Origin of the sequence: Anaerophaga thermohalophila str. Valhall, assembly GCF_000250735.1 — a bacterium.
GTDB classification, from domain to species: Bacteria; Bacteroidota; Bacteroidia; order Bacteroidales; family Marinilabiliaceae; genus Anaerophaga; species Anaerophaga thermohalophila_A.
In genome coordinates this window covers 57,672-115,342 of sequence record NZ_AHZV01000182.1, presented here as the reverse complement: position 1 = coordinate 115,342, position 57,671 = coordinate 57,672, and the positions used below count along the sequence as shown (strand labels likewise).

Below are 57,671 nucleotides of genomic sequence, written 5' to 3'. Positions count from 1 at the left end.
CTTTGGCTGGCAAGAGCTTACATAGAAATGGATGAGTTTGAGAATGCTTTCCGGTTTTTACAGCAATATTCATCCGAAATTGGCGATGAAAAAAAATATTTCGTGCTGGAGCAATCGACCTATGCCTGGTACTGGTTAGCTCAGGAGAGGTATGAAGAAGCTCTTGATTATTGCTTCAGGGCAGCAGAAAACACCGGCGACCGGTGGGAAAAAATACGCTGGCACTTTGTTCTTGGGCAGGTGGCAAAAAGAACCGGAAGAGAAAGTATGGCGCAGGAGGCCTTTACCAGGGTGATCAGATTAAAACCTGATTATGAAATAACCATTCATGCCATGATAGAGCAGGCCCTGCTGGAGGGCAGACCGGATAATCCCCAAAAATCCAGAAATAAACTGGAAAAATTTGCGGAAGAATATAAAAACCTTGATTATCGCGATCAAATTTATTATGCTATTGCAAAAACATGGTTCCAGGAGGGCGATACCCTTATGGCGCTGACCAATTTGGAACTGGCTGCAGGTTACGGGGGCCGGAACCGTATTCTGGCAGGGAACATCTATAAGCGGATGGCCGATGTCTATTTTAATTCCGGTGACTACATTGCTGCTGAAGCATACTACGATTCTACATTAGCATCTCTTCCGTCGGGCTATCATGATATTTCTGAGGTTGAAAAGATCAAAAAACGGTTGGAACCGCTTGCTCAAAGTCTTAGAACCATTGAATACGAAGATAGCGTTCTGAGAATTGCGGCTTTGCCCGAAGAAGAGAGAAACATCTTTATCGATAATTTGCTTGCTCAAATGCAACAGAAAGAGGAAGAGAGCGGGTTTATTGATTCCACCGACGATGCTTTCTTTTATCGTAATTTTGCCAACCGTGGTAGCAGAGAAACAGATGAATCGGGCAAATGGTATTTCTATAATCAAACCATGGTCAGCCTTGGTCGAATGGAATTTGAAAAACGCTGGGGAAGGCGTAAGTTGGAAGATAACTGGAGACGTTCCAATAAAGAAGCTCAGGAACAGAAGGGTGACGGGAATGACCGTATGATGCCGGGCGATCCATTTGCTGATAGTCAGACAGGTCCGGGTGAAGATACATCCTCAAAGGAAGAAACGGCTCAAACCGGGATGCCAAAACGGGAGAGTCTTATTTCAGGGCTTCCGCTTACATCTGAAGAAAAAGCCGTGTCTCACCAAAAAATACAGAAATCACTTTTCAGCGCAGGCAATATATTGGCCAATAATTTTAAAAAATATTCCGAGGCTGTTTACTTTTTTGAAGAGCTTCTGGCTCAATATCCTGAAACACCATACAGGGAGCAGGCTCTTATAGGTATTTACCTTGCCTGTCGCGAGATGAACGATCAAAAATGCATTCAGCATTACGGTGAAGTTATTACCGATGATTATCCCGGCAGTCGTTTTGCACAGTTTGTCAATGATCCTGATTATTTTGAAAACCTGGAAGAATCAGAGCATAAGATGGAGCAGATTTATGCCTGGGCTTACGATCATTTTAAGAATGGTGACTGGAATGCTGTTTTGAAGGCAACGGAGCAAATTTTCAGGGAAAATTATGAACCATTGCTCCCACAGACTGCTTTGTTGAATGCATTTGCTTACAGCCAGCTTAACAGAGAACAATTGTTCAGGGAATATTTGCAACAAATTGTGGATGATTTTCCACGCACCACCCAGGCAGAAGTAGCCGCATATTGGCTTCAACAGCTTAACGAAGGTCAAATGCCCGGTAAAATTGATCTTGCCTCATCACCGGGGACAACTGTTTCTTCAACCCAAACTACCGGGAGAACCGCTTCAGAGGAATTTCCCGCTGAAAAATTTACGGAAGCACCGGACACTACACATCGTTTAATGATTGTTGTTGATAATGAAACAGATATTAACGAGCTTATGTTTCAATTGGCCAACTTCAATTTTGACCATTTTGCTACCGGTGGGCTCCAGCTCGAAAGGTCCCGGTTGTCACCCGCTCTGTCTGTTTTGGAGACGGGGCCGTTTGCTAATAAACGGACAGGCCTCGACTATTTCTTTTCGTTGATTAATCAGCCTTCTGTTTTTAATGTGAACAATGTAAAGGAGCCGCTTGTAGTGATTATATCCGGCGATAACCGGCAAAAAATAGAGAATGCCACTGATGTCGAAGATTACAAAGCATTCTTTTTGGAGAAATATTTGCAGGGGAGTGATCCTTCGGCCGTAATCATAAATGAAAGTGAAATTCCCGAATATTCCTACACCGAAAGAAACAGATAAAGAGACTGTCGGGAAAGTTGTTTTGAAGAAGAATTTGCTATGGAAGAGACAAAAAAAATACAGGATACTCTGGGTGGACGATGAAATGGAACACCTGAAATCACATCTGATTTTTCTACAGGAAAAGGGATTCATTGTAGAATCTGCAACCAACGGGAACGATGCGATTGATATTCTGGAAGAGCATAATTTTGATCTTGTTTTTCTTGATGAAAATATGCCCGGCATGAGTGGCCTGGAAACCCTTTCACAGATGAAGGAGATCAGACCGAGTCTGCCCGTGATCATGATAACCAAAAGCGAAGAAGAGGACATAATGGATCAGGCCATAGGGAGCAAAATAGCTGATTACCTTATCAAGCCTGTTAAACCCAACCAGATTCTGTCGTCGATAAAAAGGCATGTTGACCGCGATCGGCTGGTTTCACAAAAAGCAACCAGTGATTATCAGGCAGAATTCTCAAACATCGGATTCAGACTAAGCGACCGGTTAAGCATAAATGAGTGGAGTGAGGTGTATAAAAAGCTGGTTTACTGGGAACTTGAACTTCAAAGTACCAACAGCCCTATGGATGAGGTGTTGAAAATGCAGAAGAGCGAAGCAAACCAGCTGTTTGCCCGGACCGTGAAAGACAACTACGAAAACTGGCTGACTGATAATTCCGGTCCCCTGATGTCGCACCGGGTATTCAAAAATTATGTGCTTCCGTGTCTTGACAAAGGTGAAAGGGTCGTTTTGGTAGTTATCGATAATTTCAGGCTCGATCAATGGGAAACCATTCGTTATGACATCCGTCCTTATTTCGATGTAAAAGCTGATAACCTGTATTGCAGTATTTTGCCCACAGCAACCCAGTATGCCCGGAACGCTCTGTTTTCGGGCCTTTTGCCTACCCAAATTGAGGAGATTTATCCCGATTTGTGGGTGGATGAGGACGACGAAGGTGGTCGTAATCAGTACGAAGATGAGTTGATAGGCACTTTTCTCAAACGGATGCGGCGCTCTTTTACCTACTCATATCATAAGATTAGTGACACCGAGGCCGGAAGAAGGCTGGCCGATAATCCCGGGCAGTTGAAAATGTACGACCTGAACGTTCTGGTGTTCAATTTTATTGATATGTTATCTCATGCCCGGACAGAAATGAAGATGATACGCGAGTTGGCTTCCGATGAGTCGGCTTATCGTTCCTTAACACGTTCATGGTTTTTACATTCACCTTTGTTTGAGTTACTCAAGAAGCTTTCAGGAGAAAGGGTGCGGGTTATTCTTACCTCCGACCATGGTTCCATACGTGTACAACATCCTCTGAAAGTGGTGGGTGACCGTAACACTAATACAAATCTGCGCTTTAAGCAGGGTAAGAATCTGGCATACAAAGCAAAAGATGTATATGAGGTAAAAAGACCGGAAAATGCGTTTCTTCCTCGGGTCAATGTCTCTACTTCATATATTTTTGCCAGGGGAGATGATTTTTTTGCTTATCCCAATAATTATAACTATTACGTTAATTATTACAAGGATACATTTCAGCATGGGGGCATTTCACTTGAAGAGATGCTGGTCCCGTTGGTGCAACTCGTCCCGCTTTAACCAGAATAACTTCACAAGCTCGCGAAGATATCCGTGGCAGGTCTGTAGTGGTTAGTTGATAGCGGTTAGTCAATAGTGATCTAATATGTTGTTACGGTTGTTTGGATTGTTAAGTGGTTAATATTGTTAAGTTTAAGTTCACATTATCTAACAATCTAACAATCTAACAATCCTAACAATAACTAACAACCCTAACAATCCAGCAATCTTAAATCTGATATCTGAAAACTAACGATCTATTGTAAATATGGAGTACATTTTTACCATTCAGTCTGAACATGAAATTGAAAAAGCGGCGAAAGAATTTTTGCCGCTGTTACATCAACACAAGGTGGTTGCATTTTACGGGGAGATGGGCGTGGGTAAAACCACATTTATCAAAGGTTTGTGTCGCGTCATGGGAGTGACAGGCGCAGTAACCAGCCCAAGTTTTGCTTTGGTTAATGAATATAGCGCTGATAATGATACTGTTATTTATCATTTTGATTTTTACCGCTTGAAAAATGTGGTAGAAGTGTTTGACATGGGCTATGAAGATTACTTTTTTAGTGACCATATCTGTCTGATTGAATGGCCTGAGAAAGTTGCCAATGTTTTACCAGACAACCGCCTGGATGTTACAATTATTGAAAATCCGGATGGCTCCCGCACCATTCGTGTAAAAGAGTAATGCATTCATTATAGCAGCAGCCTTCATTTCCATACTTCAAAATTTCGGAACACGATATATTTTTTTGTAACTTGACCGCAGAAAATTTTTTGTACACGATTGTTTATAAAATTTCGGTTGCTTCGACAGGCTGCATCTGCTTAATTTGGTCTTGTCACTTTTTTTGAATGATTAATTTTTAGAGTTACCGTATTTTGTTATCACTATACTGTATGAGTTATTTCGTAATACTGTTATCTTAGCATCTAACGAGTTATCGTATGGGGGACATCGGGAAAAGTGCATCATATTATTTTGCCATGAACCAAACAGGCTTAATGCCTAAAGAGGAATTAATGGAAGTGGGAAAAAAGCAGAAATCCATGTCTTTTGGCATTCCCTGCGAACGTGAAGATGGTGAGAACCGGATTCCTTTGACGCCTCAGGGCGTGGAATTGTTAACCGCCAACGGCCATGAAATCGTAATTGAAAGTGGGGCTGGTAACGCAGCCAGTTATTACGATCATGATTTTTCTGAAGCAGGTGCACGTATTGTCAATAATCACGAAGACCCGTTCCGTTGTGATGTTGTTCTTAAAGTTGCTCCCCCCGATGAAGAAGAACGGCAGTTGTTGTCTCCAGGACAACTGCTAATTTCGTTGTTGCATCTTGTAAAACAGGACCGCGACGCCATTCAGCAATTGATGCATAAAAAAATCAATGCATTGGCTTATGAATTCCTGAAAGACGAATCGGAATGCTACCCGGTTGTCAGGAGCATGAGTGAGATAGAGGGATATGCCGCTATTATGATTGCTTCCGAATACCTGAGTAAAGAAAAGGACGGCAAAGGGGTACTGCTTGGAGGAATCACTGGAATTTCGCCAGCCGAAGTAGTTGTTATCGGTGCGGGAACAGCCGGTGAGTTTGCAGTCAGGGCTGCGTTGGGACTTGGTTGTCAGGTTAAAGTGTTTGATAATTCTTATCGTAATTTGCGTGAGCTTGAGCGAAACGTAGGGCAGCGGCTTTTTACTTCCATTCTTCATCCGCAGGTGCTTAGTAAAGCTTTGAAATCCGCTGATGCCGTTATTGGTAGTTTACGGTATTTCGACCCACAGAGTGGGTTTCTTATTTCGGAAGAACAGATTGCAGGGATGAAACCAGGCTCAATTATTGTCGACCTGAGCATGGGAAACGGCGGATGTATTGAAACTGTGACTGCTTCATCCAATCAACAGGAACCGGTTGTAATTCATCACGGGGTTATTCACTACAGGGTACATAATATTTCATCCAGGGTAGCCCGGACGGCTTCTATTGCCCTGAGCAATATTTTTGCCCCGGTTTTGTTGAGACTCGCCATGGCCGGTGGTGTGAGCCAGCTTATAAAGGAGGATATGGGCGTCAGCCACGGTCTTTATCTTTACAAGGGAATCCTGACAAACCGCACTATAGGAGAAAAATTTAATCTCCCTTCCAAAGACATTGGGTTGCTGATGGCCGCCTTTTAATTTTTTCCGGTCTCTTTACTGGTTTCCCGGTTTGGATGAAGCTGAAAACTGGAGTTGTCGCATGCTGCCGCTGTTTCTTTTTGTCCCCTGATCTTTATCATCAGAAGTGGTTTCTTTTTTGACTTCAGGATGGCATGGAAGAGTGAATTTGAACGTAGCGCCACATCTTTCGTTTTCATTGTTGTGGCACCATATCTGACCGTTCATGGCACTAACGTAACGTTTGGCAATGGCCAGTCCGAGACCTGTACCGCCAAACTGACGGCTCAGGCGCAAATCTCCCTGCCTGAAGAGATCGAATATGACATTTTCTTTGCCTTCGGGAATACCTATTCCGCTGTCCTCTACAAAGAAAAGAATATGTTTTTCCCGTATTTCATAGCCGAAATGAACATACCCGGAGGCAGTAAATTTTACCGCATTATCAAGCAGATGATTCAGTACTTTATAGGTAGCTTCTTTGTCGAGTGATACAATGTCTTTTCCGTCAGGTTCCCCGAGGGTGATCCTGAGATTAAGGGGTTTCCCTGTTATACTGATTTCCGAAAGATAGTTGTTATGAAGTTGCTTCATTATATGATTGAGAGAGAAAGCTTTCTGTTCTTTTCCGATATTTTTGGCCTGAAAACGTGATATATCGATTAAAGAGTCCATAATGTGCAATAGGCGTGTACCGTTTTGCTGAATTATGTCGATGTAGTGACGACGCTGTTCAGCCGACATGTTTTCGGCACTCAGCAATTCGGTAAATCCCATTATTACATTCATCGGAGTTCGTATCTCATGGCTGAGATTAGCCAGAAAAGCCGATTTCAACCGGCTGCTTTCGTCAACAACCTGTTTGGCTTTCGAAATATTCTTGTTAAGGTTGTCCAGCAGTTGGTTCTTAAGTTTTAGTTCTTCTTCGGTTCTTAAAAGCTCCTTGTTTTTCTTTTCCATTTTTTCTTTGCTGATGAGATGTCTTAACTCAGAGGCTGCAAAGAAAGAGAAAAACTGAAGAGAGTTAATGGTAGTAAGCGTTGGCTGTTTTTTCTTCGAGAATATGAAAATAGCTCCCAGCGAAACTCCCTCACTGTTTTTGAGTAACATAGCTGTTACCGATTTAGCATGATGTTTTGTGGTGCCGAGCGAAGACAAAATTTCAGCGGGATCATTGCTGTGAACAGTATTATTTTGCAGCAAAGAGCTCAGTAATTTTGTTTCAAACTGAAGCGATTTTTTTTGCTGATCAATTTTGCTGGTATGCGAAAATGCTTCAACCTGGAATTTTTGTTCCTGGGTTAACCGCGCTATCAATACATATTCGGCCTGGCTGGTTTTTGATATTTTGAGTGCAAGGGTATCAATCGATGAAATGATCTTTGATTCAGGTATGTCAGAGTTTAAAGAGCGGATTAATTCGGAAGCATCTTCACTTGCAAAAAACCCGGATGGATTTGCTGAGCAACTGAATTTCCTGCGGGGGGATAAAAACTTGACAATTCTGGTTATAAGATTCATACCTTCAAAAAAAATTTCGTACTTCAAAAAAAACTTTTACTGAAACTAATCCAAAATCTTTTGACGAACAACTTTTTAATAGTGATTATTTAACTATGGTGCCTTTTCGATTTTGGCAGATATATGTTATGAATCTGCAGCAATGAAGTTGGCAAAAAAGCCTCTTTCAGGAGTGAGCTCATGTATTAATAGCCTGCGGCTTGTCCATCCTTTCTGGATTCTGAGGCACCGATATATATACCTCTTTCATGGTCATACATGATCCCCTGGAATCCACCATAAATACCCAGTTCGTAAGTTACTTTATGCCCCATTTGCATTAAAGCTCTTATGGTCTGGTACGGTATGCCTTTTTCTGCATGGATTTCTCCGGTGGATTTCTCTCTGATGCCGGTAGGTGAACTTCCGCCAGAATGCGCAAATCTTGGAGCATCCCCTGCTTCCTGAAGATTCATTTTAAAGTCAATCAGGTTCATCAATATTTGGACGTGCCCCTGAGGTTGAAAATCACCGCCCATTACGCCGAAACTCAGCCAGGGCTTATCGTCTTTAGTAACAAAAGCCGGAATGATTGTGTGAAAAGGACGCTTCCCCGGGGCATATTCGTTGGCATCTCCGGGCTTCAGGGAAAAAAGCTCACCTCTGTTTTGAATCATAAAGCCCAGTCCGGGCGGAACCATGCCCGATCCCATTCCGCGGTAGTTGCTTTGAATAAGCGATACCATATTTCCCCATTGATCGGCGACGGTAAGATAAACGGTTTCGCTATGGTTTTCAGCGCGTGGTGAATAGGCGCCGGCTTTAGCAGTGTCTATCAAAGCTCTTCTTTTAGCAGCGTATTCATCAGATAGCAATTGCTTAAGAGGAATATTTGCAAAATCGGGGTCGGCAATGAATTTGGCGCGATCCTCGAAGGCCAGTTTTTTGGCCTCGGTGACAAGATGCAAATGGCGGGGAGTACCGAAATCTTCAGGGGAAAATTCATAACTTTCAAGGATGTTGAGCATTATCTGAGCGATGATTCCCTGTCCGTTGGGGGGAAGTTCCCACAGGGTGTAACCCCGGTAATCTACCGGTAAGGGGTCTACCCACTCGGATTTGTGAAGTGAAAAGTCTTCTTTGCTTAAAAATCCGCCCTGGTTTTGTATAAAGTTCACGATGGTTTCTGCGATGGGGCCGTTATAAAAAGCATCTCTTCCTTCTTCTGCTATCAGGCGATAGGTGCCGGCAAGATTCGGATTTCTGAAAATATCTCCTTTTTCAGGGGCTTCACCGTCAACAGAGAAGGTGCTCATTACATTCGGATATTCGGAAAAGTGTTTAAGCGAAAGCTTCCAATAATGGCTTATAAGTTCGGTTACGGGAAAACCTTCTTCGGCATAGGTGATTGCCGGCTGAAGGATTTCTTCCATGGATAATTTTCCGAACTTTTCATGGAGTTCAAACCATGCGTCAACACATCCGGGCACCGAAACCGCCAGGGGTCCGTATGCCGGTATCTTTTTCATTCTGTTTGAAAGGAAGTAGTCGATGGTAAGTAACCTGGGGGAGCGTCCGCTTCCGTTGATGCCGTAAAGATTTTTGGTTTGAGAATCCCATACAATGGCAAACAGATCGCCTCCGATTCCGCTTCCAGTGGGTTCCATTAAGCCTAATGCCGCATTAGCAGCAATGGCCGCGTCGACAGCTGTTCCTCCGTTCTTAAGAACATCAATCCCAATTTGCGTGGCAAGGGGCTGGCTTGTGGCCACCATTCCTTTTTCGCCGATTACTTCGGACCGGGTGGCGAAGGGTTTCCCGGTAATTCTGTCCTGACCTGATGACACAGAAATAAATGCAAATAAAATTGCTACTGTTAGGCACAGGTTTTGAAGGTTTCTCATTTTAATATATTGTGTAATGCTTAAAGCTGGTTTGCTTAATTTCTTTTGCAATTTAAGAAAAACAAATATGTAAATCAATGGTGCAGTCTATTTTTTAGAACAAAAGGTGCTTTTTGTGATGAGTCTAAAATCGTATGGTATATTGTGAGGGAAATTCCCCGGCAAGGTTAAGTGCCGGTAGTTTGTTAAGAAGAGGCCTGAATGAATAGATGCAGGACTTTTGTTATGAGAAAGTTAAGATGACAAAATGTTAGAATTATAGTTGTTAAATGATTTGTATGATTTTGATATACTGAATCTTAGTAAACAAAACTTTTTAATCGTAAACTATTGGTTTTTCATTGGATTGTAAACTTTAACGAATTGTTGAAAAAAAAAGCCGTAAAACCTATTGGTTTACGGCTTTTAGTAGCGGGGGCCAGACTCGAACTGACGACCTTTGGGTTATGAGCCCAACGAGCTACCAACTGCTCCACCCCGCAATATATTTTATTAATTTTTTGTTTCTGTTTTGCAGGTGCAAATATAAAAGCTTTTGGCGGCTGTTCCAAATGATTTGAGTGTTAAATTTTGATAATTTCTGAGATGCCGGCTGTTGTTTAATATTTTTAGATGGAAGGTCTGTTGTGAAATTTTGTTTCGTAACATCCATAATATTGCTTAATTTTGTCAGATTAAAGTAGCCGACAGGCCAAAGCATGAGCATGGGGGCAGTGAGCAAAGAGTAAAGGTGGAAAGGTGTGAGGGTAAAAGGGCAGGAAGGTAGCATGAAGTACAGATTGTTAGATTGTTAGAGAATGTAATAAAACATATAACACTCTAACAATAATCAACAACATTAACAACTAAACAGCACTAACAATTCTAAGAGCTGTAACAACTTATTAAATGTAAGATGACTAAAGCATGATAAGGTTTCCAGCAATAAGAACCTGTATAAATCCTGCATGCGAGTTCCATCAGACCAATAACTTAGACTAATTTTATACTGATGAAACGAGCATGGGAAGGTTTACCACAACTAAAACATGTATAAATGCTTGCATGCGAGTTCCATCCGACCTTAATAAATAAATTTTATACGGATGAAAATATTTTAATCTGTAGTTTTTTGTCATTAGCCGGTTGTGGGATTTGCTGGTACTGACATGCTCAAAATCTGACGAAATAGAGAATTTTGAGTTTTGAGTGAGATGAAAGAGATAATGACAATTTATGTAAAGTGAGATCATGGCAGGTATCAAAAGAAAAGAATTTATTAAAAAGCTAGAAAAGTAAATATAAGCTGGCCATCTTCAACGAACAGACCTACGAAGAAGTATTGGTGATCAGGTTATCCCGTCTCAATGTATTTACCATCGTTGGTTTTTCTGCCATTTTGTTAATTGTATTGGTAACACTTATCATTGCTTTTACGGGGTTGAGAGAATACATTCCGGGTTATCCCGATGCCAATCAAAGATTGTTGATAGTAAGGAATGCACAACGAGTTGATTCTCTTTTTCTGGAGATTGAAAAGAGGAATAATTTTATCGACAATATGCAACAGATTATCAGTGGCGAGGTTCCGGGAACTGAAGAGAGAGCAACTCCGGTGCAAGAGCAGGCTGCTTCATCGGAAGAGGACCAAACTGAAGATACCGCCGGATGGCAGGATATTGAATTTACCAGATCGGAAGAAGATTCCATTTTCAGAGCGTTGGTTGAGCGAGAAGAAAAATTTAATGTTTCTGAACAGCCGGGACATAATTTAGGTGTTCTTATCGAAAACACTTTCTTTTTTCCTCCTTTAAAGGGAATGGTTCTCAATAAATTTGGTGATCCGCGAGGACATTTCGGGGTTGACATAGTTGCCGGGCCCGGTGCCCGCGTGTCTGCTGTAATGGACGGGGTTGTTATTTTCTCGGGATGGACTGTTGAGACCGGTTATGTTATTCAGCTCCAACATGCCAATAACTTCATTTCAATGTATAAACATAATGAAAGGTTATTGAAAACGACCGGTGAACATGTTAAAGCTGGCGAAGCTATTGCTAATGTCGGCAATTCCGGAGAGTTAACCACAGGGCCGCATCTGCATTTTGAACTTTGGCATAATGGTATTCCTCTCGACCCGCAGGAGTATATATCTTTCTGATATTAAATAGTGTCTGTCCATAAAGTTAATAGTCAGTTTAAAAAAGCCTAAACGCAGAGGTGTAAATACTTTCATGCGGGTTCCAGCAGACCAGTAACTCAGAAAAATTATCTACTAATGAAACGAGCATGGCAAGGATTGCAACAATAAGGATCTGTATAAATGCTTTCATGCGAGTTCCATTCGACCTTAATAAACAAATTTTTTACGAATGAAACGACGTATCGCGATTCTTGGTTCTACGGGTTCTATCGGGACGCAGGCGCTTGAGGTAATAAAGCAGCATAGCAGTCTTTTCGAGGTCGAAGTGCTGACTGCGGGGAAAAATGCCGAACTTTTAACTGAACAGGCCAGAAAGTTTCACCCAAATGCCGTAGTGATCAGCGATCAAAATAAATATCAGTGGGTTCGGGATCAATTATCAAATCTGCCGGTAAAAGTTTATACCGGCAGTGATGCTTTGGCACAGGTAGGGGCAATGAGTACTGTGGATATGGTTTTGGTGGCATTGGTGGGTTTCTCAGGCCTGCTTCCAACCATTAAAGCTATAGAAGCCGGCAAACCAATTGCCCTGGCAAATAAAGAAACCCTGGTGGTAGCAGGAGATATGATAATGGAACTGGCGCAAAAAAGGAATGTCCCTGTTTTACCCGTTGATTCCGAACACTCAGCAATATTTCAGTGTCTGGAGGGAGAAAATAAGCGATCCGTTGAAAAAATAATTCTTACTGCATCCGGGGGCCCTTTCAGGGGCAAAGATGTTGAATTTTTAAGGAAAGTTACCCGATGCCAGGCACTGAATCACCCAAACTGGAAAATGGGTGACAAAATCACCATCGATTCAGCTTCTTTAATGAACAAAGGATTTGAAGCCATTGAGGCCAGGTGGCTTTTTGATGTTCAACCCACACAAATTGAGATTGTTGTGCATCCTCAATCCATCGTTCACTCAATGGTGCAATTTGAGGATGGATCGATTAAGGCACAGATGGGATTACCTGATATGCGGCTGCCAATACAATATGCACTCGGCTATCCGGGACGGTTAGAGAATAAATTTCCACGATTTAATTTTTCCGATTACCCCACACTTACGTTTGAAAAAGCGGATGTGAATGTTTTCAGAAACCTCTCTCTCGCCTTTGAAGCTATGAACAAAGGGGGAAATATGCCTTGTATTGTGAATGCTGCCAACGAAGTGGCCGTGGAGGCTTTTCTGGCCTCGAGAATCGGGTTCGTGCAAATGTCGAATGTCATTGAACAAACCATGTTAAAAGCAACTTATGTAGAGAAGCCTGTTTTTTCAGATTATCTGGAATCCGATAAAGAGGCCAGAGCATTAGCTGCTGAAATAGTAAAAAAATAAAGAAAAACAATATATTTGTGACGCTTTCAGTTAGTGATTGTTTTAACCTGATTAATAAATCGGGTTCGTTGAAACCAGATTGAATAAATTACAACAAGAAAAGAGCATGGAATTTTTAATAAAAGCATTGCAACTCATTCTCAGCCTTTCTATCCTGATCATTCTTCATGAATTTGGACATTTCTTTTTTGCAAAAATTTTCAAAACGCGTGTTGAAAAGTTTTATCTGTTCTTCAACCCCGGTTTTTCCTTATTCAAATTAAAAAAAGGAGAAACCGAGTACGGAATTGGATGGCTTCCGCTTGGAGGATATGTGAAAATATCCGGAATGATTGATGAATCGATGGATAAAGAACAACTAAAGCAACCTCCCCAGCCATGGGAATTCAGGTCGAAGCCGGCATGGCAGCGACTTTTAATTATGGTTGGCGGCGTTTTGATTAATTTTATTCTGGCTTTGTTCATCTTTTGGATGATACTCTTTAAATGGGGAGATTCATATGTTCCAGTCGACGGTGCTAAATACGGATATTCATACCATCCCATTGGTCATGAGATCGGTCTTGAAGATGGCGACATCATTCTTTCGATAGACACATTTGAAGTTGAAACCATTTCTGATGTTGTCCATTACATTCTCCTTGAAGAACCTGAGTCTTTTACTGTTCAGCGGGGAGATTCGGTTTTTCGGCTACCCGTGCCTGACGGTTTGGGACAGCGGTTTCTTTCAGGCGGGGTGAAGCAGTTTGCTCAGTTCAGAATTCCGTTTGTTGTAGATTCTATTATCAGCGGAATGCCTGCCGAGGAAGCCGGAATAAAAAAGGGTGACAGCCTGATCGCCGTTAGCGGTACTGAGGCGCCGTTTTTTCATGAATTTGTAGCAGAACTGAATAAATATACGGGAGATAGCACGATAATTTCATTCTACAGGGATGGTGTTTTAATGTCATTGCCTGTTCTGGTCAATAAGTCGGGCAAGATTGGGATTGCACCCAAATCGCCTTCCAATTACCTTGAAGTAAAGACACACAAATATGGTTTTTTTGAAGCTTTTCCTGCCGGAATTAGTAAAGGTGTCAGTGTGTTGGCGAGTTATGTAAAACAGTTGAGACTTATTTTCACCAAAGAAGGAATGCGTCAGGTTGGAGGTTTCGGAACCATTGGCAGTTTGTTCCCGGCCAGTTGGGACTGGTTAAGTTTTTGGACAACCACTGCCTTCCTGTCGTTGATTCTTGCTTTTATGAATATTTTGCCAATTCCGGCTCTTGACGGAGGACATGTTTTGTTCCTTCTTTATGAAATGGTAACGGGCAGAAAGCCCAGCGAAAAATTTCTGGAACATGCTCAACTCATCGGAATGATTTTGCTGATTGCTTTACTGCTGTATGCCAACGGAAACGATATTTTCCGATGGCTAAGCGAATAAGAGGCAGATTTGTCACAAAATATTTTGCATGCACAACACTTTTCACGATTAATTAATACATTTGTGAATAAGAGGCAGAACAACTCATCTACATAACTTTTTAGTATATAACCTCATGTTAATTTTAAAAAGGAAAATATGGAACCTTCTTCATTATTTTTGGTAATACCAGGCGGTTGGGAATGGATTGTAATCATTCTGGCTATTTTATTGTTGTTCGGGGGTCGAAAAATTCCTGAACTGATGAAAGGACTCGGACAGGGAATGAGAGAATTTAAAAAGGCGCGGAATGAAGCTACGGAAGATAAAAAGAAACCTGTAGAAGGGGAGGACAATTCCGAAAAAGAGAAATCCTGAGGAAAGGACTATCCAGTGTCCGTCTTTTGTGAAAGGGAGGTTTCTCCCTTTTATTATCTTTTTTAAACCACCTTCACTTGATTTGTATGACAGGACTCCGGGTGTTTAGAATATTTGCATTTTTGATTTGCATAATGCAACCGAAGTTAGCCGAAAAGGTATGGGGGAATAATCATGTTCCCGTCTATCTGGTAGAATCCAGGATAGAAAAACTGGATTTGCAGACACCCATACCACTTCATTACAATCAATTTGTTCAGGCTTATATTGATGTTTATACAATTAAGCGACCTGAACATCTGGCCGGTATATTGTCCCGTTCGCAGCTTTATTTCCCTCTTTTTGAAGAGTACCTGGATAAGTATGAACTTCCGCTTGAATTGAAATATCTGGCTGTAATTGAATCCGCCCTGGAACCACAGGCAAAATCTACATCCGGGGCTTACGGACTTTGGCAATTTTTATATCAGGCTTCGCGAATGTTTGATTTAAGGATAACTTCCTACATTGACGAAAGGGCCGACCCTGTGAAATCGACCGATGCCGCTTGTCGTTATCTCAAATATTTGTACGACAACTTTAATGATTGGTTGTTGGCAATTGCTGCCTATAATGGTGGCATCGGGGCAGTTAAAGAGGCGATAGAAAAATCGGGAGGTGAAACAGATTACTGGAAACTCCGACCTTATCTGCCCGAGCAGGTAAGAGGTTATGTTCCTGCATTCGTGGCAATTAATTATGCCATGCAATATCATCATGCCTATAATATTTATCCGGCACCGACGCAATATCGTTATGAAGAGTTGCTGACCACTTCTGTGCCAGGTGGTATTTCGTTTGAGCAAATATCCAGATTAACCGGTATTTCTGTCAATCTGCTTCGGTTCCTGAACCCCGTCTATAAAATGGACTATATCCCTGTTCAACAGGGTCCGGTAAGGATTGTCATTCCCGAGGATAAAATTGAAGTTTTCCATCAACAGCTTCCCTTTTTTCAAACTGAAGAGCATCCGGCAGAAGATAATATGCAGGCTTATGGCGATACTACGGGGCGACAAAAATCTACTCACATTGTGAATCACGGTGAATTTTTCCATGCCATTGCTATGCAATATGAATGCAGGATTGAAGATATTATGATCTGGAACAATCTGGAAGAAAAGCATCTTTATGCCGGACAAGAATTAATTGTTTGGGAACCTGTGGATAAGAAGAATGATCCAGGCATTCATTGTGTTGATTCGGAGATAGAAAGTCAATGGTTTAAGGCAGATATCAAAGGTAGACTATCTGAAGATGAGGTGCCACGTTAAAAGTGGATGTGAAAAATTTTGCGCAATAGATGATATTGGCAAAAAGAGCTATGTAAGAGTGGACTCATCCAATTTTTTGTAAATTTACGATAAACTGATAAATTCAAAAACAAAGACCGGTGATGTCACGAATCGGGATAGTAAAAAGTTTCATCAAAATTTTCACTCAAAACTAATAATATGGCCTTAAAGAATATTTCATCAAAACAGATAAGGATACTTCTTTCCGTAGTTGCTTTCCTGGTTTTATTTTCGTGTAAGGATGAAGGAGGGGCTCATAAACCCAATATATCGGGTAGCATGGGAGAAATGCTTATTGTAATGAATGATTCGGTAAAAGAAAGTGCGGGAGGAAAAACCCTGCTCTCTGTTATGCGTCAACCCATGGTTGGTCTGCCGCAGGCAGAGTCTCTTTTTGATGTATCTGTTGTCCCTCACCGTGCCTTTAGTGAAAGGTTGAAACCTTTTAGAAATCTTGTTATTGTTTTTCTTGGCAATGACCGCGAACCTGATGTCAGGTATTACAAAAACAGGTGGGGCAAGCAACATGCCATGGCCGAAGTTTATGCGCAAGATACCTGGCAGCTCGATTCTCTCGTTAGGGAAGAAGAGATAAAATTAACCGGTTTTTTTGTCAGAGCCGAGCGGGACAGGAGTCAGGCTTATTACAGAAAATACATAAACAAAAACCTGACCGAAAAATTTAAAGAAGTATGGGATGCTTCTATGATTATTCCCGTCAACTTCAGTGAAAATAAGCCGGGAAAGAATTTTATGTGGATGTCGAATGAAACACCTTTAACCAGCCAGGGCTTGTTTGTATATTCATTTGAGTATACCGGATATGAAAGCATCACGGAACCGTACTTGTTGAATAAGCGGGATTCTGTTCTTCGTGCGAATGTTCCAGGGCCGTCTGAAGGGTCATATATGACCACCGAAGGCCGGTTGCCCGTTACTTATAAACGATTTGAACACAACGATCACCAGGTTGCTGAAATCCGTGGTCTTTGGCGTGTTGAAGGAGATATAATGGGGGGTCCTTTCGTGAGTTTTGCTCACATCGATCCCGAAAACAATCGTGTTGTGGTGACTGAAGGATATGTTTATGCTCCCGAGAAACCCGAAAAGCGAAATCTGGTCTGGCAACTGGAGTCGGTTCTGTATTCTTTCAGATTTCCTGATGATGACCCGAAGGAAGACCAGAAGGGAAGGGAGGAACAATGAGTCTTCCTTCATTTTCTGAAGACGATCTGAGGAAAGCCTCAAAACGGGAAGACCTGATACGGGAAACTGCTGCACAGATTATTAAAGACTTTGCAGAGTTCGATTTGTCCATCGGTTTTTCCGGTAATGTTCACGATTTTTACCAGGAACTTTTTGGACAAATGAAGCAGCATGTGGCTTACCTGCTTTCAGAAAAGACAGAAAAATTTCTTAATTTGCTTTACCGAATCGATGTGGATATTTCAGATATCGAAAGCTATCAGATGCAGGTGCCTGAGATTCCTTTCGATTCTCTTGTCACAGAGCTGATCATTCATCGGGAACTCAAAAAAGTATTAATGCGCGATTTTTTTCGACGTACAGGAAACGATAGTCCGTTAAAAAATGCCTAAACGCAGAGGCGCTATGACGCAAAGTTTTTAATATGAGGGAGTTGCTGTTTGTTTTTGTTTTTTACAAACAATTGATTATCAGTAATTTGTAAAAGTTTAACGGAGTATTGGGTAAATGAAACGAGCAAAAATCTTAAATTTAATAAGTTGTTACGGCTGTTAGAATTGATAATATTGTTAAGTTGTTGTGATGTTAAAATATGTTATTATAACATCTAATAATCTAACATCTAATAATCTAATAATCTAACATCTAAACATCTATCCATCTAAACATCTATTGTAAATATGAGCAATGAAAAAATAAAGGTTGCCATTACCCAGGGAGACATAAACGGTATAGGATATGAAGTGATATTTAAGACACTGGCCGATCCAAAAATAACAGAGCTTTTTACACCTGTTGTTTATGGGTCTTCCAAAGTGGCTGCCTACCATCGGAAGGCTTTGAATATTTCTAATTTTAGCCTGAACAATATACGATCCGGGGAAGAAGCGCATCCCAAACGGGTGAATATTGTTAATTGCCTGGATGATAATGTTCGAGTTGAGCTTGGAAAAGCTACCGAAACAGGGGGTATGGCTGCATTTGAAGCGCTTAAAAAGGCTGTGGAAGACTTAAAAAACGGTTTTGTTGATGTACTGGTGACAGCTCCCATCAATAAGAATGTTACTTTTTCTGATAAGTTTAACTTTCCCGGTCATACCGAGTATCTGGCCGAACAGTTTAATGCCACCTCTCATATCATGCTGATGGTCAGTCCGAAACTGAAGGTTGGTGTAGTTACCGGGCATGTACCTCTAAGGGATGTTGCGGAATTATTAACGATGGAAAGGATACTGGATAAAATCAGAGTGCTGGAAAAAACACTCCGGATAGATTTTACCATCAGAAAGCCGCGCATTGCAGTATTGGGACTTAATCCGCATGCCGGAGATAACGGACTTATAGGGGATGAGGAGATTAATGTTATTGCGCCTGCTATCGAAGTTGCCCGGAATGAGGGGATAATGGCTCTTGGCCCTTATCCGGCCGATGGTTTGTTCGGGTCTGGTGACGTTGGGAAATTTGATGCAGTTCTGGCTATGTATCACGATCAGGGACTGGCACCTTTTAAAAGCATTGCTTTCTCGGAAGGGGTAAATTTTACCGGTGGTTTGCCGGTTGTAAGAACTTCTCCCGATCATGGTACAGCCTTTGAAATTGCGGGTGAAAACAAAGCCGACGAGAGCTCCTTCCGTGAAGCTGTTTATCTGGCCATTGATGTTTTTAAGCGGCGAAAAATGCATGATGAGATATCTTCCGATCCATTGAAAAATGCAGACAGGAGAGACCTGGACGGAAGTGACCAATAAGTCAAAACAGGCTATATCAAAAATATTTCTGAAGTTTCTTGATATAGCCTGTTGTCGTGGTGTTGATGCATTTTATCCGTTGTTGTTGTCGGGATTGTAGTATCCCTTTATAATCCCGCGTTGTGAATTTTTTATGAAGAGAATGATCTCATCGCGTTCATTCGAAGCAGGCAGTTCAGCTTCAATACGTTCTATGGCCTGGCTGTTGTTCAGTCCTTTCTGGAACATAAAGCGGTAAATATCCTGAATATCCCGGATTTGCTCATTGGAAAAATTCCTGCGACGTAACCCAATGGAATTAACACCTGCATAGGAAATGGGTTCCCTGCCGGCCTTTACATAGGGGGGCACATCCTTGCTGACCAGACTGCCACCTGCAATCATAACATGGCTGCCAATATGAACAAACTGGTGGATTGCCGACAACCCCCCTACAATAGCCCAGTCGTCAATCTTCACCTCACCGGCTACCTGAACACTGTTGACCAGAATAACCTGGTTACCGATCACACAATCGTGCGCCACATGTACATAAGCCATCAGGAGGCAGTTTCTTCCTACCACGGTTTTGCCTTTTGATTTAGTGCCGCGATTAACAGTTACAAACTCTCTGATTGTTGTATTGTCACCAATAATGGCCAGCGAATCTTCACCTTCGAATTTCAAATCCTGGGGAATCGCCGAAATTACGGCTCCCGGAAAAATGTTACAGTTTTTTCCGATTCGGGCACCCTCAAGTATCGTTACATTGGAGCCTATTCTTGTGCCTTCGCCGATTTCAACATTTTTATCGATGGTCACGAATGGTTCGATAACCACATTGGGGGCTATTTTTGCTTCGGGATGGATGTATGCTAATGGTTGCTTCATAAATTATTGTTACTGCGATGACAGTTTCCCGTTTAAACCTGAAACAGGGAGGAAACTTTATTTTTGATGATTACTGTTTATTTTTTGCAATTTGTGCCATGAATTCTCCTTCTGCAACGATGGTGCTGCCGACAAAAGCCGTTCCTTTCATATTGGCAACGCCCCGCCTTATTTCAGTCACCAGTTCAAGTTTAAAAACCAGGGTGTCACCGGGTACCACCTTTTTTCTGAATTTAATATTATCAATCTTCAGAAAATAAGTACTGTATAGTTTCGGATCATCTACCTGGCTTAGTACCAGGATTCCTCCTATCTGTGCCATGGCTTCAACCTGAAGCACTCCCGGCATTACCGGTTCATCGGGGAAGTGCCCGACAAAAAACGGCTCATTCATGGTCACATTTTTGACACCCACGATTGTTTTTTCCTGAAGATCAATAATTTTATCAACAAGTAGGAATGGGGGGCGATGCGGAAGGAATCCTTTAATGGCATTGATGTCGTAAACCGGTTCGGCATCAGGATCGTAAAACGGAGCATCCTGCTTTAACTGACGACGCTTAATCTCTTTTCTGACAGCTTTGGCAAATTCCGCATTTATTTTATGGCCTGGTTTTTTGGCGATAATCCTGCCTTTTATTGGCATCCCTGCCAGGGTAAGATCGCCGATAACATCTAAAAGCTTATGCCTTGCCGGCTCATTTGGAAAGTGCAATTCAAGATTATTAAGAATGCCTATTGGTTTAACTTCTACCGAAGGCTTGTTGAACAATTTTGCCAAACGGTCCAGTTCCTGCTGGTCTACTTCTTTATCAATGATGATAATAGCATTATCCAGGTCGCCTCCTTTAATAAGGTTGTTCTTCAATAATGGTTCCAGCTCATGAAGGAAAACAAAAGTACGACATTTACTAATCTCTTCTTCAAACTCATCCATGCTTTCGATATTTGCAAACTGATTGGCCAGGATGAGTGAATTGTCGAATGATATGAGCGCCTGATATGATTGCCCTTCTTCCGGGATGGCGACAACAGAACTGCCTGTTTCCGGGTCTTCAACAATCATTTTTTCTTTTACAATGAAATATTGACGATCTTCGTCCTGTTCTTCAATCCCTGCCTTTTTTATGGCATCGACAAAAAAGCGGGCACTTCCGTCAAGAATAGGAGCTTCGGGTCCGTCTACTTCAATTACACAGTTATCGACTCCCATCCCGCGCAATGCAGCAAGGCAGTGCTCTATGGTGCTTACGCGGGCGTCATTCTCTTCGAGTACCGTTCCGCGTTCGGTAAAAACAACATTGTCGGCCAGAGCCCTGATTACAGGCTGACCTTCTAAGTCGACACGTTTAAAACAAAATCCTGTGTTCACCGGGGCAGGCTTCATAGTAAGGGTGACTTCTGCGCCGGTGTGTAATCCTGTTCCTTTTAATGAAACAGCTTCTCGAATGGTTCTTTGTTTTTCAGCCATAATATAAAAGATTAGGTCAAACCGGGCAGGAATTATTTTGTCTGCCGGTTCGTGTTCCTACTTTTCAGCAATTTTTTGTTGAATATCTTGAAGTTGCTTATATAAATCGGGTAATTTTCTGAAAAAAACGTATGATTTGTTGTATTGCATAGCATCGAATGCCGGGGAGCCCATAAGGGTAGTGTTCTCTTTTTTTACCGCGCCGGCTACCCCGGTTTGTGCGGCGAGTCTGGTTCCGTCGGCAACTTTGATGTGCCCGGCGACACCTGTCTGGCCGCCAAACATGCAGTTGCTGCCTATTTTAGTGCTACCTGCAATTCCTGTTTGTGCTGCAATTACCGTGTTATATCCGATTTCTACATTATGTGCTACCTGGACAAGGTTGTCGAGTTTAGCACCTCTCCGGATTATTGTTGAACCCATTGTTGCCCTGTCGATGGTGGTGTTGGCACCAATTTCCACCAGGTCTTCGATAACCACATTCCCCACCTGGGGAATTTTCTGATATTCACCATCTGCTCCGGGTGCAAAGCCAAAACCATCGGAACCTACCACCGCTCCTGAATGTATGATACAATCAGAGCCTATTTTGCAATGCTTATAAATTTTTACGCCTGAATAGACAATGGTATTGTCACCAAGGATAACACCTTCTCCGATAAAAGACCCCGGCCATATCTGAACATTTTTTCCAATTTTCGTTTTTTCGCCGATGTAGGCAAAGGCCCCGACATAAACGAAATCTCCCATTTCGGAAGTTTCATGAATGAAAGAGGGTTGTTCAATGCCGGTCTTTTTGGGAAGCGAACTTTCATAGAACTGAAGTAATTTGGCAAGTGCCTGATAGGCATCGTTCACTTTTATGAGAGTGGCTTTTACCGGTTTTTCGGGTTTAAAACTATTATTAACAATAACCACCGAGGCTTCGGTGGTGTAAATGTAGTGCTCATATTTCGGATTGGCCAGAAATGTTAGCGTTTCCGGCCGCCCTTCTTCAATCTTTGAAACATCTCTGACAACCTGGTTTTCGTTGCCTTCTATTTCTCCCTGAATGAGCCCGGCTATTTGTTTTGCAGTAAATTCCATGCTGAAAAATTTGGCACAAAACTAATAAATATATCTTTCTGTGTAAAATATAGTTGGGTATTGTGGCTATTTTTGGGTGTTTCTTATTGTGGTAAAACTATCTGTGTTCATTTCATCTTACATTTAAATAAGTTGTTACGGCTGTTAGAGTTGCTAAAGTTGTTAATATTGTTGATGTGTTAGTTGTTAGTATGTTAAATATTATTTTGAGGTACTGGTAGAATTTTCCACGCAAAAGCTGCAAAACATTATCATCCAAAGGGTGCAAAGACTAAATTTTATTTCAGGTACGCATCTTTGTGATAAACCAAAAATCTAACGATCTATTGATTTCGGATAACAAAGCACATATTTGTTTACCGTTTTTGCGAAAGCGGTATGGTCAAGCATATCTGAGGCAAAGGAAATGTCTTTTATTGTTCCGTCCTTATACAGGATATTGATATTTTCCTGTCCCACATTATAGGCACTGTTTGAAATATGGTCTGTGAAAACAAAGTAATCCATTTCATCGAGACCTATGTTCTTAATCTGTTTTTCCTTTTTTAGCGCAAGCAGCCTTTCTTTGTCAAACGGTGTATCTGAAATTTCTATTCGTAGCAAATCTCTGTTGAGCAGGCTTGATGATAAACGAGAAAGCACTGGATCGTTGTGATCTCTCCATAATTTCAGGGCACTCATAATATCGTTGTCGTCCAGCATGGTAAAATCATCCAGTATCCTTTGGTTGTTCAGAAAGTCGGTGGTACAAAATCTGTTCTTCAGGAAGGTGCTTAAAAATGGCGGGGCAGTCACTTTGGTATTATTAAGCGACAGATATTTGGCTCTGCGCAGCGCATTGATGAGCATTTTTTCGGCCACCAGGGCTGTTTTGTGAAGATAAACCTGCCAGTACATCAACCTGCGTGCCACAAGAAATTTCTCAATGGAATAAATCCCTTTGGCCTCTATCACAAGCTGGTTATTCTTTATTTCAAGCATTTTGATGATACGGTCGGAACCGATAATTCCTTCGGAAACACCAGAGAAGAAACTGTCGCGCTTCAAGTAGTCCAATCGGTCCATGTCGAGTTGGCTCGAAACCAATTGATGCAAAAAGAGCTTGCCGGTTTGTCCTTTAAAAATCTCAATGGCTTGCGAAAGCTGCCCTTTAAAATGTTTATTCAACCGATTCATTAACAGCAATGAAATGTCTTCATGGTTAAGATTTTCGATAAGGGTTTGTTCAAGCGCATGAGAGAATGGGCCGTGACCGATGTCGTGCATCAATATTGCTGCATTGGCTGCCGTCGACTCGTCAGATGAAATAAGGTGCCCCTTGTTCCGAAGGACAGAGATGGCCGACCCCATCAGGTAAAAAGCGCCCAGTGTGTGCTGAAACCGTGTGTGTACAGCCCCGGGATAAACAAGGGATGTCAGTCCAAGTTGTTTTATCCTTCTGAGTCTTTGGAGATAAGGATGTTCAATTAATTTAAAAAGAATGTTGTCAGGGATGCTGATAAATCCGTGTACGGGATCATTTACAATCTTTCTCTGATTATATTGTTGCATTTCGTTCACTTCACCTTCTTGATTTTGTGATACAAAGAAAGTGATTCATTGCGAATACAGCAAACAGCCCTCTGTATTATCAAAATGATTTGATTTTAAGGCAAAAAGGTTTTTGCATAATTGCTTTTCATTCCTTATATTTGCAGCGGTTTTTTCACAGTGAGTGGGTAGGGGACAGAAGTCCCCTATTTTATTAATAGATTGTGAATGATAACAAAGAAACAAATAGTAGAACTCATTGATTCGAAAGTAAAGGAAGACGGATTCTTTATTGTTGATGTCAATGTAAAACCTTCCAATAAAATAGAGGTTTTTATTGACAGTGATAAAGGTGTGCCTATTGAATACTGTGTCGAAGTTTCCCGTCTCATTGAGCATTCACTTGACAGGGAGGCCGAAGATTTTGAGTTGCAGGTGTCTTCTCCCGGAATCGGACAACCGTTTAAAGTTATCGAACAATATCACAAAGCAGTTGGCCGTCCGCTGGAGGTATTGACCAACGATGGACGCATACAAAAAGGTGTACTGAAGGAAGTTTTTGAGACAGGATTTGTAATCGAAGAAGAGAAAAAGGTGAAAATTGAAGGAAAAAAGAAAAAAGAGTTGCAGGTTTTCAGGTATGAATTTAGTTTTGATGAAGTTAAGAGAGTTAAGGAATTATTGAAATTATGACAGGTGTCAATAGAGCGTTAGATTTTAGATACAAGATGACTCATATAATATTGATATACTGCATTTTACAAATACAGCCTTTTAAACACAAGCTATTGGATTGCAACGTATTGTAAAAGTTTAACGGGTTGTTGTATCCTGCAATAAATGACGAATAGTAACACGAAATAATTGGCTGTGGAGTTGCACCGAAAAGAACAAAAGAAGTAACAACGTTTATTTATAAGGCGATGGAAAATATTAATCTGATAGACACTTTTTCGGAATTTAAAGAATTAAAAAACATTGACCGTGCCACAATGGTACGTGTTCTGGAAGATTCATTCCGTAGTGTTCTGGTCAAAATCTTCGGCAGTGATGAAAATTTTGACGTCATCGTAAATATTGATAAAGGAGACTTTGAAATCTGGCGAAACCGTGAAGTTGTCCCCGACGGAGAGGTGGAGGACCCGAATACCCAGATTTCATTGACAGAGGCAAGAAAATTTGATCCTGATTACGAAGTCGGAGAGGAAGTAGTGGATGAAGTAGACTTTCATAAATTTGGTCGTCGTGCCATTCTGACATTGCGTCAGAACCTTGCCGGACAAATTATGGAACTTGAAAAGGACCAGCTTTACAACAAATATACAGAACGTATCGGCGAGGTGGTTACCGGCGAAGTTTACCAGATATGGAAACGAGAGATGCTTATTCTCGACGATGAAGGAAATGAGCTAATCCTTCCGCGGGCAGAGCAAATTCCGGGAGATTTTTTCCGCAAAGGCGAAACAGTGAGAGCTGTAGTAATCAAAGTAGAGATGCGGAACAACAATCCGCTGATTATCTTGTCGCGTACATCGCCTGTATTTCTTGAACGTTTGTTCGAATTTGAGGTTCCCGAAATTTATGATGGTTTGATCACCATTAAGAAGATAGTACGTGCACCCGGTGAGCGGGCAAAGGTTGCTGTGGAATCTTATGACGAACGAATTGACCCGGTAGGTGCATGTGTTGGAATGAAGGGATCGCGTATTCATGGAATCGTGCGGGAGCTGCACAACGAGAATATTGATGTCATCAATTACACAACCAACACGCAGTTGTTTATACAGCGGGCGTTGAATCCCGCTAAAGTATCAAGTGTTAAAATCTTTGAAGATGAGAAACGCGCGGATGTCTACCTTCAACCCGAGGAGGTGTCTCTTGCAATTGGTAAAGGAGGATTAAATATCCGCCTGGCAAGTCAACTTACCGGTTATGAGATAGATGTTTATCGTGAGACAGAGAATGAAGATGAAGAAGACGTTTCTCTTGACGAATTTTCAGACGAAATTGAAGGTTGGATCATTGACGAATTGAAGGCAATTGGTTGCGATACTGCAAAATCCGTACTTGAGCTAACCGTTGAAGACCTTACTAAAAGGACCGATCTGGAAGAAGAAACCATTCGCGACGTTATTAATATTCTGAAGGCCGAATTTGAATAATTCGTTTATCTTTGTCCGTCAAAGATTTTTTATCTTTTTATCAGAAAAACGAAAGTCCTTTATATGGCAGTTGGAAAAAGACTTAGTAAAATAGCAAAAGAATGTAATGTAGGGATCAACACAATCGTTGAATTTCTGCATAAAAAGGGGTTCGAAATAGAATCCAACCCGAATACCAAGGTTTCGGAAGAGATGTATGATCTTCTGAAAAAGGAATATCGTTCGGACCTGACTGTGAAGATGGAATCGCAGAAGTTGGTCGACAGAAAGCACAAGGGTAAAAAATCCTCTGTGTCCATCGATGATTTGAAAGAAAGTCAGCACGATGAGGATGAAGATGAGGATATTGAAGATATTGAAGAAGATCAGGAAAGACCGGTAAAACCGGTGGGGAAAAAAGAGGAAAAACCAACTGCCGAAGTGTCTTCCCCCAGGCAAAAAATGGATGTTAAAGTGGTGGGAAAAATTGACCTCGACAAGAAAGGGCCATCTGAAGAAAGCAAAAAAGAAGAAAAGGCTAAAGAAGTCGAACAGGAGGCTAAGCCTCCCGTAAGTAAAGACACAGAGAAAGCAGGGCTGAAAGAGGAGAAGAAAGAAAAAGATAAGCAGGAAGAAAAAGCCGAAGCGGAAACAAAAGAACAGACGAAGGAAACTACTGCTTCCGGGAAAGCTGAAGAAGAGAGGAAACAACCCGAAGAGGATGTTAATATTCCGGTTGAACCTCCTAAGGGGAAAGACATTAAGGTGGTGGGAAAAATTGACCTCGATAAAAAATCCCCGGCAGAAACAAAGTATGTGAAAAAAGATACAGCCGAATCCAAAAAGCAGGAGGCGGAGACTTCTGCCGGAACACCCGGTAAAAAAGAGGATGCTAAGATTGCAGCCAAACATCCTCAGAAAGAAGAGAAGAAAGAGGAAAAGAAGTCGGGTGAAAAGACTGAAAAATCTACCGAAAAGCCCACAGAAAAACCTCAAGAGGCAAAACCTGAAATTAAGTCGGAGGATAAAAGCGGAAAAGAATCGGGACAGGAACAGGAGAAAGCTGATAAAGACAGCTTTATGCCTACCAAGGTGAAAAAATTATCGGGGCCAACCGTGGTGGGTAAAATCAATCTGCCCGAAAATGCCCGTACTGAGAATAACAACAGAGACGAGCAGCGGAAGAAAAAGAAAAAACGTAAGCGCATCCGCAAAGAGAAAGAGCGGGTGAATATCGATGATAATCAGCAACAAACCCAGGCAGGTGGTAAGTCTCAGGAGAAAAAAGAAAAACGTAAAAAGTCCAAGGCAAAAAAACGGCCGACCCGTCCTGAAGTGAGCGAAGAAGATGTCCAGAAACAGATAAAAAGAAACTCTGGCACGCCTGACTTCGAAAGGGAAATCCAAGGCCTCCCGGCACCGTCGCGATAAGAGGGATGCTGCAGCCCAAAAAGAGCATGAGGCAAAGGAGCGGATGTCGGAAGAGAGTAAAGTGCTTAAAGTTACCGAGTTTCTGACTGCCAACGAGCTGGCCAATCTGATGGATGTTCAGGTAAACCAGGTGATAGCCACCTGTATGAGCCTTGGTCTGTTTGTTTCGATTAACCAAAGACTTGATGCGGAAACCATCACCCTGGTTGCCGAAGAATATGGTTATAAGGTGGAATTTATCAGTGTAGACGCAGCCGAAACCATAGAGGAAGAAGAAGATAGTCCCGAAGATTTGCAGCCCCGGCCACCAATCATCACCGTAATGGGGCATGTCGATCACGGTAAAACGTCATTGCTCGACCACATCAGAAGCACAAATGTTATTGCCGGTGAAGCCGGTGGGATAACTCAGCATATTGGTGCCTACAATGTTAAACTGGAAGGTGGCAGGGAGATTACTTTCCTTGATACGCCAGGGCATGAGGCTTTTACTGCTATGCGTGCACGTGGTGCACAGGTTACCGATATTGCCATTATTATTGTAGCTGCCGATGATAATGTAATGCCGCAGACCGTTGAGGCCATAAATCATGCTTCGGCTGCCGGTGTTCCCATCGTGTTTGCCATTAATAAAATTGATAAGCCCAATGCCAATCCTGATAAGGTAAAGGAAGAACTGGCCAAAATGAACTATCTTGTTGAAGAGTGGGGAGGAAAATATCAATCACAGGATATTAGTGCCAAAAACGGGATCAATGTTGAACAGTTGCTTGAAAAGGTTTTACTCGAAGCCGATCTTCTCGAACTTAAGGCCAATCCGAATAAACCTGCTGTAGGTTCGGTTATTGAGTCCAGCCTTGATCGTGGACGCGGATATGTTGCCACACTTCTGGTTCAGGCCGGGACACTCAAAGCCGGTGATCTGATCCTTTCAGGACAGTATTACGGTCACGTAAAAGCCATGTTTAATGAGCGAAATCAAAAAATTGAAGAGGCCGGACCTTCACAACCGGTGTTGGTGCTTGGATTAAACGGTGCACCACAAGCGGGTGAGAAATTCCATGTGATGGAGAATGAGCGCGAAGCCAAGGAAATTGCTACCAAACGTTCGCAGTTGCAACGTGAGCAGGGTCTCAGAACACAAAAACATATTACCCTCGATGAAATCGGACGACGCATTGCCATTGGTAATTTCCAGGAGCTTAATCTGGTGGTTAAAGGTGATGTGGACGGGTCTATTGAGGCACTCGCCGACTCACTGATCAAATTGTCAACCGAAGAGATTCAGGTTAATGTTATCCACAAGGCTGTCGGGCAAATCTCCGAGTCGGATATTATGCTTGCTGCCGCTTCCAATGCAATTGTTATTGGTTTCCAGGTTCGCCCGTCAATGGCTGCCCGCAGACTGGCTGAGAAGGAAGAGATTGATATACGCCTTTACTCTATTATTTATGATGCCATCGAGGAGATTAAAGCAGCCATGGAAGGTATGTTGTCTCCCGAAATTAAAGAGCAGATTATTGCAACACTCGAAATTCGCGATACATTCAAGATTACCAAAGTTGGTACAGTGGCCGGTTGTATGGTGAAAGAGGGAAAAATCAAGCGAAGTTCTAAAGTAAGGGTCATTCGCGACGGGATTGTTATTTATACCGGTGAACTTGGTTCTCTGAAGCGTTTTAAAGATGATGTTAAAGAAGTAGCTTCCGGTTACGAATGCGGATTGAATATTAAGAATTTCAATGATATTAAGGTAGGCGATATGATTGAGGCCTTCGAGGAAGTCGAAGTTTCAAGAACATTGTAATAGTACGGAGATAATATTTTCAATCAAAAAGAGGCGCAATTTGTTGCGCCTTTTTTTGATTGAAATACCCTGTCAAACTTTTACAATTCTTATGAGGCTAAATTTTGAAAATTTCAACTTTCCCTTAATAAAGGTGTTGTTTGGTCTTATTGCCTCTGTGTTCAGGCATTTACTTAACGGGTTATAGCGAATGGTTCAAATACTTTTAGCTGATGAGTTCCTTATATTGAGAAGCTGAAAGGAGTTCGCTCACCTGATCGGGATTGTTCATTTCTATTTTAATCATCCATCCGCCATCATAGGGTTCTTTATTGACTAATTCAGGCTTGCTTTCCAGCTCTTCATTGACTTCGACAACCTTTCCCGACACCGGCATGTAAAGGTCTGATACGGTTTTAACAGCTTCGATAGTTCCAAAAACTTCTTCTTTTTCAAGTTCTTCGTCTTCTGTTTCAATTTCAACGAAAACAATGTCGCCAAGTTCACTTTGGGCAAAATCCGTAATTCCGACAATGGCCGTATTACCTTCAACTTTAACCCATTCGTGGTCTTTGGTGAATTTTAGGTTTTCCGGTATATTCATAATTTTTTATTTTATTGATTTAATTCAAAATTAGATATTTTTTCATGAATAATCTAACACAAATGATCGATATATTTTAACTGGCTGTTTCAGACTTTATTGTGCCAGCGAAAATCTGAAGCTGACGCCCACATTTGTATTGTAAGTGGGGTAAGAAGATGAAATATAGGGGTTGTTGACCTGCCGATCGTAGAACAGTTGTACATTAAACCTGTCGCTTAAAACATAATCGGCAGTTATTTTGAGTGTAGTAATCTTTTGTCCGGCTGTCATCTGATTCGATTGTTCCTGTATTTTTCGGATAATAGAAAAATTTTCGCGCAATGAAATGTCGGCCCGCAGGTTGAGGTCTGATGATATTCTTTTCTGATTGTTCGATTTCCCCAGGATCATGTCCATCTTGTCAAAACGGTATCCGAGTCCTATAATCCATTCGTTATTGTAGTTTTCAATTAACTGATTGTTATTCAAGCTAAGATTGAGTATTCTGCCTTTTTTGTATTCCGCTCTGGTGCTGAAATTACCCGGCCAGGTAATGTTAAACTGAAGGAAAGGAGAAAACTGTTCGGTAATTGTTACACCATTGATCAGGTACCTTGGGATAAAATTATCCTGAGCGTCTCTGACAAAACTGAGACCGTCTCCGTTTTCCTGCCATTCGAGGTTGGTTTGGTAGTTTCCGATGGTGTAGGTAGATGAATAGGCGTGACTGACATCGAAAGATTTGATGTATTTTTTCAGGAAATCGATTTTAGATAATCCGGTAAAGTTGATACGCCAGTTGGGTTTAAGTCTTAACAGCGAGGGGAATGTTTCGGTAAAAATGTTGTCGGCACTTTTCCCGGAATAGGCAGCCAGGAAGGCCGGCACCATAACTTCGCGCGAGGTCAGGTTATAACCGTCTACACCCGATTCAACGGTATGTCCAAGGTCGGGATATCCGTCGGGGCTGTATGGGAGTCCGGCAATATTAGAATTCTCGTAGTAATCCCCTGTTGTTGGATAGTTGCTTCCAACTCTTTTTTCGCCAAGCCGGCGGGCTATTATGTCCCTGTTTTTCAGGAACTGATCATACGCATCCGACTCATAACTTCCCGAACGCTCAATCTTTTCAAATGCTGTTGCTAAAGTGTTGAAACTCATTGAAAAACTTCCCGACTCCATCGTGTTAAAAACACCTCTGAATTGATCTCCGTTGAAAAGATAGTATTCGTTAAGATTTTTTGAAAAGCGGCGTGTGGCGGTCAGATCAATCCGAAGACCATCAAACGGTTCAATAGTTGCCCTTATATTCAGGTCTTCGGAGTGGGTCATAATATACGGACTGTTTAAGGTGCTGTCGGTTGTCAGCCAGTTGTTTTCGACCGCTTTCATAGCAAAACCTCTGTCCTGTATTCCCAGCAGGAACGGGATGCCGGGTGCATTGACCCCGCGAACATCATCATTGCCCAGAAACCCGGGATCGGGCAGATACCCCGGAAGAGAAGTCCCATTGTTGGATGAGTAGGAAACAGAGAGGTTTTTTATGCCGGTGGCTATCCGCAAGAGATTGTCGGCGACAATTTTTACCGGTGAAGTTGATGTTTGTTTCTGTCCGGTAATCAAAGTTCGTGCATTGGATATGTCGCGGGGAGAAGTAAATGTCACTGTGTTGGCATCAATGATCCTGGTTTCGCCTCTGATGGGACGGCCATTGCTGTCGAAAATACGAACCTGTACATCTCTTGTATCCAGGCGGTGTTGTATTTCGAAAGGAGTGTCTTTTTTGATGTCGAGACTGTGACTGGTATACCTCAATTGTTGAGCGCCTCCTGCTCTTTGGTTAGGACGGGAGAGGTTACGCAGATAATCTACTTTATTGTAAAGTCCGGAAAAATTGAGTTGGGTATTGGCCTGAATGGTATTGGAATTCCGGATGGTATTCCCCCATTCGTATTCTTCCTCGGTAATGGGTCCCTGCCGCCAGTTAAACTGGGCACCGTAGTTGATGTTGGCCGACGTCCAGTCCAGCAGAGGCAACTTGTTGACTGGCACCCGGTAACTGGCATTTATGTTGTGCTGATAATTGGTGGTACGCCCAAACGACATGAGATTACGCATTACCGAGTCTTTCCAGTGCTCATATTCGTCTTTGTACAAATCTTTATTGACAGCTCCTTCCGGTTCGTCAATACGGGCATTGGTGATGGTTCTGAAATCAATTTTCAGTGATTTGGAAAGGTTGTAGGTCATTTCAAAATATCGGTTCCAGTTAAAATCTTTTCTTACTGAAACCGGAATTTTAAAGGTAGGATTGTTCACATTTCGCAGCTGTGATTCATTGTAATCTCGTATAAGTTCCCACCTGTAGTTTAGCTGACTGGGTAAAAGATAAAAATTGAAATCACGGATAAGCCTGAAAGCCTCTCCGTTGATTTTTTTGAAAGGTTCAATTAAACGGGGCTGTCCGGAATAGTTGTAGGCCAGAATACCTCTGTAATTTTTGTTGATTTTGTATTCTGTATTAACATCCCGGTGACTGGATTCATTATAGGCATAAGTGGCACTCAGGTTCGAGATATCGTATAGTTTTGTTTCATTGTCTTTGGGTTTTAGTCTGACGTTTGTGAAATTAAGACTTTTGCGTTTGGTGTAGTCTTCCGACAGGTGTCTGATACTGTCTCTCTCTGTTTTAGTATCTGCATTATCCAGCGCTACATCAATGGGAATATCAGGATCGAGGGGGTAATATTCTGGTGTCGCAACTTGCTCGCTGACGCTGATGTACATCGGCGCAGACAACCGTGATTCAGGCCCGAGCAATTTCCCCAGTTCCAGGTTGGTGGCAACGTCGTACTGATAATAGTCTTCCTGGCTGCGTTCATTTACACTTTGCTCAATGCTTCCAAAGCCGATAGTGCTCACTTTTCCGGCCATTGACATACTCCCCAGATCGGCCAGTTTTACGCTCATCCGGGCATTTGCCGCCCATCCTCCCTCTTCATCGAAATCGGAAAGACGCAGTTCGTTAAACCATACTTCTACGCTTTTATTGTTGATGGAGCTGTTGCGAATACCGATCATTATCGATCGTACATTGGCCAGGTTGGGATTACCTTTTATGCTAACTTTATTACTGGTATTGTCGGGATCAGAACGGCTGAATTTTTCGTTTATGGCAGCATCGGTATCACCTGACCTTAAGGCGTCATTGCGTTTCAGTTTAATTTCCTGGAGCAATTCCACAGGAACATTTATCTGGTTATCCTCGGGCCATACTATGTATCTGTCGGCCGTGGAGTTATTACTGTAAATGCCGTGAGGTGTCAACTTAAGGGGGACTTCATATTCGTAATAATTGTTTTTAAAGTCGGAGCCCAAACGGATAAAGGCAGTAATTTCATCATCTTCCAGCGGATATCCTGTGATCTCTTCGGCATGTACTTCCATTTTTATGCGACGATACTGGCGCATGTCCATATTGAGCGTTTTATAAACTCCCCGGGCATCTCCTCCGGCCAGTTCTGTTGTTTTCAGGGCTATTGACTGTTCGTTGAGCTGCCGTATTTGGGGATTTCCGGGATCGATTACCCGATCAATCCCGGGCGGTAATACATAGTTGACCGGTTTTCTGGTGCCGTTTTCTTCAATATTGACCGTGGCTACATCGAACTGAGTTTCGGGTGAGGGACTCACCATGTCGGCTGTTTCAAACAAATCATCGGTATATTTACGCCAGTCGGAACGCACGAGGTCCATTGTTGCAAAGCGCAAAATGACGGTGTCGGAAAAGTTTTTCAGGAATAGACGCATGAAACGGATGGAGCTGAAATCGCGTAGTTCTCCTATGGTGGTGTCGGGCTCACTGACGGGTATCTTGAATTGATACCATTTGACGGAACTGCGCTCACCGTTTTTGAGTTCCACCGTGGATTCAATTTCATCGGTAATGAAATTTTCGCCAACATTCATGTTTCCTGGACGCAGTTTAATTCTGTATTGGTAATAGCTTTCGGTTTCACTCAGGGTATTATCGCGGTTGATGTCTTCCCCGTCGGGGAGCGTTGTAGCTGCTGTACTGTAGCTTTCGTTGGAATATTCAGACGGCACAGAATTGCCTTCAGGGTTGTTGAAATTTTTATAGCGTTCGAGAATACCGGCTTCTTCGCTGTCGAAATCACTACCACGATAATAGTGGTAATCGTCGGCAGCGGGATCATTCATTATTTCCTGGTAGGCTTTCCCGGTTAATCCGCCCGAGCCGTACAGGTTGTCAATCAGCGTAAGAAAAGGGTGTGGATTTTGGCGATAGAAATTCCTTTCCCGTTCCGAGTTCATTCCGTTAAGGCCTACATCCTGCATGAAGCGTGTTCCGGGGTCGTTACTGAAAGCATTAACCAGACTTTGTTTGGTAGGAACAAACCCCCAAACCGTGCTATCCACATCAAACGGGTCCTCTGGGCCGGGCAGTCCCTGCTCAAAAAATTTACGTGAGTCGCGAAGAATGTCTTCCGATATATTACCCAGGTTGATGTAAAGATCGCCACCACGTTCGGGACTGTCATCGTAAACAAACGGATCCATCATCCAGAATTCTATGTATTCAACGTTCGCGGCTTCAAAGTCACTGGTTTGTATTTCACGCATAATACCTGCCCACCGTTGCTCGGGGTTGTTTAGTTTGCCGTCGGGGGTGAGGTTGGTGTCAAAATTATAAGGGCCGCGTTCGTCGGGATAATAGGCAAGGTTCAAAACCGGAATGTTGGTTGGTTCGCCGTAAGCGCTTTCACGATAGGGGAAAATCTCCTTCTCATAAACCTCTCTCACAAAGTGGCTGGACTGTTGATCAGGGTTTTGTCTCAGGTGTGAAGGTGTAAGGTTATTATTTCGCAGAAAGAGGGGGTCAATGACATACCATGCCAGTTTGGCCCTGTTGAACCCATAAGAAAGATCATTGATGTTGGCAGCTTCGGGAAACATATCTGGTTGCCCCTGGGGCGTGCTGGCAAATTTCCATGCGGTCCAGTTTTTTATATCAATGGGAATTTCACTTCCTTCGAAATCGTCGATATACGAGTTTCCTTCTTTTTCGATGACATTGGGGTGCCCCGGGATAAGTTGGGCAAATTCGCCTTCGAAGGAGATGGATGAAGGGGTGGTGGTTTCAACCAACGGAAGTTTATCGATCCAGGAAGTCAGCGCATTCGACTCAGTATAATAAGCGGCATTTAGACCCCATATAGTATTGGCAATGGGCTCGTCACCAAAGTTAACTTTTTGCGTAAGGGGCCTTTCTCTCAGGTGCATGAGTGTGGCTCCCACGTTAAAGTCTTTATTGAATTGATAGTTGAGATGTGTTCCCAACAAAGTTTTTGTTTGCAGGTTAAACATATCCTGACTCTCGAGTGATACCTGAATAGGTGTCCCCGACTCGAGAAGTCCTTCGTTTATGATGCGAATACGGCCGGTGGTGTAATCGACAGTGTAGTCCTGATTTTCGGTTAGTTTTAGTCCTCCAGCGGTTACGACTACAGAACCCTCGGGAATATTAAAAGCGTTGAGCGAAATTTCACTACTGGATGATGATTTGTAGGTACCCTGAAGCCTGAATTTGTTTCTTTCCGCCATCTGCGAAGCATCGGTCAGGGTGGAGTCATAGAGGGCATGGAATACGTATTTATCTATGAGTTCGGGATAACCCTGCAATTTTTCTTCCAGATTATTTCCGAATGGTTGCACAACCGGAAAAACTACCCTTCCCTGGTCGGGCAAAATGGTATATCCGGAAACAAAGTCGAATGTACCGTCGGGGTAAGGCTCCAGATTACTGTCGAGTCGGTCGAGTCCCATTATCCCAATCAGCAATTCACCGTTTAGCCCGCCTTCTTCAGGTTTTGGCCCATCAGGAAAATAGTTGATGTACGAACCTTTCGAGTCGTCGAAGTAGACTACGTCCATAATAAAATCATCCGGGCTGACCTGATAAGCACCAATGGCGTAAATGTTTTTCATCATCAGGTCCCAGGTTTTGACACTTGGTGCCAAAAGTGTTCCTTTCAGGAGTTTTACATACAGGCTGTTGGGAGCTTCTATGCCGCCGGTGCTGAGCTCGCCGACTTTGTATACTTCGCCGTTATAGGTGTATTCGTAGGCTACAGCCAATACTTCGTCGTTATTTAGCGGACTGTTCAGTGAGATATACCCGAGTTTTGGATGCAAGGTGTATTCAGATTCTTTGAGGAGGCGTGCATTTTCTATTTTTTCATATTCCCGCGCTCCCCTGAACCCTTGCGATTCGAGTGAAGCGAATGTGGAGGAAACCTGGTTTATATCGCGAACGGCCGAGTAGGTGGTGTTCATCTGATCGTAAAGGTTGTTGGCCCCGTTCGAGGGCAAAGCACCGGGCTGACTGGTCCATAAACCCGGATTGGTAAGGTTGTCGCCGCTTTCAGCAAGGTCGGCAAAAGCGATAATATTGCGGGATTCATCAAAATTGTTGCTTCGGTTGGTAACCCAGACTTCTACTTTTGTAATGTTAAATGGAGAATTGATTACCGGAAGATGTTTCATGGCTTCATTGTACCTTTCCCTGAAATGGTGTGAAAGAAAGAAGTGCCTGTTTTTATCATATTCATCAACACTGATTTCGAAATCCTGTTGTTGCGCCCCACCCTGGATGTTCATGGTTGATGTTTCCCCTTTTTGCTGAGAGAAAATGGATGTAACAGTGAGGCGTCCGAACTGCATTTCTGTTTTTACTCCGAAAAGACTTTGACTTCCGGTGATAAGTGTTCCCGGCAGAGGTAAGGTCACATTTCCGGCTTCTACTTTTTGCAGTATTTCATCTTCGTGTCCCGAGTATTCGAGGTTTATCTGGTTTTCGAAATCAAAAGTGGCATCGGTATTGTAATTAATTCCCATTCGTAGCTTGTCACCGATATTGCCGGTAATGTTCATTTGTATTTTCTCCTGGAAATCGAAAGTGGTGGTTTTTCGCATCCGTTCCTGCAATGTGGGATTATCGATACGGGTATGATTGACACCAATCTGGAGTTCTGCAATTCCCTGCGGACGAATATTTATGGTTTCACTTCCAAATATACTTTCAACGGCACGGCCGGCTCCGATTCTGATCCCGGATGCTCCCTCACCGGTCTCCTCTGTTTCTGCTCTTTGCTGTTCCCAGTAATTGAACATTGATTGCCTCAATTCCTTTTGACGGTATTCTTCGACAGACATTGTATAGGGAAGCTGTACGGGAATATTTCCCACCATTTTATACAAGTTAACCAGCCCGGTAGAAGGGTCGTACTCAGCCCTGTATTGAAGATTATCGGGCTGCGGGATATAAGGGTCCTTTGGGTCAATACTTTTCGATATTTGACCGGGCGTAATAATGCGGTCTAATTTGAATTGTTCTGCAGTATCGGGAATTTGTGGGATATCGGTCGCCAGGGCGGTTGTCTTTAAAGACATGCCAAAAGCCTCCCCGGTTGCAAAAACCAGGATGGTCAGAGCAGTAAAAAGATATTTGGAAAATGTTTTCTGCATTCAGTAAATTGCGCTGCTATGGTTTAGGTTACAACATCTTGAGCGCCAGTTTTATGATTTCTTCAACTTTACTTCCCGGCTTTTCTCTCAATATTTTGTCAACGACCTTTTGCGAAGGCCCTTTTGAAAAACCCAACATTACTAATGCAGATAACGCTTCTTCAGCGTTTGTATTGTCTTCGGGAACAGGTAATTTTTGTCCTCCGGTTGTTTTTCCAATTTTGTCTTTCAGTTCTACAATTACACGTTGTGCTGTTTTTAGTCCGATGCCCTTAATGCTTTTTATCTGATTTACATTTTCGGTGGCAATAGCAGCCTGAAGCTCATCCGGAGTCATTGAAGAAAGCATCATGCGTGCAGTATTGGCACCAATCCCCGACACCGATATCAAAAGCTGAAAAATCTCTCTTTCTCTTGTACTGGAAAAACCATAAAGTATGTAGGCATCTTCCCTGATGTTTTCATAGATGTATAGCGATGATTCATTCTTCCCTTTCAGGGCTTCATAAGTATTCAACGAGATGTTTATTAGATATCCGATTCCGTTGTTTTCAAGGACGACATAAGCGGGTGTGGTTTGGGCTATTTTCCCTGATATAAATTCGTACATAGTTTGAGTTTGTAATTAACAATAGTTCGTTAAATTTTTCAATGCGCACTCATAGATTATCTTACATCTTATATCCATTTAAGAATATAGTTTCCAACCCTTCCATCTTCCAACCCTTCCACCTTTCTCCCATTACTCCATGCTCCATGCTCCATGCCCTCTGCTCTTTGCTCAACTACTGACTCATCACTATTAATCCTCTTTTTTTCCCCATCCACGGGCTTTAAGGGGTACTTCCTCTCCTGCATTTGTCTCTAAGGTGTACCCTTTTGTTTTGCTGGTGATGTGGCCTATTAAAAAGACATTGTCGAGTTTCTTTCCTTCTTTTTCAATTTTCTGGTAATCATCGAGTGAGATGGTGAAAAGAATTTCATAGTCTTCTCCACCATTAAGGGCAGCCACAACCGGGTTTATTTCCATCTCGTCACCGAGCGCTGTGGTAGTATGGTCAATGGGAAGTTTGCTTTCGTAAATGTTGCAACCTACATCCGAAGCCTTACACAGCCGCAAAAGTGATGCTGCCAGCCCTTCCCGTATCAAAATCATAGATGTTGGGCGTATGCCGGCATCTTTCAACCCGGATAATAATCCGATACGGGCTTCGGGTTTGAGTTGTCGCTCCAACAGGTAGTCGTAACTTCCGAAATCGGGGTTGGTTTCACCTGTCTCTTTCATCACCTTTTTTTCACGTTCAAGAAGTTGGAGCCCCATAAATGCCGCACCAAGGTCGCCTGTTACACAGACAAGGTCATTTTCTCCGGCCCCGAACCGGCTCAAAGGAATATTTTCTGTGAATCCAAAAACTGAAACAGCAATGGAAAGTCCTGTTAACGACGATGAAGGTCTGAAACCGGTTAGGTCAAGATCATATTTTTCACAAGCCAGCGTAACACCATCCATGAGCCTGTCTACTGCTTCGAGCGACATCTTTCCGCTTAGTCCTAAGGCTATGTTGATATGTGTTGGTTTAGCTCCCGAAGCTATAACATCTGATATTCCTGAAACTACCGCTTTATACCCCAGATGCTTCAAAGGGAAATAGGTGAGATCGAAATGAATGCCCTCGAGCATCATGGTTTGTGCTGTTACAAGATTGTTGTCTTTAATCTTTATGACGGCTGCGTCGTTTTCGATGCCTTTAAGCGTGGTTTCATGTCGTTTATGAAATATTTTGTCATAACGCTCAATCAAACCGAAAAGACCAATTTCCGAGAGAGGGGTGATGGTGTTGCTCATAGCTTTAGTTTTAAAGTACAAAGATATAACAATAGATTTGATCGTTCGATTATCTAATCCGCAATGAGTACATTTCTATTTTATACAATTCTTCGCGGATTTTGGGTGCGGATTAAATTCCTGTCTAAATTTAGATTTAATCTAAATGTTTGGTAACTTTGCAGACTCATTTTTACATCCGTAAATGTTATTAATCCTTAATCCGGTGAACCGGGATTACAGGGTTGTTGTTAGTTAATAGGAGTAATCCGACAAAAGAGTCCTGAATCGAGCACGACCATGCAAATTGGAGTTGTCTGAAAAGTCAAAAAAGGTGTTTTTTGTCATTCTGAATGCAATTAAGACTGTGAAAACACCAACAAGCTATTAGACCAACAGCTCAGACTAAAAATGAATTGATTAGAATTAGTGAGATATGGCAACAGAACAAGACAAAATACTGGAAGAAGTAACGAGAGGTGAATATAAATACGGTTTTTATACCGATATTGAGATGGATTCGCTTCCAAAAGGTCTGAATGAGGATGTGATCAGGGAAATATCCAAACGAAAAGGTGAGCCCGAATTCATGTTGGAGTTCAGACTGGAAGCCTATCGTAACTGGCTGAAAATGAAAACTCCCAATTGGGCACATCTGAATATTCCTGAAATCGATTTTCAGAACATTATTTACTATGCTGCTCCCAAGAGTAAGCCTAAGCTTAACAGTATGGATGAGGTTGATCCCGAGCTGAAAGCGACCTTCGACAAGCTGGGCATTCCGCTTGAAGAACAGAAGCAGCTTGCAGGAGTGGCCGTTGATGCAGTCATGGATAGTGTTTCGGTGAAAACCACATTCAGGGAGACACTGGCCGAGAAAGGCATCATTTTCTGCAGTATCAGCGAAGCAATACGGGAATATCCCGATTTGGTGAAGAAGCATATAGGGAGTGTTGTTCCACCCAATGATAACTATTTTGCCGCGTTAAATTCGGCGGTTTTTTCAGACGGCTCGTTTGTATACATTCCCAGGGGAGTACGCTGTCCTGTTGAGTTGTCTACCTATTTCCGGATAAATGCCCGGGATACCGGGCAGTTCGAGAGAACGCTTATAATTGCCGAGGACGACAGTTATGTCAGTTATCTGGAAGGGTGCACAGCCCCCATGCGCGACGAGAACCAACTCCATGCCGCAATTGTTGAAATTGTTGCCATGGAACGTGCCGAGGTAAAATACAGCACCGTTCAGAACTGGTATCCCGGCGACAAAGACGGGAAGGGTGGTATCTATAATTTTGTCACAAAACGGGGCTTGTGCAAGGGAGACTATTCAAAGATTTCCTGGACACAGGTGGAAACAGGATCGGCCATTACCTGGAAATATCCCAGTTGCGTATTGATGGGCGACCACTCTACCGGTGAATTTTATTCGGTTGCGCTTACTAATAATCATCAACAGGCCGATACAGGTACCAAAATGATTCATCTCGGGAAGAACACCAAAAGTCTGGTGGTATCCAAAGGTATTTCGGCAGGAAAAAGCCAGAACAGTTACCGGGGTTTGGTGAAAGTATCCAAAAGGGCCGAAAATGCCCGTAACTTTTCACAGTGCGATTCGCTGCTGCTGGGTGACAAATGCGGCGCACACACTTTCCCCTATCTTGAGATCAATAATAACACTGCAAAGGTTGAGCATGAGGCGACAACCTCCAAAATTGGTGAAGACCAGATTTTTACTGCAACCAGCGTGGAATTGATACCGAAAATGCGGTTGGCCTCATCGTTAACGGATATGTGAAGGAGGTCATCAATCAGTTACCTATGGAGTTTGCCGTTGAGGCTCAGAAACTTCTTGAAATCAGCCTTGAAGGTAGTGTGGGCTAACAATAAATAATTCTTAAGTTAAATTTTTCATTCAGACAACGTATGCTTTCGATTAAAAATTTACATGTAAAGATAGATGATAAAGAAATACTCCGGGGTATTGACCTGAAAGTCAAGCCCGGAGAGGTACATGCCATCATGGGCCCCAATGGTTCCGGGAAAAGTACTCTTGCCTCGGTGCTTGCCGGCAACGAAATGTTTGAAGTGAGCGAAGGTGAGGTACTTTTTAATGGCCATGATATTCTTGACATGGCTCCTGAAGACCGTGCCCGTGAAGGATTATTTCTGAGTTTCCAGTATCCGGTTGAGATTCCGGGCGTGAGCATGGTTAATTTCCTGAGAACATCTCTCAATGAAATCAGAAAGTATCGCGGACAGGACCCGATTTCTGCCAGTGATTTTTTGAAGCTGATGCGCGAAAAAAAGAAAGCTGGTTGACATTGATTCCAACCTCACCAACCGGTCAGTTAATGAAGGCTTTAGCGGCGGAGAAAAGAAAAAAAATGAAATTTTTCAGATGGCCATGCTCGAACCCAAACTGGCCATCCTTGACGAAACCGACTCGGGATTGGACATTGATGCCCTCAGGACTGTAGCATACGGGGTAAATAAGTTGAAACGACCCGACAATGCTACTATACTGATTACCCATTATCAACGGTTACTTGAGTATATTATCCCCGATTATGTGCACGTTCTTTATCACGGGCGGATTGTGAAAACAGGAGGAAAAGAATTGGCACACGAACTCGAAGCTAAAGGATACGACTGGATTAAAAAAGAATTTGAAGATCGTTGAAGTGTGTTCCCTTTTTTGAGTTGAACATTAATAAGCTGATTGAATGGATAATGTAATTAAAAATATAATAGGAAGGGATGTTACTCTGGATGGTTTGTTCGAAGAAAACCGCTCGCTGATCGAAGGCAACTCTTCCTCCGTCATGAATGCTTTGCGTAGCGATGCTTTTGAAGCATTCAGGAGACTGGGCATACCATCGAATAAGGTTGAAGATTATAAGTACACAAACCTTCAGCCGCTTTTTTCGGGAGACTATTCCCTGAGTCTGACTCCGGATACACTCGTTGAAAATGTTGAGGATATTTTTTCCTGCGATGTTGATACGCTTGATTCAATTACCATTTTCATTGTAAATGGTTGGTATTATGCACGCAATAAACCCGACGGGCTTCCTGATGGTGTCCGTATAGGGAGTCTGGCGCAACTGGCCAAAGAGGATCCGTCATTTCTTGAGAAATATTACGGGAAGAATGCACCTTATCTTTCCGATGGTATAGTAGCAATGAATACGATGTTTGCCAGCGACGGGTTTTATATTCACATTCCCCGGGGAGTGACGGTTGAAAAACCTATTCAGATTGTCAATATCCTGATGTCGGAGGAACCTTTGATGACCAATCAGCGTAATCTTATTGTTCTTGAAGAAAACAGTGAGGCACGTGTAATGGTGTGCGATCATACCCTGACATCGGATAAGTTTGTGATCAACAATGTGACAGAGGGTTTTGTGGATAGAAATGCCCGGTTGGATTTTTACAATCTTCAGAATCAGCATAATGCAACTACTCAGGTCGCCGGTTTTTACATTGAGCAGAAGGAAGACTCGCACGTGAAGACCAATAACCTGACTTTGCATACAGGCGTAGGAAGGAATAACATTACACTTAAGCTTGCCGGAACGCATGCTGAAGGACATACTTACGGACTCTACCTGCTTGATAAGAATCAGCATGTAGACAATTTTTCTTTTATTGATCACGCGGTTCCGGATTGTTTTAGCGATGAGCTTTTTAAAGGGGTGCTCGACGACCATGCAACAGGTGCTTTTACCGGAAAAATAATGGTTCGTCCTGATGCACAGAAAACCAATGCTTATCAGTCGAACAATAACCTGTTGCTGACCAAAGATGCCAAAATTAATACCAAGCCACAGCTGGAGATTTATGCCGATGATGTGAAATGCAGCCATGGAGCCACAGTTGGACAGCTGGATGAAGAAGCCATGTTTTACCTGCGTACCCGCGGAATCAACAGGGAGGAGGCTACAATCTTGCTGATGTACGCTTTTGCTTACGAGGTGATTGAGAAGATACAGGTGGAACCGCTTCGTGAACAGATACGCACTTTGGTTGAAAAACGCTTCCGTGGTGAACTCGATAAGTGCCACTCGTGCGTGGTGTGTGGTCAAAAAGGCACCGGTGTATCCTGCATGTAAGAGGTGACAATATTTTGAAATACGTTCCGGTGCCTGTTGTTTGTAATCTGCAGGTACCGGATTTATTATATATAAAGCTATGGGTCTTAATATTCAGGAAATAAGAAACGATTTTCCCATCCTCGCCGAAAAGGTGTATGGCAAACCGCTCGTCTATTTCGACAATGCGGCCACCACCCAGAAGCCGCTTTCGGTAATTGAAGCAGAAGCTGATGTATACCGCCGTGTCAACAGTAATATACACAGAGGCGTACACCATCTCAGCAATGTGTGTACAGAAGCTTTTGAAGAAGTACGGAGAAAGGTAGCGGGTTTTATCAATGCCGGAAGCAACGAAGAGATCATTTTCACCAAAGGTACAACCGAGTCAATTAATCTTTTGGCCACTTCATTCGGAGAGCATTTTTTTTCGGAGGGTGATGAGGTGATTCTGACAGAAATGGAGCATCATTCCAATATTGTGCCGTGGCAATTATTACAGAAACGAAAAGGGATACACATAAAAATTGCTCCCGTTACCGATGATGGAGAACTGGATATGGATGCTTTTGAGAAACTCTTTTCAGGCAAAACAAAAATTGTTTCCGTAACCCATATCAGCAATGTTATGGGAACAATCAATCCGGTTGAGAAAATTATAGAAAAAGCACATTCTTTTGATGTTCCTGTGATCATTGACGGTGCCCAGGCCATTCATCATCTTCCTGTTGATGTGAAGCAACTCGATTGCGACTTTTATGTGTTCAGCGGACATAAAATGTATGCCCCCACCGGAGTGGGAATCCTTTACGGAAAACGTGAATGGCTCGAGAAAATGGAGCCATACCAGGGAGGCGGGGAGATGATTGACAGGGTTTCATTTTCCGGGACAACATTCAATGAATTGCCCTATAAATTTGAGGCCGGGACCCCCAATTTTGCAGGTGTTATAGCACTTGGTGCTGCCCTGGAATACCTCAAAAGCAAAAATCTTAACGATATTTGGGATTATGAACACGATCTTTTCGAATATGCCATGGAAAAAATGAAAGCTGTTCCGGGTATTCGTTTGATTGGACAAGCTTCAGATCATACCAGTGTAATTTCATTCCTTTTGGGAAAAGCACATCCGTTTGATGTGGGAACACTGCTCGATAAACTGGGATTTGCTTTGCGTACCGGGCATCATTGTGCGCAGCCTTTGATGGATCGTTTCGGAATTCCGGGAACTGTCAGAGCCTCTTTTGCTTTTTACAATACCCGTGATGAAATCGACCGTCTTTCAGAGGCTTTGAACCGTGTAGGCACAATGCTTGGATAGTGTCCCGTGGCATTGCGTATGAAGTTCTTATCTTTGTAAAAAAAAGAACCATGACGATAAATGAAAAACAAGACGAAATAATAGAGGAATTTTCTGCCTTCGACGACTGGATGGATAAATATTCTCTTTTGATCGAGATGGGAAACGAACTGGATTCGTTCGATGAAGTACACCGGAAAGAACAAAACCTGATTGAAGGATGCCAGTCAAAAGTCTGGCTGCATGCAGAGTTGAACGACGGAAAAATGGAATTTCAGGGCGATAGCGATGCCATTATTGTGAAAGGTATTGTAGCACTTTTGCTGCGCGTTCTTTCAGGGCATACACCTGATGAAATTCTGGATGCTGATCTCTATTTTATAGACAAGATCGGCTTGAAGGAGCATTTGTCGCCCACCCGGAGCAACGGGCTGGTGGCCATGATAAAACAAATAAAAGCCTATGCTCTTGCTTTTAAAGTGAAGCAGAACTGATGTTTGGTATTGTTTAGCAATACTCCCCTTTCTGGTGCGTGTCTATAAAGTCAATAGCCAGTTTAAAAAACCTAAACGCAGAGACGCAATGACGCAAGGTTTTTCTTATTACATAATTCTACCGTTCTGTCGCCGCTCTGCGGCTATTAATTGTTGACAATACTAAAACCGCGGAGCGGTGACAGAACACTAATTTTGCAAAAAAAAACAAGAATATCAGGTGTAAAACACTAACAATCTAACAATCTAACAAACTAACAACCCTAACAACCCTAACAACCTGACAGTCTAACAATCTAACAATCTGTTGTTATGGAAAAAGAATTTTTAAACATAGAAAGTGATATTGTAAAAGTCCTGAAAACTGTTTATGACCCTGAAATTCCGGTCAATATTTATGATCTGGGACTGATTTACGAGATCGAAGTGCGCGATGAAGGGAAAGTTAGAATTGTGATGACACTTACCTCTCCCAATTGCCCTGTTGCCGAATCGCTTCCTGAAGAAGTATACGAAAAAGTTCTTGCAGTGGACGGGGTAAACGATGTGGAGTTGCATCTCACTTTTGATCCACCCTGGACAAAAGACATGCTTTCTGAAGAAGCCATGCTTGAGCTGGGACTTTTATAATGGAATCTGCTTCTGAAAGAAACTGTTAGTAGTGGATGAATAACGGGTAATATTTATGGATTTAGTGACCCTAGAAAGGGGGCAGTTGATACGGCAGGAAGCCCTCCGCCTTGGTTTTGATGATGTGGGTTTTGCCCCTGCTGAAGAGATTGAAGAAGAGACCGGTCATTTTAAGCATTGGCTTGAGCGGGGGTACCATGCCGGGATGGATTATATGGCCCGAAATGTAGCGAAGCGTACCGATCCAGGTAAGTTGGTTGAGGGTGCCAGATCCGTTGTTGTTGTCCTTCAGAATTATATGCCGCCACGCAACGAAAAATTAGAATCAGGGCTAAAACTGGCAAAATATGCTTACGGCCGCGACTATCATAAAGTAATGAAGAAGCGACTAAAGAAATTGATGTCTTTTATTCAGTTGGATGTGGATACTGCTGCAGAAGGGCGTTTCTTTGTCGATTCGGCTCCGGTACTCGAACGTTCACTGGCAGTCCGGGCAGGTCTTGGCTGGCGCGGCAAAAATACCAACCTCATTCATCCCCGCATCGGTTCTTTTGTTTTTATCGGAGAAATAATTCTGAATATTGAGCTCCCTTCGGACGAACCGGTAAAAGATGCCTGCGGGGGATGTACACGATGTATAGATGCCTGTCCGACCAACGCTCTGGTGTCTCCATACCAGCTCGATGCCAACCGTTGCATTTCGTATCTCACAATTGAGAACAAAGGTGATATTCCCGAATCCTTTAAGGGTCGCTTTGATGGATGGTTGTTTGGTTGTGATATCTGCCAGGATGTTTGTCCATGGAACTGGAAAGCACGCCCACACAAAGACCCCGACTTTAATCTCCGCCCGGAATTTCGTGATATGACACGCGAAGAATGGTTGACAATGGACAAAAATACCTTTGATGACATATCCAAAGGCAGTCCTGTCAGACGTGCCGGATATTCCGGAATAAAGCGAAATTTGAAATTTATTTCAGAGGATTAATCTTAACCAATCGCCCTGTTAAGAGAGTTATTGTCATTTTTCAGTATTATACACTGTAATAACTACCCGCCTTTCACTTCTTGGACCATCAAATTCACACAGAAAAATATTTTGCCATGTCGATAACCCTAAACGTCCGTCAACAATAGGAATGGTTTCAGAAGGACCTACAAATCCGGCCTTTAGGTGAGAATCGCCGTTGTTGTCCTGGGCATCATGTTGCCAGACGCCATGGGGGATCATTTTTCTAAGCCAGTTTAGAACATCGGTTTGTACCGACTCGTCCCAATTTTCCTGAATCATTATTCCTGCTGTTGCCCCCTGAACATAAACATTTGCCAGGCCTGTCTTAATGTTACATTGAGCAACAAACGCCTCAACCTGACCGGTGATGTCAACCAACTGATCGTGACGGTGTGTGGGAATGATTATCGTTTTTTGCATAGTTTTTGATGTTTTGGGGATATTGCAAAGCAAAATAAGTCAATGCATAAAATTCCTCAAAATCATTGCGAAAAATGGATAGTTAATTTTTGAAGTTTTTCAAAAATTAACTATTTTTAGCATATTAAATATCGTAACTTTTACTTTAACAGATGAACGGAAATTGTATGTTTGTGAACTTCTTTTCCGTGTAACAGTTTATTAAAATAGTCCGTTTTGAAATGCCAAAACACTGAGATGCAATGGGTTTATTATGAAAGAGTTATGATTATTTCTTTTAAATTCCATAAATAATTAACTATCAGTTGTTTGTAAAAATTTAACGAAACATTATTATTAGAATAATATGCAAAACAAGGAGTTCAATCTTGTTACCAGCGATGGGACTTTTCTCATTGGCCGTTTCTGGAAACCGGCTACAGTGCCACATGCTGTTGTTTGTCTGGTACACGGGATTGGTGAACACTCCGCACGTTATGATAACTGGGCCCGGCGCTTTACTGATCAGGGAATTATGGTATATTCTGTAGATTTGAGAGGGCACGGGTTATCAGAGGGACGCAGAGGTCACATTTCCCGATTGTCTGATTTTCTTGACGATATTGGCAGTCTGGTAAAACGGGTGAAACATAACTGGGACGAACTTCCTGTCTTTTTGTATGGTCACAGTATGGGCGGTAATCTTGTGCTGAATTTTTTGCTTAGGAAGCGTCAGGATTTTTCAGGAGCAGTCATAAGTTCACCCTGGTTAAAGCTGAAACATCCCCCCTCTGAAATTGTTTTGAGAACTGCAGCATTTGCGGATCACTTTGTACCGGGACTCAGATTTAATAACCGCATCAAATCATCTCAACTTACATGTGTGGAAAAAATACAGGTCGAAAGTGATCGCGATCCACTCATGCACCACAAAATTTCGTTACGTTTGTTTTTTGAATTGTCAAGGGGGGCTGATGAAATATTCGGCAAGGCAGCGCGTATAACTATTCCTGTCTTCCTGGCACACGGCACCGATGATGATATTACCGATATGGGAACCACTCAACAGCTGGCAGAGAAAATCGGGGAAAATGCCTCTTTTTACAATGTTAAGGGCGCACGCCACGAAATACATAACGAACCAGGATCAAATGAGCTTTTTTCAGGGATATCTTTATGGATGGAAAAATCATTGAAGTATTTGGAACATGCCGTATGAGTTCAGAACCATCGTTGAACCGGGCAAATTTGATACAACAATAGATGTTGGATCAAGGGTGATGCTTATTGGTTCTTGTTTTACCGACAATATAGGATCCAGGTTTGTTGAAAACCGGTTTAAGAGTCTGGTTAATCCTTTCGGAGTTATTTACAATCCGGTTTCCGTAGCCCGTTTACTCAATCGTGTCATAAATCATCAATATTGCCTGCCCGAAGAACTTGTCCGACATGATGGTCTTTGGCATCATTTCGATTTTCACGGGAAATTCAGTGATCATGCAAAAGATGAAGTTTGTGAAAAAATTAACAAAACGATTGAAGAAGCGATCGATTTTTTGGAAACGGCCGACTTTTTGTTACTTACGTTCGGCACTTCTTTCGTATATGAGCGTTACGATACATCTGAAATAGTGGCCAATTGTCACAAATTTCCGGACGACTATTTTTCACGATATCGTCTTGAACCGGACGAGATTATTTCCATGTATAAAGAACTTATCGTTTCTTTGCGGGTTTTTAATCCCGATCTGAAGATAATTCTTACTGTAAGTCCTGTACGACACTGGAAAGACGGGGCACATGGAAATCAGGTAAGTAAGGCGGCTTTGTTTCTCACCATTGATAAATTGTGTGAGTTGTTTGAGAAGGTGTGGTATTTCCCTGCTTATGAAATAGTTATGGATGATTTGCGGGATTATCGTTTCTATGATGAAAAAATGCTAAATCCTTCTGTCAGTGCCGTTAATTATATCTGGATGCGTTTTACAGAGGCATTGTTTACTCCACGGGCCCTTAAATACCTCAAAAGAATGGAAAAAGTAATACGCGCAAGAAACCACCGTTTTATGAATCCCGATCATATCGTTCAGAGCCATTTTGCCTCAAAAGTGCTGGAAATTATTTATGATATTGAAAATGAGTTTGATGAAGTGGATTTAACAGAGGATAAGCGGTATTTTGAAGGTTTTGTTTAATTTATATAGTGTTTGTATATCAATAGTCAGTTAAAAAAATCTTAACTCTGAGACGCAATGACGCAAAGTTTTTATTATGAGAGAGTTGTGATTTGCACCATTAATTATCTAAACAATTAATTGCCAGTCATCTGCAAAAGTTTAACTGAGTATTGTATATAAAGTAGGAAAGGATTCCTACTTATTATGTGTCTGTTCAGAAAGTGTCATTTACAAGGCCTGCGAAGTCCGAAAATACGGAGTTTACTCATCGTAAATGAGTAATTTTCGGACGAGCGTAACACAGTAAATGGCACTTTATGGACAGACACTAATTAACAAAAATTTTAGCTTCCGGAAATTATTTTTTATCTTTAATATCACAGTAAAGGAATTGCTTCGGAGTTGGTGACGTTGGGGGCGAAATAAATCATTAAAAAAGAGGGTCTTAGTTTGCCAGAGCTTTTGGGTTGAAACAGCCTGTTGTGTTGCTGGTTGACATTATTTGAACCGGTTGTTGATAACGCGTCAGGGGCAGGAAGGATTTTTTTGTCTTATTATACCTGTCAAACTTTAATGAGTTCAATCCAAAAAGTCACTTTTTGCCAATTTTTATTGCGCAGAAAGCAGGTTAAATTCACATTAACAATTGATTAGATTTGGTTTAACATCCCTTGTACCCTGTTTCTGACAAAAAAACATTTTTAAGATAGGTCTAACAGATTGCTTTTTGAAAGGTTTCTCATTAACTTAAAGCAGGGTTACGAGACATTATTGTATAAACTAACCTAAATTTCACTATATGGCTTACTATGAATTAGACAAGGCCCGGCTTGTCAACCTTGAATATTCTTTATACAGAGAAATTTTGCGTACAAACCGGGCAGGGTCGTATTGCAGCACAACGATAATAGGGTGTAACACCCGGAAATATCACGGGCTTTTGGTTTGTCCGCTCGAACAGTTTGGGGGAGAACATCATGTTCTCTTATCGGCTCTTGATATCTCAATTGTACAGCACGATCAGGTCTTTAACCTGGGTATACATAAATACCGGGGTAGTCATTATGAACCCAAAGGACATAAATATCTTACCGGCCTTGAGGTTGACGATATTCCCAAAAGGTACTACAGGGTTGGCGGCGTTGTTCTTTCGACAGAGATGCTGCTTGCGGAGCAGGAAGAGCAGCTTTTGTATAAAGTTACCCTGGAAGAAGCTCATTCTGAAACAATGATCAGATTCAAGCCGTTTCTCGCTTTCAGAAATGTTCATGAACTGACATACCGGAATATGACTGCGAACACCCGGTACAGGGAAGTTGAGAGAGGGATTGCCCTTCAGTTGTATGAAGGGTTTCCCGCGCTTTATCTTCAATCCAGTAAAGATATTGAGTTTATACCGGTACCCGATTGGTACCTGGGCATTGAATATCTGAAGGAGCAGAACAGAGGATTTCCTTATCAGGAAGACCTTTTTGTTCCCGGATATTTTGAAACCGGAATTAAGTCCGGAGAAAGTATCGTGATGGCAGCAGGAACCTCTGAAGCCAAAACAGGAGGACTCAAAGCAAAATTTACCCGTGAGAAGAAAAAACGCATACCCCGCGATAGCATGATCAATAACCTGCTTAATTCGGGGCAGCAGTTTCTGATGAAAAAGGGTTCGGTAACCCGACTGATAGCAGGTTATCACTGGTATGGAGAACGCCATCGCGACACTCTGCTGGCTTTACCCGGCCTGGCTGCCTATCAGGAAGACCGCTCTACCTATAGAAGTATCCTGAATCATATTTCTGGCGAAATTGAAAAGAAATACCTGTCATCTAACAAGAGCCTTCTGAACCGGGACATTGATGTGCCGCTCTGGTTTTTCTGGACATTAAAGGAGTGTGCTTCTACCTGCAACGATCTTGATGTCTGGGGAAAATACAGCCAGGTTATGAAAGAAGTTATTGATCATTATCGCAGCCTTAATGAACCAAATATGCGCATGGACGATTCAGGCCTGTTGTATGCCAAAAAGGAAGGCGTGCCCTTGACATGGATGGAGGCCATGGCAGAGGGCAAACCTGTGACCTGGCGACCCGGGTATACTGTGGAACTGAACGCCTTATGGTATAATGCGCTTATGTATTTTGCTACATTGGCAGTAGATTCAGGGCAGGAAAAAATTGCTGAACCATACTTCCGGCTGGCCCAAAATGTCAGGGAAGCTTTCGTAAATGTTTTCTGGAACTCCAAAGATGGATGTCTTTATGATTATGTTGACGGAGAAGAAAGGGATGCTTCCATCCGGCCCAATCAGATATTTGCTGCTGCTTTCCCTTTTTCTCCGCTTAGTCAGGAAGAACGAAAAGCCGTTGTTGATGTTGTAAAAAAAGAATTGCTGACACCACGGGGGCTTCGTACACTATCACCCCAGGATCCGAAATACAAAGGTGTGTTCGAAGGAGATCAGACCCAACGTGACATTGCCCTCCATCAGGGAACAGTATTTCCCTGGCTGGCTGCTTTTTTTGCCGATGCCTACCTCGACATCCATAAGCAGGGGGGGCTGTCGTTCGTGAAACGTATGCTGGATGGATTTGAAGAAGAGATGGGGAACCATTGTATCGGAACCATTTCCGAATGTTTCAACGGGAATCCTCCTCATATAGGGAAAGGGGCAGTTTCAATGGCCTGGAACGTAGCCGGTGTACTTCATATTATTAAACTAATTGAAAAATACAGTAACGTATGAGGGTATTAATGTTCGGGTGGGAATTTCCGCCACATATATCCGGGGGCCTGGGGACGGCCTGTTTTGGCCTTACCAAAGGGTTGTCATATATTTCTGATCTTCAGGTATTATTTGTTGTTCCCAAAGCTTTTGGAGATGAAGAGCAGCATGGTATAAGCCTGGTTGGTGCCAATAATATTCCGGTACGACATCGTAAGCTTAACCTGAAATATTTTAGTAACAAACTCGATTACATCGAAGTAGGTGCCAAATTGATGCCCTATACCGATCCGGATGAATATTACCATCATAAAAAAACGCGAACAGAGAAGCGTCCCTTTCAATACATCCAGACCGATGAGTATGGGCGAATTCCATTTTCCGGAGCTTACGGGGAGGACCTTCTACAGGAGATCCATAATTATGCTCTGGTTGCCAATGTAATTGCCCAGGATTATTCGTTTGATTTGATCCATGCTCACGACTGGCTGACCTACCCGGCCGGTATTGCTGCAAAAGAAGCTACCGGAAAACCATTGATTGTACATGTACATGCTACTGATTTCGACCGGAGCGGGGGAAGCGTTAATCCTGTAGTTTTTGATATTGAAAAACGGGGAATGCAAGCTGCCGATAAAGTGATTGCTGTGAGTAACCTTACCCGGCGTACCGTTATTGAAAAATATGGTATCCCTGAAGAAAAGGTAACTACAGTATACAATGCGGTTGAACCCCTGGAACACAAAGAGAAACCGGTTTTCAGGAAGGGTACCAATGAAAAGCTGGTGACTTTTCTCGGGAGGATTACCATGCAAAAGGGACCTGAGTATTTTGTTGAAGCAGCACACCGGGTATTACAAAAAATCGATAACGTAAGATTTGTGATGGCAGGCAGTGGCGATATGATGCATCGAATGATACGACGCGCTGCCCAGCTTAAAATTATGGATAAATTTCATTTCACAGGTTTTCTCAGGGGGGAAGAGGTCTTTTCCATGCTGGCTATGAGTGATCTTTACGTGATGCCTTCGGTGTCCGAACCTTTTGGCATTTCACCATTAGAGGCTATGCAGAGCAATGTTCCGGTGTTGATATCTCATCAGTCGGGTGTTGCCGAAATACTTACCTACGCCATTAAAACTAATTTTTGGGATGTGGATGCCATGGCCGATGCAATTCATGGCGTTCTGAAGTATCCCGCTCTTTCCAAAATGTTTGTAAAATACGGGAAAAAGGAAGTTGATTCTCTTAAGTGGGAAAAATCAGCCCTTAATGTTAAAGAAGTATACGACAGCGTATTGAAGGAGTTCTATCGTTAATAAGCTTAATCCGGATAAAAAAGCAAGTTATGAAGACAATATGTTTCTACTTCCAGGTTCATCAACCTTTCCGATTTCGGAGATATCGGTTTTTCGATATTGGCAATGATCATTATTATTTTGATGATTATACCAATGAATCTATTCTCAATAAAATAGCGGTTAATTGTTACCTGCCAACCAATGAATTGCTGCTAAAGCTTATCAGCAAATATAAAGGGAAGTTCAAGATTACCTTCAGCATTACAGGGGTGGCCATTGAACAGTTTAAACTATATGCTCCCGAAGTGCTGGAAAGTTTTCGCGCGTTGGCTTCCACCGGGCATGTGGAGTTCCTGGCAGAAACTTATGCTCATTCACTTGTAGCATTAAAGGATGAAGAAGCTTTTGTCAGCCAGGTGAAAGCTCATTCCGATCTGATAGAAGAGTTATTTGGACAGCGTCCTTCTGTTTTCAGGAACACCGAATTGGTCTATTCCGATCACATTGGAGATATGGTTGGGCGTATGGGATTCAAAGCTATGCTTACCGAAGGGGCAAAGCACGTACTTGGATGGAAGAGTCCGAATTTCTTGTATTGTAACGCTTTAAATCCCAGGCTGAAAGTGCTTCTCAAGAATTATAAATTAAGTGATGATATAGCCTTCAGGTTTGGCGACAAAGGATGGAATGAATGGCCGCTTACCAGTCATAAATTTGCCGGATGGCTAAACCGGCTCGATAAAAAGGAAGAAGTTGTAAACCTGTTTATGGATTATGAAACCTTTGGTGAGCATCAGCCTAAAGAAACAGGTATTTTCGAGTTTCTTGAACATCTGCCGGGTGATATTCTTAAGCACAAGTCGCTCCGGTTTGGTACACCATCCCAAATAGTAGCCGAACATCAGGTGGTGGCACCCGTTCATGTGCCCAACCCGATATCATGGGCCGATGAAGAACGTGATCTGACGGCCTGGCTGGGCAACGAAATGCAACAGGAAGCATTTGATAAATTGTATTCACTGTTGCCCAAAATGAACAAATGTACCGATTCCAGGTTACAGAAAGACTGGAATTACTTGCAGTGTAGCGATCATCTGTACTATATGTGCACAAAATTCTTTTCAGACGGGGACGTGCACGCTTATTTCAATCCTTATGAAACTCCGTATGATGCTTTCATTAATTATATGAATGTTCTGAGTGATTTCTCCATCCGGCTGAATGCTGCTGTACCGTATAGTTCGGAGGAGAAAGAATTGGCAAATCTTGCCGGCATCCTGGAAGACAAGGATAACAAGATCAGAAAACTGGAAGAAGAATTACATAAGCTCAGAAGCCGGAAGCGAAACAGCAGTATAAAAAGGAACCGGCAAAAAAACAGTTGCTGCGGATACTACCGCCGTGTCTGAAACCAAATCCGGCACAAAAACCAAATCTGCAACAAATACAACAAAAGGGAAGAGAAAGTCTGCAGCCAAAAAAAGTGCAGTAAAGAAGAGCAAAGATTCAAAGTAGTTGAAGTTGAATAATAACACCTAAACATAATGATGGATAGTTATCTGAAGCCGGATATTGTTTTTGAAACAAGTTGGGAAGTTTGCAATAAAACAGGCGGAATACATACAGTGCTGGCCTCTAAAGCCACTACACTTATAGAGCAATTCAAAGACAATTTAATTTTTATTGGGCCGGATGTTTGGAGAGGGCCCCGGAAAAACCCTGAGTTTATTCCTGACCCCAATCTTTTCAGCGAATGGCAGGAAATGTTACATCGCGATGGACTGAGGGTAAAAACCGGACGCTGGAACATTCCTGGACAACCTGTAGTTTTTTTGGTTGATTTTAGCCCGTTGGTGGTCAGGAAGAATGAAATCCTTGCCAAACTATGGGAGAGTTTTAAGCTCGACAGCCTTTCAGGTCAATGGGACTACGTGGAACCTGCCCTGTTTGGGTATGCCGCAGGAATGGTGATTGAAAGTTTTTATCAGTTTTACATTTCGGAAACTGAAAAGGTGGTGGCTCATTTTAATGAATGGATGACCGGTAGTGGGGCCCTTTATTTAAGGGATCATTTGCTTCAGGTAGGTACCATCTTTACCACACATGCAACTGTGGTTGGAAGAGCTTTGGCCGGACATAACGAGCCTCTTTATCAGCGTCTTGATGAGTATGACGCCGATGCCAAAGCCGTCGACTTTAATGTGGTATCAAAACATTCAATGGAAAAAACCACCGCGTGTAATGTGGATTGTTTCACTACCGTTTCCGAACTCACTGCCAGAGAGTGTGCCAGGTTTCTCTCTCACGAAGTGGACGTTGTAACACCTAACGGATTTGACAACAGGATAGTTCCAACCGGTCAGGATTACCTCAGGAAAAGAGAGCAGGCAAGGCAGAAACTTACTTCAGTGGCCTCCGCCCTGCTTGGTGGAAGCATTAGTGATGATGCGCTCTTTGTTGTCAACAGCGGCCGTTATGAATACAGAAACAAAGGTACTGATGTATTTCTTGATGTTTTAAAACACCTCAACGAACAAAGCAGCAACAAGAGAGAGATTCTTGCCTTTGTTCTGATTCCGGCTAATACTTACGGTGCGCGGAAAGACCTTGTTGCCCGGCTGAAAAAAGGGGCGAGCGACGGTCCACTTCCCAATCCCTTTCTTACTCACGGATTAAATGATATCGGGTACGATCCCATAATCAATAAGATACAGGAAATCCATCTTAGCAACGAATTGTCCGAGAGAGTCAAATTGATATTTGTGCCTTGTTATCTGAATGGAGATGATGGCATTTTTAATATTCCATATTACGATCTGCTGATGGGAATGGATATGGCAGTGTTTCCATCCTATTACGAGCCATGGGGATATACCCCTCATGAAAGTGTAGCGTATGGTGTTCCGTCTGTTACAACTACCCTTTCCGGATTCGGACTTTGGGCTTCACGCCACTCTAAAGGTATCGAAGAAGGTGTGGCCGTGATTCCGCGTGACGACGAAAACTATTTTCAGGTAGTAGAGAAGATTGCAAATCTGGTTGAGGATTTTGCAGAAAAGTCGCCCGGACAAGTTGATGCAATACGACAGAATGCCAGGGAACTCGCTGCCTTACTTGAGTGGGATAATCTGATTAAAAATTACTACAAGGCTTATGATATTGCACTGAAAGAAGTAACCAATCGTCGCGATAAATTTACAGCCGTAAAAAGAGAAGCACGTATTAAACTGGTGCCGCAAACCAGTCCGGTTCCGGGATGGAAAAAACTCGTGGTAAAATCAAGATTGCCCGGTCGCATTAAGGTACTTCATGAACTCACCCGAAATCTATGGTGGACCTGGAACTACAAACTGATGGATTTGTTTGAGACCGTAAGTCCGGAAATATGGGAAAAGGTCGGGAAAAATCCGGTGCAACTTCTCGATAAGGTATCTTATGAACGTCTTAGCGAACTGGCTGCTGATGATGATTTTGTTGCCAGGCTGGATGCTGTCTATTCGGAATTCAGAGCTTATATGGACAGAGATTTTTCAGACGATGTCCGTATTGCGTATTTCAGCATGGAATATGGGTTAAGCAACATACTTAAAATATATTCAGGTGGTCTTGGAATTCTTGCCGGCGACTATCTGAAGGAAGCCAGCGACAGAGGGGTGAAAATGGTTGCAGTAGGACTGCTTTACCGTTTTGGATATTTTAGCCAGGCACTCTCGGTAAATGGAGAACAGACAGCTAACTATGAAGCCCAGGATTTTTCTCTCCTTCCGCTAAAAGAGATTCGTGACCGGGATGGTCATCCGCTGTATATTTCCATTGAACTACCGGGGCGCAGTCTGCACGCGAAAGTCTGGAAAGCCCAGGTAGGAAGGGTTTCTTTATATCTTCTTGATGCCGATGTGGATCGCAATACGCCGGCCGACCGTCAGATTACGCACCAGCTTTATGGCGGCGACTGGGAGAACAGACTGAAACAGGAGATATTGCTCGGAATAGGAGGAATCAGACTTTTAGAGGAATTGAATGCCCATGTGGACATATTTCATATTAATGAAGGACACGCGGCTCTGATCAATGTGGAACGACTGGTAGACCTGGTTGAAAAAAAGTACAGCTATGCTGAAGCACTTGAAATTGTAAGGGCTACTTCTCTTTTTACAACCCATACACCGGTTCCCGCAGGACATGATAAATTTGATGAGGATATGTTCCGTATTTATCTGCGCCATATACCCGAAAAGCTTAAAATCTCATGGGATGAGTTCATGGACCTTGGC

Annotated in this window: 42 protein-coding genes and 1 tRNA gene (2 of these 43 cut by a window edge); 31 read left to right on the top strand and 12 right to left on the bottom strand. The window is 42.5% G+C overall.

Translation table 11 applies throughout. From position 1 onward, the window contains the following. The 4 genes from OQ5_RS0110050 to OQ5_RS0110035 all read left to right on the top strand — a co-directional run. Positions 1–2,283 carry the 3' portion of a tetratricopeptide repeat protein gene (locus OQ5_RS0110050; RefSeq protein ID WP_026055220.1) on the top strand. Its footprint begins 504 nt before the window's first position, so only the last 2,283 of its 2,787 coding nucleotides appear in the window; the start codon falls outside the window, past its left edge; its stop codon occupies positions 2,281–2,283. Further along, positions 2,237–3,877 carry a bifunctional response regulator/alkaline phosphatase family protein gene (locus tag OQ5_RS0110045; RefSeq protein WP_016777376.1) on the top strand — a complete coding sequence of 547 codons (1,641 nt, stop codon included), beginning with the start codon at positions 2,237–2,239 and terminating at the stop codon, positions 3,875–3,877. The genes OQ5_RS0110050 and OQ5_RS0110045 overlap by 47 nt, the downstream gene beginning before the upstream one ends. 247 nt (positions 3,878–4,124) lie before the next feature. Beyond that, positions 4,125–4,547 (top strand): tRNA (adenosine(37)-N6)-threonylcarbamoyltransferase complex ATPase subunit type 1 TsaE, encoded by a 423-nt coding sequence (gene tsaE, locus OQ5_RS0110040; protein WP_016777375.1) that lies wholly within the window; start codon positions 4,125–4,127, stop codon positions 4,545–4,547. A 299-nt stretch (positions 4,548–4,846) separates the two neighbouring features. Then, positions 4,847–6,037: an alanine dehydrogenase gene (locus tag OQ5_RS0110035; protein ID WP_255297471.1), complete on the top strand. Its 1,191-nt coding sequence runs from the start codon at positions 4,847–4,849 to the stop codon at positions 6,035–6,037. A 15-nt stretch (positions 6,038–6,052) separates the two neighbouring features. Here the strand turns inward: OQ5_RS0110035 and OQ5_RS0110030 are convergent, their stop codons facing one another. From OQ5_RS0110030 to OQ5_RS0110020, 3 genes are all read right to left on the bottom strand, one after another. Further along, the gene (locus OQ5_RS0110030; RefSeq protein ID WP_044107777.1) at positions 6,053–7,537 is read right to left on the bottom strand and encodes a sensor histidine kinase; all 1,485 of its coding nucleotides are present in this window, start codon (positions 7,535–7,537) and stop codon (positions 6,053–6,055) included. A 185-nt stretch (positions 7,538–7,722) separates the two neighbouring features. Next, complete coding sequence (ggt, locus tag OQ5_RS0110025) at positions 7,723–9,420, bottom strand: gamma-glutamyltransferase (protein WP_026055218.1); 1,698 nt, start codon at positions 9,418–9,420, stop codon at positions 7,723–7,725. Positions 9,421–9,829: 409 nt separating this feature from the next. Next, a tRNA-Met gene (locus OQ5_RS0110020) sits at positions 9,830–9,902 on the bottom strand. A gap of 842 nt (positions 9,903–10,744) precedes the next feature. Here OQ5_RS0110020 and OQ5_RS20765 point away from each other — a divergent pair. From OQ5_RS20765 to pdxA, 9 genes are all read left to right on the top strand, one after another. Further along, positions 10,745–11,557, top strand: coding sequence for a M23 family metallopeptidase (locus tag OQ5_RS20765; RefSeq protein WP_255297470.1), 813 nt, complete (start codon positions 10,745–10,747; stop codon positions 11,555–11,557). Positions 11,558–11,719: 162 nt separating this feature from the next. Continuing rightward, entirely contained in the window at positions 11,720–11,827 is a 108-nt protein-coding gene (locus OQ5_RS25295; RefSeq protein ID WP_369688192.1) for a DUF3961 domain-containing protein, read from the top strand. Then, the gene (locus OQ5_RS0110005; RefSeq protein WP_369688193.1) at positions 11,781–12,923 is read left to right on the top strand and encodes a 1-deoxy-D-xylulose-5-phosphate reductoisomerase; all 1,143 of its coding nucleotides are present in this window, start codon (positions 11,781–11,783) and stop codon (positions 12,921–12,923) included. The genes OQ5_RS25295 and OQ5_RS0110005 overlap by 47 nt, the downstream gene beginning before the upstream one ends. Positions 12,924–13,029: 106 nt before the next feature. Continuing rightward, positions 13,030–14,349, top strand: coding sequence for an RIP metalloprotease RseP (gene rseP, locus OQ5_RS0110000; protein ID WP_016777369.1), 1,320 nt, complete (start codon positions 13,030–13,032; stop codon positions 14,347–14,349). A gap of 138 nt (positions 14,350–14,487) precedes the next feature. Next, positions 14,488–14,706 carry a Sec-independent protein translocase subunit TatA/TatB gene (locus OQ5_RS0109995; RefSeq protein WP_016777368.1) on the top strand — a complete coding sequence of 73 codons (219 nt, stop codon included), beginning with the start codon at positions 14,488–14,490 and terminating at the stop codon, positions 14,704–14,706. A 134-nt stretch (positions 14,707–14,840) separates the two neighbouring features. Then, positions 14,841–16,019, top strand: a complete 1,179-nt coding sequence (locus tag OQ5_RS0109990) for a lytic transglycosylase domain-containing protein (protein WP_255297469.1) — start codon at positions 14,841–14,843, stop codon at positions 16,017–16,019. A gap of 180 nt (positions 16,020–16,199) precedes the next feature. Further along, positions 16,200–17,246: a DUF4837 family protein gene (locus tag OQ5_RS0109985; protein ID WP_016777366.1), complete on the top strand. Its 1,047-nt coding sequence runs from the start codon at positions 16,200–16,202 to the stop codon at positions 17,244–17,246. After that, the gene (locus OQ5_RS0109980; RefSeq protein WP_016777365.1) at positions 17,243–17,638 is read left to right on the top strand and encodes a hypothetical protein; all 396 of its coding nucleotides are present in this window, start codon (positions 17,243–17,245) and stop codon (positions 17,636–17,638) included. Before OQ5_RS0109985 ends, OQ5_RS0109980 begins: the two co-directional genes overlap by 4 nt. A 288-nt stretch (positions 17,639–17,926) precedes the next feature. Beyond that, positions 17,927–18,994 (top strand): 4-hydroxythreonine-4-phosphate dehydrogenase PdxA, encoded by a 1,068-nt coding sequence (gene pdxA / locus OQ5_RS0109975; protein WP_016777364.1) that lies wholly within the window; start codon positions 17,927–17,929, stop codon positions 18,992–18,994. A gap of 72 nt (positions 18,995–19,066) precedes the next feature. Here pdxA and lpxA read toward each other — a convergent pair whose 3' ends face one another. The 4 genes from lpxA to OQ5_RS0109955 all read right to left on the bottom strand — a co-directional run bounded on the left by lpxA (position 19,067) and on the right by OQ5_RS0109955 (position 23,972). Further along, the gene (gene lpxA / locus OQ5_RS0109970; protein WP_016777363.1) at positions 19,067–19,864 is read right to left on the bottom strand and encodes an acyl-ACP--UDP-N-acetylglucosamine O-acyltransferase; all 798 of its coding nucleotides are present in this window, start codon (positions 19,862–19,864) and stop codon (positions 19,067–19,069) included. Between the two features lie 70 nt (positions 19,865–19,934). Next, on the bottom strand, positions 19,935–21,335 hold the full coding sequence (locus OQ5_RS0109965; protein WP_016777362.1) for a bifunctional UDP-3-O-[3-hydroxymyristoyl] N-acetylglucosamine deacetylase/3-hydroxyacyl-ACP dehydratase: 1,401 nt from the start codon (positions 21,333–21,335) through the stop codon (positions 19,935–19,937). A 57-nt stretch (positions 21,336–21,392) separates the two neighbouring features. Next, positions 21,393–22,421, bottom strand: a complete 1,029-nt coding sequence (gene lpxD / locus OQ5_RS0109960) for a UDP-3-O-(3-hydroxymyristoyl)glucosamine N-acyltransferase (RefSeq protein ID WP_016777361.1) — start codon at positions 22,419–22,421, stop codon at positions 21,393–21,395. A gap of 315 nt (positions 22,422–22,736) precedes the next feature. Beyond that, positions 22,737–23,972: an HD domain-containing protein gene (locus tag OQ5_RS0109955; protein WP_016777360.1), complete on the bottom strand. Its 1,236-nt coding sequence runs from the start codon at positions 23,970–23,972 to the stop codon at positions 22,737–22,739. 207 nt (positions 23,973–24,179) lie between these two features. Between OQ5_RS0109955 and rimP the strand changes: the two genes are divergently transcribed. From rimP to infB, 4 genes are all read left to right on the top strand, one after another. Beyond that, a complete protein-coding gene (gene rimP / locus OQ5_RS0109950) occupies positions 24,180–24,644 on the top strand; it encodes a ribosome assembly cofactor RimP (protein WP_016777359.1) in 465 nt (154 codons plus the stop codon). Positions 24,645–24,874: 230 nt separating this feature from the next. After that, complete coding sequence (nusA, locus tag OQ5_RS0109945; RefSeq protein ID WP_016777358.1) at positions 24,875–26,113, top strand: transcription termination factor NusA; 1,239 nt, start codon at positions 24,875–24,877, stop codon at positions 26,111–26,113. A 63-nt stretch (positions 26,114–26,176) separates the two neighbouring features. Further along, a complete protein-coding gene (locus OQ5_RS24535) occupies positions 26,177–27,523 on the top strand; it encodes a hypothetical protein (protein WP_255297468.1) in 1,347 nt (448 codons plus the stop codon). 43 nt (positions 27,524–27,566) lie between these two features. Next, a complete protein-coding gene (infB, locus tag OQ5_RS24530) occupies positions 27,567–29,330 on the top strand; it encodes a translation initiation factor IF-2 (protein ID WP_016777357.1) in 1,764 nt (587 codons plus the stop codon). A gap of 205 nt (positions 29,331–29,535) precedes the next feature. On the opposite strand, the gene gcvH is transcribed toward infB, so the two are convergent. The 4 genes from gcvH to thiL all read right to left on the bottom strand — a co-directional run bounded on the left by gcvH (position 29,536) and on the right by thiL (position 39,289). Further along, positions 29,536–29,913, bottom strand: coding sequence for a glycine cleavage system protein GcvH (gcvH, locus tag OQ5_RS0109935; RefSeq protein WP_016777356.1), 378 nt, complete (start codon positions 29,911–29,913; stop codon positions 29,536–29,538). A 96-nt stretch (positions 29,914–30,009) separates the two neighbouring features. After that, entirely contained in the window at positions 30,010–37,443 is a 7,434-nt protein-coding gene (gene sprA / locus OQ5_RS0109930) for a cell surface protein SprA (protein ID WP_016777355.1), read from the bottom strand. Positions 37,444–37,471: 28 nt separating this feature from the next. Then, positions 37,472–38,053, bottom strand: a complete 582-nt coding sequence (gene ruvA, locus OQ5_RS0109925) for a Holliday junction branch migration protein RuvA (RefSeq protein ID WP_016777354.1) — start codon at positions 38,051–38,053, stop codon at positions 37,472–37,474. 192 nt (positions 38,054–38,245) lie between these two features. Further along, on the bottom strand, positions 38,246–39,289 hold the full coding sequence (gene thiL, locus OQ5_RS0109915; protein WP_016777352.1) for a thiamine-phosphate kinase: 1,044 nt from the start codon (positions 39,287–39,289) through the stop codon (positions 38,246–38,248). A 415-nt stretch (positions 39,290–39,704) separates the two neighbouring features. Here thiL and sufB point away from each other — a divergent pair, with 415 nt between their 5' ends. The 8 genes from sufB (at position 39,705) to queG (ending at position 46,780) form a co-directional block, all read left to right on the top strand. Then, positions 39,705–41,066, top strand: coding sequence for a Fe-S cluster assembly protein SufB (sufB, locus tag OQ5_RS20755; protein WP_255297467.1), 1,362 nt, complete (start codon positions 39,705–39,707; stop codon positions 41,064–41,066). Positions 41,067–41,194: 128 nt separating this feature from the next. Beyond that, positions 41,195–41,590 carry an ABC transporter ATP-binding protein gene (locus OQ5_RS25405; RefSeq protein WP_016777350.1) on the top strand — a complete coding sequence of 132 codons (396 nt, stop codon included), beginning with the start codon at positions 41,195–41,197 and terminating at the stop codon, positions 41,588–41,590. A gap of 79 nt (positions 41,591–41,669) precedes the next feature. Next, positions 41,670–41,951: a hypothetical protein gene (locus tag OQ5_RS25400; protein WP_016777349.1), complete on the top strand. Its 282-nt coding sequence runs from the start codon at positions 41,670–41,672 to the stop codon at positions 41,949–41,951. A 43-nt stretch (positions 41,952–41,994) separates the two neighbouring features. Continuing rightward, on the top strand, positions 41,995–43,386 hold the full coding sequence (gene sufD / locus OQ5_RS0109900; protein WP_016777348.1) for a Fe-S cluster assembly protein SufD: 1,392 nt from the start codon (positions 41,995–41,997) through the stop codon (positions 43,384–43,386). A gap of 79 nt (positions 43,387–43,465) precedes the next feature. Then, complete coding sequence (locus OQ5_RS0109895) at positions 43,466–44,686, top strand: aminotransferase class V-fold PLP-dependent enzyme (protein ID WP_016777347.1); 1,221 nt, start codon at positions 43,466–43,468, stop codon at positions 44,684–44,686. A gap of 50 nt (positions 44,687–44,736) precedes the next feature. After that, positions 44,737–45,159, top strand: coding sequence for a SufE family protein (locus tag OQ5_RS0109890; RefSeq protein WP_016777346.1), 423 nt, complete (start codon positions 44,737–44,739; stop codon positions 45,157–45,159). A gap of 312 nt (positions 45,160–45,471) precedes the next feature. Next, positions 45,472–45,789 carry an SUF system Fe-S cluster assembly protein gene (locus tag OQ5_RS0109885; RefSeq protein ID WP_016777345.1) on the top strand — a complete coding sequence of 106 codons (318 nt, stop codon included), beginning with the start codon at positions 45,472–45,474 and terminating at the stop codon, positions 45,787–45,789. Between the two features lie 55 nt (positions 45,790–45,844). Next, positions 45,845–46,780 carry a tRNA epoxyqueuosine(34) reductase QueG gene (queG, locus tag OQ5_RS0109880; RefSeq protein ID WP_016777344.1) on the top strand — a complete coding sequence of 312 codons (936 nt, stop codon included), beginning with the start codon at positions 45,845–45,847 and terminating at the stop codon, positions 46,778–46,780. Between the two features lie 33 nt (positions 46,781–46,813). Here queG and OQ5_RS0109875 read toward each other — a convergent pair whose 3' ends face one another. Beyond that, complete coding sequence (locus OQ5_RS0109875; RefSeq protein ID WP_016777343.1) at positions 46,814–47,224, bottom strand: secondary thiamine-phosphate synthase enzyme YjbQ; 411 nt, start codon at positions 47,222–47,224, stop codon at positions 46,814–46,816. A 346-nt stretch (positions 47,225–47,570) separates the two neighbouring features. Between OQ5_RS0109875 and OQ5_RS0109870 the strand changes: the two genes are divergently transcribed. The 6 genes from OQ5_RS0109870 to glgP form a co-directional block, all read left to right on the top strand. Next, positions 47,571–48,422 carry an alpha/beta hydrolase gene (locus tag OQ5_RS0109870; RefSeq protein ID WP_016777342.1) on the top strand — a complete coding sequence of 284 codons (852 nt, stop codon included), beginning with the start codon at positions 47,571–47,573 and terminating at the stop codon, positions 48,420–48,422. Next, entirely contained in the window at positions 48,412–49,398 is a 987-nt protein-coding gene (locus tag OQ5_RS0109865; RefSeq protein WP_016777341.1) for a GSCFA domain-containing protein, read from the top strand. The genes OQ5_RS0109870 and OQ5_RS0109865 overlap by 11 nt, the downstream gene beginning before the upstream one ends. A 781-nt stretch (positions 49,399–50,179) precedes the next feature. Beyond that, a complete protein-coding gene (locus OQ5_RS0109860) occupies positions 50,180–52,117 on the top strand; it encodes an amylo-alpha-1,6-glucosidase (RefSeq protein ID WP_016777340.1) in 1,938 nt (645 codons plus the stop codon). Then, the gene (locus OQ5_RS0109855) at positions 52,114–53,415 is read left to right on the top strand and encodes a glycosyltransferase (RefSeq protein ID WP_016777339.1); all 1,302 of its coding nucleotides are present in this window, start codon (positions 52,114–52,116) and stop codon (positions 53,413–53,415) included. Before OQ5_RS0109860 ends, OQ5_RS0109855 begins: the two co-directional genes overlap by 4 nt. A gap of 29 nt (positions 53,416–53,444) precedes the next feature. Beyond that, a complete protein-coding gene (locus OQ5_RS0109850) occupies positions 53,445–54,806 on the top strand; it encodes a glycoside hydrolase family 57 protein (RefSeq protein ID WP_016777338.1) in 1,362 nt (453 codons plus the stop codon). A gap of 135 nt (positions 54,807–54,941) precedes the next feature. Beyond that, positions 54,942–57,671, top strand: partial view of an alpha-glucan family phosphorylase gene (gene glgP, locus OQ5_RS0109840; protein WP_016777336.1) — the 5' portion only. It continues 1,503 nt past the right edge of the window; 2,730 of the gene's 4,233 nt are visible here — the first part of the coding sequence; it begins with the start codon at positions 54,942–54,944; the stop codon falls past the right edge of the window.

What these genes read in the sequence shown, in the direction of transcription:
- OQ5_RS0110045 (WP_016777376.1), top strand. Translation starts at nt 2,237, where the DNA reads ATGAAAGTGAAATTCCCGAATATTCCTACACCGAAAGAAACAGATAAA.
- tsaE (WP_016777375.1), top strand. Translation starts at nt 4,125, where the DNA reads ATGGAGTACATTTTTACCATTCAGTCTGAACATGAAATTGAAAAAGCG.
- OQ5_RS0110035 (WP_255297471.1), top strand. Translation starts at nt 4,847, where the DNA reads ATGAACCAAACAGGCTTAATGCCTAAAGAGGAATTAATGGAAGTGGGA.
- OQ5_RS0110030 (WP_044107777.1), bottom strand. Translation starts at nt 7,537, where the DNA reads ATGAATCTTATAACCAGAATTGTCAAGTTTTTATCCCCCCGCAGGAAA.
- ggt (WP_026055218.1), bottom strand. Translation starts at nt 9,420, where the DNA reads ATGAGAAACCTTCAAAACCTGTGCCTAACAGTAGCAATTTTATTTGCA.
- OQ5_RS25295 (WP_369688192.1), top strand. Translation starts at nt 11,720, where the DNA reads ATGCTTTCATGCGAGTTCCATTCGACCTTAATAAACAAATTTTTTACG.
- rseP (WP_016777369.1), top strand. Translation starts at nt 13,030, where the DNA reads ATGGAATTTTTAATAAAAGCATTGCAACTCATTCTCAGCCTTTCTATC.
- OQ5_RS0109995 (WP_016777368.1), top strand. Translation starts at nt 14,488, where the DNA reads ATGGAACCTTCTTCATTATTTTTGGTAATACCAGGCGGTTGGGAATGG.
- OQ5_RS0109990 (WP_255297469.1), top strand. Translation starts at nt 14,841, where the DNA reads ATGCAACCGAAGTTAGCCGAAAAGGTATGGGGGAATAATCATGTTCCC.
- OQ5_RS0109985 (WP_016777366.1), top strand. Translation starts at nt 16,200, where the DNA reads ATGGCCTTAAAGAATATTTCATCAAAACAGATAAGGATACTTCTTTCC.
- OQ5_RS0109980 (WP_016777365.1), top strand. Translation starts at nt 17,243, where the DNA reads ATGAGTCTTCCTTCATTTTCTGAAGACGATCTGAGGAAAGCCTCAAAA.
- pdxA (WP_016777364.1), top strand. Translation starts at nt 17,927, where the DNA reads ATGAGCAATGAAAAAATAAAGGTTGCCATTACCCAGGGAGACATAAAC.
- lpxA (WP_016777363.1), bottom strand. Translation starts at nt 19,864, where the DNA reads ATGAAGCAACCATTAGCATACATCCATCCCGAAGCAAAAATAGCCCCC.
- OQ5_RS0109965 (WP_016777362.1), bottom strand. Translation starts at nt 21,335, where the DNA reads ATGGCTGAAAAACAAAGAACCATTCGAGAAGCTGTTTCATTAAAAGGA.
- lpxD (WP_016777361.1), bottom strand. Translation starts at nt 22,421, where the DNA reads ATGGAATTTACTGCAAAACAAATAGCCGGGCTCATTCAGGGAGAAATA.
- OQ5_RS0109955 (WP_016777360.1), bottom strand. Translation starts at nt 23,972, where the DNA reads ATGCAACAATATAATCAGAGAAAGATTGTAAATGATCCCGTACACGGA.
- rimP (WP_016777359.1), top strand. Translation starts at nt 24,180, where the DNA reads ATGATAACAAAGAAACAAATAGTAGAACTCATTGATTCGAAAGTAAAG.
- nusA (WP_016777358.1), top strand. Translation starts at nt 24,875, where the DNA reads ATGGAAAATATTAATCTGATAGACACTTTTTCGGAATTTAAAGAATTA.
- OQ5_RS24535 (WP_255297468.1), top strand. Translation starts at nt 26,177, where the DNA reads ATGGCAGTTGGAAAAAGACTTAGTAAAATAGCAAAAGAATGTAATGTA.
- infB (WP_016777357.1), top strand. Translation starts at nt 27,567, where the DNA reads ATGTCGGAAGAGAGTAAAGTGCTTAAAGTTACCGAGTTTCTGACTGCC.
- gcvH (WP_016777356.1), bottom strand. Translation starts at nt 29,913, where the DNA reads ATGAATATACCGGAAAACCTAAAATTCACCAAAGACCACGAATGGGTT.
- sprA (WP_016777355.1), bottom strand. Translation starts at nt 37,443, where the DNA reads ATGCAGAAAACATTTTCCAAATATCTTTTTACTGCTCTGACCATCCTG.
- ruvA (WP_016777354.1), bottom strand. Translation starts at nt 38,053, where the DNA reads ATGTACGAATTTATATCAGGGAAAATAGCCCAAACCACACCCGCTTAT.
- thiL (WP_016777352.1), bottom strand. Translation starts at nt 39,289, where the DNA reads ATGAGCAACACCATCACCCCTCTCTCGGAAATTGGTCTTTTCGGTTTG.
- sufB (WP_255297467.1), top strand. Translation starts at nt 39,705, where the DNA reads ATGGCAACAGAACAAGACAAAATACTGGAAGAAGTAACGAGAGGTGAA.
- OQ5_RS25405 (WP_016777350.1), top strand. Translation starts at nt 41,195, where the DNA reads ATGCTTTCGATTAAAAATTTACATGTAAAGATAGATGATAAAGAAATA.
- OQ5_RS25400 (WP_016777349.1), top strand. Translation starts at nt 41,670, where the DNA reads ATGGCCATGCTCGAACCCAAACTGGCCATCCTTGACGAAACCGACTCG.
- sufD (WP_016777348.1), top strand. Translation starts at nt 41,995, where the DNA reads ATGGATAATGTAATTAAAAATATAATAGGAAGGGATGTTACTCTGGAT.
- OQ5_RS0109895 (WP_016777347.1), top strand. Translation starts at nt 43,466, where the DNA reads ATGGGTCTTAATATTCAGGAAATAAGAAACGATTTTCCCATCCTCGCC.
- OQ5_RS0109890 (WP_016777346.1), top strand. Translation starts at nt 44,737, where the DNA reads ATGACGATAAATGAAAAACAAGACGAAATAATAGAGGAATTTTCTGCC.
- OQ5_RS0109885 (WP_016777345.1), top strand. Translation starts at nt 45,472, where the DNA reads ATGGAAAAAGAATTTTTAAACATAGAAAGTGATATTGTAAAAGTCCTG.
- queG (WP_016777344.1), top strand. Translation starts at nt 45,845, where the DNA reads ATGGATTTAGTGACCCTAGAAAGGGGGCAGTTGATACGGCAGGAAGCC.
- OQ5_RS0109875 (WP_016777343.1), bottom strand. Translation starts at nt 47,224, where the DNA reads ATGCAAAAAACGATAATCATTCCCACACACCGTCACGATCAGTTGGTT.
- OQ5_RS0109870 (WP_016777342.1), top strand. Translation starts at nt 47,571, where the DNA reads ATGCAAAACAAGGAGTTCAATCTTGTTACCAGCGATGGGACTTTTCTC.
- OQ5_RS0109865 (WP_016777341.1), top strand. Translation starts at nt 48,412, where the DNA reads ATGCCGTATGAGTTCAGAACCATCGTTGAACCGGGCAAATTTGATACA.
- OQ5_RS0109860 (WP_016777340.1), top strand. Translation starts at nt 50,180, where the DNA reads ATGGCTTACTATGAATTAGACAAGGCCCGGCTTGTCAACCTTGAATAT.
- OQ5_RS0109855 (WP_016777339.1), top strand. Translation starts at nt 52,114, where the DNA reads ATGAGGGTATTAATGTTCGGGTGGGAATTTCCGCCACATATATCCGGG.
- OQ5_RS0109850 (WP_016777338.1), top strand. Translation starts at nt 53,445, where the DNA reads ATGAAGACAATATGTTTCTACTTCCAGGTTCATCAACCTTTCCGATTT.